The 57,671-nt window shown below is 58.8% G+C and carries 43 protein-coding genes and 1 pseudogene (2 of these 44 running past the window's edge); 17 read left to right on the top strand and 27 right to left on the bottom strand.

Features of this window, described 5'->3' with window-relative positions:
- Both ACNS84_RS12650 and ACNS84_RS12655 read left to right on the top strand, forming a co-directional pair.
- Positions 1 to 125: the final stretch of a hypothetical protein gene (locus ACNS84_RS12650; RefSeq protein ID WP_435075231.1), read on the top strand. It extends 331 nt beyond the left edge of the window; 125 of the gene's 456 nt are visible here — the last part of the coding sequence; the start codon falls outside the window, past its left edge; the stop codon is at positions 123 to 125.
- Between the two features lie 91 nt (positions 126 to 216).
- Positions 217 to 939 (top strand): thymidine kinase, encoded by a 723-nt coding sequence (locus ACNS84_RS12655; RefSeq protein ID WP_435075232.1) that lies wholly within the window; start codon positions 217 to 219, stop codon positions 937 to 939.
- A 6-nt stretch (positions 940 to 945) separates the two neighbouring features.
- On the opposite strand, the gene ACNS84_RS12660 is transcribed toward ACNS84_RS12655, so the two are convergent.
- From ACNS84_RS12660 to ACNS84_RS12670, 3 genes are all read right to left on the bottom strand, one after another.
- Positions 946 to 1,221, bottom strand: coding sequence for a DUF6199 family natural product biosynthesis protein (locus ACNS84_RS12660; protein WP_435075233.1), 276 nt, complete (start codon positions 1,219 to 1,221; stop codon positions 946 to 948).
- Positions 1,222 to 1,299: 78 nt separating this feature from the next.
- Positions 1,300 to 1,815, bottom strand: coding sequence for a transcriptional regulator FilR1 domain-containing protein (locus ACNS84_RS12665; protein WP_435075234.1), 516 nt, complete (start codon positions 1,813 to 1,815; stop codon positions 1,300 to 1,302).
- Positions 1,808 to 2,431, bottom strand: a complete 624-nt coding sequence (locus ACNS84_RS12670) for a class I SAM-dependent methyltransferase (protein ID WP_435075235.1) — start codon at positions 2,429 to 2,431, stop codon at positions 1,808 to 1,810. The genes ACNS84_RS12665 and ACNS84_RS12670 overlap by 8 nt, the downstream gene beginning before the upstream one ends.
- A gap of 59 nt (positions 2,432 to 2,490) precedes the next feature.
- On the opposite strand from ACNS84_RS12670, the gene ACNS84_RS12675 reads away from it, so the two are divergent.
- Complete coding sequence (locus tag ACNS84_RS12675; RefSeq protein ID WP_435075236.1) at positions 2,491 to 3,009, top strand: CinA family protein; 519 nt, start codon at positions 2,491 to 2,493, stop codon at positions 3,007 to 3,009.
- 72 nt (positions 3,010 to 3,081) lie between these two features.
- Positions 3,082 to 3,501 carry a universal stress protein gene (locus ACNS84_RS12680; protein ID WP_435075238.1) on the top strand — a complete coding sequence of 140 codons (420 nt, stop codon included), beginning with the start codon at positions 3,082 to 3,084 and terminating at the stop codon, positions 3,499 to 3,501.
- A gap of 39 nt (positions 3,502 to 3,540) precedes the next feature.
- Here ACNS84_RS12680 and ACNS84_RS12685 read toward each other — a convergent pair whose 3' ends face one another.
- Positions 3,541 to 3,747 carry a hypothetical protein gene (locus ACNS84_RS12685; RefSeq protein ID WP_435075239.1) on the bottom strand — a complete coding sequence of 69 codons (207 nt, stop codon included), beginning with the start codon at positions 3,745 to 3,747 and terminating at the stop codon, positions 3,541 to 3,543.
- A gap of 122 nt (positions 3,748 to 3,869) precedes the next feature.
- Here ACNS84_RS12685 and ACNS84_RS12690 point away from each other — a divergent pair, with 122 nt between their 5' ends.
- Entirely contained in the window at positions 3,870 to 5,108 is a 1,239-nt protein-coding gene (locus ACNS84_RS12690) for a tyrosine-type recombinase/integrase (protein WP_435075240.1), read from the top strand.
- Position 5,109: 1 nt separating this feature from the next.
- Here ACNS84_RS12690 and ACNS84_RS12695 read toward each other — a convergent pair whose 3' ends face one another.
- The 10 genes from ACNS84_RS12695 to ACNS84_RS12740 form a co-directional block, all read right to left on the bottom strand.
- The gene (locus tag ACNS84_RS12695) at positions 5,110 to 5,283 is read right to left on the bottom strand and encodes a hypothetical protein (RefSeq protein WP_435075241.1); all 174 of its coding nucleotides are present in this window, start codon (positions 5,281 to 5,283) and stop codon (positions 5,110 to 5,112) included.
- Positions 5,280 to 5,618 carry a hypothetical protein gene (locus ACNS84_RS12700; protein ID WP_435075242.1) on the bottom strand — a complete coding sequence of 113 codons (339 nt, stop codon included), beginning with the start codon at positions 5,616 to 5,618 and terminating at the stop codon, positions 5,280 to 5,282. Before ACNS84_RS12700 ends, ACNS84_RS12695 begins: the two co-directional genes overlap by 4 nt.
- Entirely contained in the window at positions 5,615 to 5,764 is a 150-nt protein-coding gene (locus tag ACNS84_RS12705) for a hypothetical protein (RefSeq protein WP_435075243.1), read from the bottom strand. Before ACNS84_RS12705 ends, ACNS84_RS12700 begins: the two co-directional genes overlap by 4 nt.
- Positions 5,764 to 5,907: a hypothetical protein gene (locus ACNS84_RS12710; protein ID WP_435075244.1), complete on the bottom strand. Its 144-nt coding sequence runs from the start codon at positions 5,905 to 5,907 to the stop codon at positions 5,764 to 5,766. Before ACNS84_RS12710 ends, ACNS84_RS12705 begins: the two co-directional genes overlap by 1 nt.
- Entirely contained in the window at positions 5,907 to 6,275 is a 369-nt protein-coding gene (locus tag ACNS84_RS12715; protein ID WP_435075245.1) for a PadR family transcriptional regulator, read from the bottom strand. Before ACNS84_RS12715 ends, ACNS84_RS12710 begins: the two co-directional genes overlap by 1 nt.
- Before the next feature lie 100 nt (positions 6,276 to 6,375).
- Positions 6,376 to 6,591 (bottom strand): hypothetical protein, encoded by a 216-nt coding sequence (locus tag ACNS84_RS12720; protein WP_435075246.1) that lies wholly within the window; start codon positions 6,589 to 6,591, stop codon positions 6,376 to 6,378.
- Positions 6,592 to 6,930: 339 nt separating this feature from the next.
- Entirely contained in the window at positions 6,931 to 7,146 is a 216-nt protein-coding gene (locus ACNS84_RS12725; protein ID WP_435075247.1) for a hypothetical protein, read from the bottom strand.
- Positions 7,139 to 7,312 (bottom strand): hypothetical protein, encoded by a 174-nt coding sequence (locus ACNS84_RS12730; RefSeq protein ID WP_435075248.1) that lies wholly within the window; start codon positions 7,310 to 7,312, stop codon positions 7,139 to 7,141. Before ACNS84_RS12730 ends, ACNS84_RS12725 begins: the two co-directional genes overlap by 8 nt.
- Positions 7,302 to 7,445 (bottom strand): hypothetical protein, encoded by a 144-nt coding sequence (locus tag ACNS84_RS12735; protein WP_435075249.1) that lies wholly within the window; start codon positions 7,443 to 7,445, stop codon positions 7,302 to 7,304. The genes ACNS84_RS12730 and ACNS84_RS12735 overlap by 11 nt, the downstream gene beginning before the upstream one ends.
- Complete coding sequence (locus tag ACNS84_RS12740; protein WP_435075250.1) at positions 7,438 to 7,812, bottom strand: hypothetical protein; 375 nt, start codon at positions 7,810 to 7,812, stop codon at positions 7,438 to 7,440. Before ACNS84_RS12740 ends, ACNS84_RS12735 begins: the two co-directional genes overlap by 8 nt.
- Positions 7,813 to 8,012: 200 nt before the next feature.
- Here ACNS84_RS12740 and ACNS84_RS12745 point away from each other — a divergent pair, with 200 nt between their 5' ends.
- The 3 genes from ACNS84_RS12745 to ACNS84_RS12755 all read left to right on the top strand — a co-directional run bounded on the left by ACNS84_RS12745 (position 8,013) and on the right by ACNS84_RS12755 (position 9,823).
- Positions 8,013 to 8,231 (top strand): hypothetical protein, encoded by a 219-nt coding sequence (locus ACNS84_RS12745; protein ID WP_435075251.1) that lies wholly within the window; start codon positions 8,013 to 8,015, stop codon positions 8,229 to 8,231.
- Positions 8,232 to 8,327: 96 nt separating this feature from the next.
- On the top strand, positions 8,328 to 8,936 hold the full coding sequence (locus tag ACNS84_RS12750; RefSeq protein WP_435075252.1) for a hypothetical protein: 609 nt from the start codon (positions 8,328 to 8,330) through the stop codon (positions 8,934 to 8,936).
- Positions 8,937 to 9,184: 248 nt separating this feature from the next.
- Positions 9,185 to 9,823, top strand: a complete 639-nt coding sequence (locus ACNS84_RS12755) for a GIY-YIG nuclease family protein (RefSeq protein ID WP_435075599.1) — start codon at positions 9,185 to 9,187, stop codon at positions 9,821 to 9,823.
- A 27-nt stretch (positions 9,824 to 9,850) separates the two neighbouring features.
- On the opposite strand, the gene ACNS84_RS12760 is transcribed toward ACNS84_RS12755, so the two are convergent.
- Entirely contained in the window at positions 9,851 to 10,720 is an 870-nt protein-coding gene (locus tag ACNS84_RS12760; protein WP_435075253.1) for an HNH endonuclease, read from the bottom strand.
- A 213-nt stretch (positions 10,721 to 10,933) separates the two neighbouring features.
- Here ACNS84_RS12760 and ACNS84_RS12765 point away from each other — a divergent pair, with 213 nt between their 5' ends.
- From ACNS84_RS12765 to ACNS84_RS12775, 3 genes and pseudogenes are all read left to right on the top strand, one after another.
- The gene (locus ACNS84_RS12765; RefSeq protein ID WP_435075254.1) at positions 10,934 to 13,420 is read left to right on the top strand and encodes an AAA family ATPase; all 2,487 of its coding nucleotides are present in this window, start codon (positions 10,934 to 10,936) and stop codon (positions 13,418 to 13,420) included.
- Entirely contained in the window at positions 13,332 to 14,774 is a 1,443-nt protein-coding gene (locus ACNS84_RS12770) for a hypothetical protein (protein WP_435075255.1), read from the top strand. The genes ACNS84_RS12765 and ACNS84_RS12770 overlap by 89 nt, the downstream gene beginning before the upstream one ends.
- 87 nt (positions 14,775 to 14,861) lie before the next feature.
- Positions 14,862 to 15,059 (top strand): annotated as a pseudogene (locus tag ACNS84_RS12775) (RNA-guided endonuclease TnpB family protein); the annotation flags it as partial.
- Positions 15,060 to 15,219: 160 nt separating this feature from the next.
- Here ACNS84_RS12775 and ACNS84_RS12780 read toward each other — a convergent pair.
- The 7 genes from ACNS84_RS12780 to ACNS84_RS12810 all read right to left on the bottom strand — a co-directional run bounded on the left by ACNS84_RS12780 (position 15,220) and on the right by ACNS84_RS12810 (position 31,154).
- Positions 15,220 to 16,827 carry a DNA methyltransferase gene (locus ACNS84_RS12780; protein ID WP_435075256.1) on the bottom strand — a complete coding sequence of 536 codons (1,608 nt, stop codon included), beginning with the start codon at positions 16,825 to 16,827 and terminating at the stop codon, positions 15,220 to 15,222.
- A gap of 167 nt (positions 16,828 to 16,994) precedes the next feature.
- Positions 16,995 to 19,937: a DEAD/DEAH box helicase gene (locus ACNS84_RS12785; RefSeq protein WP_435075257.1), complete on the bottom strand. Its 2,943-nt coding sequence runs from the start codon at positions 19,935 to 19,937 to the stop codon at positions 16,995 to 16,997.
- A 212-nt stretch (positions 19,938 to 20,149) separates the two neighbouring features.
- Positions 20,150 to 22,258 carry a BREX-5 system phosphatase PglZ gene (gene pglZ / locus ACNS84_RS12790; RefSeq protein ID WP_435075258.1) on the bottom strand — a complete coding sequence of 703 codons (2,109 nt, stop codon included), beginning with the start codon at positions 22,256 to 22,258 and terminating at the stop codon, positions 20,150 to 20,152.
- Entirely contained in the window at positions 22,255 to 25,866 is a 3,612-nt protein-coding gene (locus ACNS84_RS12795; RefSeq protein ID WP_435075259.1) for a hypothetical protein, read from the bottom strand. The genes pglZ and ACNS84_RS12795 overlap by 4 nt, the downstream gene beginning before the upstream one ends.
- Positions 25,867 to 25,936: 70 nt before the next feature.
- Positions 25,937 to 26,575 carry a BREX protein BrxB domain-containing protein gene (locus ACNS84_RS12800; protein WP_435075260.1) on the bottom strand — a complete coding sequence of 213 codons (639 nt, stop codon included), beginning with the start codon at positions 26,573 to 26,575 and terminating at the stop codon, positions 25,937 to 25,939.
- Complete coding sequence (locus ACNS84_RS12805; protein ID WP_435075261.1) at positions 26,572 to 30,321, bottom strand: hypothetical protein; 3,750 nt, start codon at positions 30,319 to 30,321, stop codon at positions 26,572 to 26,574. The genes ACNS84_RS12800 and ACNS84_RS12805 overlap by 4 nt, the downstream gene beginning before the upstream one ends.
- Positions 30,318 to 31,154 carry a BrxA family protein gene (locus tag ACNS84_RS12810; RefSeq protein WP_435075262.1) on the bottom strand — a complete coding sequence of 279 codons (837 nt, stop codon included), beginning with the start codon at positions 31,152 to 31,154 and terminating at the stop codon, positions 30,318 to 30,320. The genes ACNS84_RS12805 and ACNS84_RS12810 overlap by 4 nt, the downstream gene beginning before the upstream one ends.
- Before the next feature lie 124 nt (positions 31,155 to 31,278).
- Between ACNS84_RS12810 and pglX (ACNS84_RS12815) the strand changes: the two genes are divergently transcribed.
- Together pglX (ACNS84_RS12815) and ACNS84_RS12820 are read left to right on the top strand one after the other, a co-directional pair.
- Entirely contained in the window at positions 31,279 to 35,508 is a 4,230-nt protein-coding gene (gene pglX, locus ACNS84_RS12815) for a BREX-5 system adenine-specific DNA-methyltransferase PglX (protein ID WP_435075263.1), read from the top strand.
- 6 nt (positions 35,509 to 35,514) lie between these two features.
- Positions 35,515 to 38,418, top strand: coding sequence for a helicase-related protein (locus ACNS84_RS12820; protein WP_435075264.1), 2,904 nt, complete (start codon positions 35,515 to 35,517; stop codon positions 38,416 to 38,418).
- A gap of 318 nt (positions 38,419 to 38,736) precedes the next feature.
- Here ACNS84_RS12820 and pglX (ACNS84_RS12825) read toward each other — a convergent pair whose 3' ends face one another.
- From pglX (ACNS84_RS12825) to ACNS84_RS12845, 5 genes are all read right to left on the bottom strand, one after another.
- Positions 38,737 to 43,056: a BREX-5 system adenine-specific DNA-methyltransferase PglX gene (gene pglX / locus ACNS84_RS12825; RefSeq protein ID WP_435075265.1), complete on the bottom strand. Its 4,320-nt coding sequence runs from the start codon at positions 43,054 to 43,056 to the stop codon at positions 38,737 to 38,739.
- Between the two features lie 352 nt (positions 43,057 to 43,408).
- Positions 43,409 to 44,428 (bottom strand): DUF7961 domain-containing protein, encoded by a 1,020-nt coding sequence (locus tag ACNS84_RS12830; RefSeq protein WP_435075266.1) that lies wholly within the window; start codon positions 44,426 to 44,428, stop codon positions 43,409 to 43,411.
- A 225-nt stretch (positions 44,429 to 44,653) separates the two neighbouring features.
- Positions 44,654 to 45,547: a hypothetical protein gene (locus ACNS84_RS12835; RefSeq protein ID WP_435075267.1), complete on the bottom strand. Its 894-nt coding sequence runs from the start codon at positions 45,545 to 45,547 to the stop codon at positions 44,654 to 44,656.
- Complete coding sequence (locus ACNS84_RS12840; RefSeq protein ID WP_435075268.1) at positions 45,544 to 46,419, bottom strand: hypothetical protein; 876 nt, start codon at positions 46,417 to 46,419, stop codon at positions 45,544 to 45,546. The genes ACNS84_RS12835 and ACNS84_RS12840 overlap by 4 nt, the downstream gene beginning before the upstream one ends.
- A 301-nt stretch (positions 46,420 to 46,720) precedes the next feature.
- The gene (locus ACNS84_RS12845) at positions 46,721 to 47,035 is read right to left on the bottom strand and encodes a hypothetical protein (RefSeq protein WP_435075269.1); all 315 of its coding nucleotides are present in this window, start codon (positions 47,033 to 47,035) and stop codon (positions 46,721 to 46,723) included.
- 166 nt (positions 47,036 to 47,201) lie between these two features.
- On the opposite strand from ACNS84_RS12845, the gene ACNS84_RS12850 reads away from it, so the two are divergent.
- The 4 genes from ACNS84_RS12850 to ACNS84_RS12865 all read left to right on the top strand — a co-directional run.
- Positions 47,202 to 50,549, top strand: coding sequence for a PD-(D/E)XK nuclease family protein (locus ACNS84_RS12850; RefSeq protein WP_435075270.1), 3,348 nt, complete (start codon positions 47,202 to 47,204; stop codon positions 50,547 to 50,549).
- Positions 50,550 to 50,551: 2 nt separating this feature from the next.
- Complete coding sequence (locus ACNS84_RS12855; protein ID WP_435075271.1) at positions 50,552 to 54,307, top strand: UvrD-helicase domain-containing protein; 3,756 nt, start codon at positions 50,552 to 50,554, stop codon at positions 54,305 to 54,307.
- A gap of 173 nt (positions 54,308 to 54,480) precedes the next feature.
- Entirely contained in the window at positions 54,481 to 56,262 is a 1,782-nt protein-coding gene (locus ACNS84_RS12860) for a DEAD/DEAH box helicase (protein WP_435075272.1), read from the top strand.
- A protein-coding gene (locus tag ACNS84_RS12865) for a hypothetical protein (RefSeq protein WP_435075273.1) crosses the window boundary here: on the top strand, positions 56,259 to 57,671 show its beginning. Its footprint extends 1,992 nt past the window's final position; 1,413 of the gene's 3,405 nt are visible here — the first part of the coding sequence; its start codon is at positions 56,259 to 56,261; its stop codon lies beyond the right edge, outside the window. Before ACNS84_RS12860 ends, ACNS84_RS12865 begins: the two co-directional genes overlap by 4 nt.

The raw sequence follows: 57,671 nt of genomic DNA on the forward strand, positions 1-57,671 counted from the left end.
CGCTCCCCCGGGCGCAGGGGCTCCCGCGACAGCGGCTCTCGACGATCCGCCGCGACTGGGCGCTCGCGGCCGCGACGTACGTCGTCGCCGCCGCGGCCCTCGTCGCGGTCGCGGGCGCCGTCTAATCGCCATCCATCGAGGTCAGAACGGGCGGTCGTCCCGGCGCGACGCGACGGGAGAGAAACGGTTTAGTCGCTGGCACCGACCCGTAGGGCCATGCACGCCATCACTCGATCCGGGTGGATCGAGGTCATCTCGGGGTCGATGTTTTCCGGAAAAACCGAGGAGCTGTTGCGCCGGCTCCGACGGTCCGAGATCGCCGGTCAGTCCGTGTCGGTGTACAAGCCCGCCATCGACGACCGCTACGGAGAGACGACGATCGGCACCCACACGGGCCGCCAGTGGGAGGCGACGGTCGTCGACAACGAAGGCGACGGGCCGCTGGCGATCCTCGACGACGAGCCCTTCCCGGAGGTCGTCGCGATCGACGAGGCGAACTTCTTCTCCGAGGCGCTCGTCGAGGTCTGTAACACGCTCGCCGACGCCGGGACCCGCGTGATCGTCTCCGGGACCGACCAGACGTTCCGGGGCGAACCGTTCGAGCCGCTCCCGCAACTCATCGCGACCGCGGAGTACGTCGATAAGCTACAGGCGATCTGCTTGCAGTGCGGCGAGCCAGCCTCGCGGAACCAGCGACTCATCGAGGGCGAGCCCGCTCACGCCGAGGACCCGACGATCCTCGTCGGCGCCGAGGAGTCGTACGAGGCCCGGTGTCGTGACTGCCACGTGCTGCGGACGGGCGAGCGCCCGGAGGGCGGACGGGCGTACCTGACCGACGACGCGACGGAAACCGACGAGCCGGGGGCGTCCGAGGAGTCCGGCGACCTCGACTCCTCGGTCGACGGTGCGGAGGAACCGGTGGACGCGAGCGACGACTGAGCCTGCCTACGCGTCGGTCCGGTCTTCGACCGACGCCGAGGAAACCTCGTCTCCGTCCTCCTGTCCGCCGTTCTCGGCCGTGGCGACGCGGAACAGTCCGACTATCGAGACGAGCGCGAGGACCGCCCCCTCAACCCGCGCGACGGCGTACACCCACTCGCGGGGCTTCGCGTCGCCGGCGTCTCGGTAGACGATCCTCGTCCACGCTCGCACGACCGACCGCGGGGCGAGCGTCTGAATCAGTCCGACGAGGCCGACGACCAGCAGGAGTGCCGCTTTCATACCGTATGATTCGTCGCGAGGAGTTAAAAATGGGCGCGCCGCGGCGTCCGTCGATACGACACTCGTCGCCCGAACCCGCTACATGGGCTCCGCGGCCGCGAGATATCGGCGGCAGGTCGCGGCGGCCCATTCGCGAACCGAGGCGGCGTCCGACCAGAGCACCGCGGCGAGTCCCCGCTCGTCGAACAGACCGACGACGGCGCGGTCGCCGACGAGGAGCACGGCGACGGGTGTCTCCCCCTCGTGGCGGTACGACTTGACGCCGCGTGCGGCGAGTGCCGACCGAATCGGGGCGCCCGCCGGGCCACCGAGCCGCTGGGCCGCGCTTCCGGTGAACACCAGCCGCGTCTCCGCGTCGAGGTCGCGGGTGACTCGACGAGCGAGCGACGGGTCCGCCCGCGGAATCACTCCGACGACGGCGTCGCCGCCGTCGCTCTCTCCGGTCCGTTCGAGGAGTGCGGCAACCCGCGCGGCGGGGTCGGGGTCGTCGCCGCGCTCGACGACGGTGACCTCGTCAGCGGGGCTCGCGAGGTCGTCGCCGACCGCCGCGAGCACGAACGCGCGGAGCGAGGCGCCGGGGCCGTCGTCACTCACCCGCGGGCCCCTCCGACGGTCGCGGGGGATACGACTGCCGGCCCCCGGTCGACCGCCGAGCGAGAAGGCGGGCGGTCGCTCGGCGCCTGTCGTTCGGGCGCTCCTCGGTCGTCTCGTCGTAGTAGAGGACCGTCAGGCCGAGCCCCGCCCGGAGCAGTTCGTTGGCCGCGAATCGGTATCGGTCGTCGCTCGGTCCGGAGGGGGTCGGCGCCGCGGACCGGAGGTGCCCCTCCACGAACAGGTAGCCGCCGGGGACCAGCGCCTCGGTGAGGTCGGAAAAGCGGTCGAGCGTGTGAAAGAAGCTCATCGTGATCAGCTCGTACGCCTCGCTCGGGAACCCGTACGTGGAGACGTCGCCGAGGATCGGCTCGACTCGGTCGCCGATACCCATCTCTTCCGCGCGCTCGACCGTGACGCGCAGTCCCTCCCGGGAGGCGTCGAGCGCGTCGACCGAGTAGCCGGCCTCGGCGAGGAACACCGCGTTTCGGCCGGTTCCCGCGGCAACGTCGAGGGCGCGCCCGTCGGGGATCGAGGCCTCGTACGCGCGCAGCACGGGCGACGGCTCCGGCTCTCGCGGGTAGTCCCCGGACGCGAACCGCTCGTCCCAGTCAGTCATGGCGGCGATTGCGACCGACCGGGCGTAAACCCCACGGGCGTGGCGGTCGCATTCCCTGCATGGACGAGACCGAACCCACCGCAGAGACCCTCGGCGACCTGTTGACCGACCGCGGCGAGAGCCTCGCCGTCGCCGAGTCGCTGACCGGCGGGCTGGTCGGGTCACGCGTGACCGACGTCCCCGGCGCGAGCGCGTACTTCGATCGCGGCTTCGTCACCTACGCGTACGACGCGAAGCGCGAACTCCTCGGCGTCTCCCGCGAGTCACTCGACGCCGAGGGAGCGGTGAGCGCCCGAGTCGCGGAAGAGATGGCCGCCGGCGCACGAGACCGCGCGGGCACCACCTGGGCGGTCGCCACCACCGGAACCGCTGGGCCGGGCGGGGGCACTCCGGAGAAACCCGTCGGCCTCGTGTTCGTCGCCGTCGCCTACGCCGCGCCGTGGGGAACGGAGGCGTCGTTCACCCGGAGCGAGCGGGTGCTTCTCGACGGAGACCGAAGCGAGGTGAGACGCGGCGCCGTCGACGCCGCGATCGGTGCGCTCGTCCGGGCGGTCCGCGAGGTCGCCGCCGCGGAATAGGGCGGCGACTGCCCCCGCGCGAGTCCTCGCTGATGCACAAGCGTTTATCACATAGATATGCGTACATATTGCATGGTTCAACGCGTACTGGTGCCGATGGACGACTCAGAGCTCTCCGAGCGGGCGCTACGCTACGCGCTCGATGTGCACCATGACGCCGACGTGGCGGTGTTACACGTCGTCGGCGAGCCCTCTCGGATGATGGGGGCTGCGACGGGAATCGCGCTCGCCGACGACAGCGAGGAGCGGGTCCGGGAGCTATCCGCGGAGGTGTTCGAGCGAGCAACGCAGATCGCCGACGAGTACGGCGTCACTATCGAAACGCTGACCGAGGTCGGCTCACCGGCCCGTCGGATCGTCGAGCGGGCCGACGAGTTCGACGTGGTCGTCATCGGGACGCACGGCGGGTCGCTCGCGGATCGGCTTCTCGTCGGTAACGTGGCGAAGTCCGTCTTCCAACACTCGCCGGTGCCCGTGACGGTCGTGCGCTGAGCGAGAGCGTGCGGTCCGGGTCGGTTCCGGCCCGTGGCGTCACCCGTCGATGTAGGCGTGGCCGAGCACCGCGACGATCAGCGCCGCGACGACGATCCACGCGAACGGCTCGACCGCGAGCAGGCGGAGCGGTCGGGCCACCGACTCGTCGACGCCGAACAACACTCCGGAGGCGAAGAGGATAGCGACGACGAGGGCGGCGACGACCCCGGCGACGCCCAGCAGCGCGGTGTCGGTCCGATCCATACCGCGGATCGGTCTCGTGCGTATATAAGCACATCCCGAGAGTCGATGCGAACAGGGTGAAGAGCAAGCCAGGGCAGGGCTTTGCAGATTATCTTTACAATCCCTCGACTGCAGACTGAGGTATGGGCGATCACGATCCACGTGCCGAGATCGACACACTGCGCCGCCGTATCCGGGGCGAAGTGGACGATCCCGACGCTGCTCGCGACGTCACCGACGCCGACGCCGAGGCATTGATCAACTTCAGCGACCAACTCGATCTGCTCTCCAGTGAGTACTCCGACCACCGGCACCTCAAGCTGCTCCGGCACTGCACTCGGATGGCCGAGCATACGAGCGTCCTCGCGGACGTCGTCGACGATCGCGACGCTGCCGAGGAGGTCGTCCGCTGGATCAACCGGGAGTACGACAACGAGGAGACGAACCGGGACTACCGGAGCGCCATTCGCGTCTTCGCGAAGCGCGTCGCTCGCGAGAGCACGGCGCCGGACAGCGTTGACTGGATCCCAACCGGTACCTCGAGCAGCTACGATCCGACGCCGAGCGAGCGAGATCTCCTCCTCTTCGAGCAGGATGTGAAGCCGATGGTCGAGGCCACACGCAACCCGCGCGATGCCGCCGCCATCATGATCCAGTTCGAGGCCGGACTCCGCGGTGGCGAGCTCGAGTCGCTTACCGTCGGCGACATTGTCGACGGCGAGCACGCGCTGGCTGTCCACGTCGACGGCAAGGAGGGCGAACGCGTCGTTCACCTGGTCGTCGCCGTCCCGTACCTCAACCAGTGGCTTGAGGCGCATCCGGCGCCGAGTGACCCCGACGCGCCGCTCTGGTCGCACCTCTCGAAGGCCTCGGGGCTTTCCTACAACGCCTACTTGAACATGTTCAAGGAGCCGGCGAAGCGGCTCGACATGCACAAGGACGTCACTCCGACCAACTTCCGCCGGTCGAACACGCGCTGGCTCGTCCTCCAGGGCATGAGCCAGTCGCGTATCGAGGACCGTCAGGGTCGGAAGCGTGGCTCCGAGGCCACCCAGCGGTACATGGCTCGGTTCGGCGAGGAGTCGAACGAGCGCGCCTACGCGTCGATGCACGGGATCGACGTCGAGGAGGATCCCGACGGCGAGGACCACGCGCCCCTCGCATGCCCGCGATGTGACCGGGAGACACCCCGAGATAAGGAATACTGCGTCTGGTGTCACCAGGCGCTCACGCCCGAGGCGGCTGAGCGCGTTGAGGAGGTCGACGACGCGCTCTTCGAGTCTGGCGTCGAGGCCACCGACGAGGCCACTGCTGAGGACCTTCGGGAGGCCAACCACGCCATCACGCCGCCGGTCAAACATCTGATGGCCGACCACGACTGACTCAGATATCACGATTACCCTCCTCGAGCTTGTCGAGCGCGTTCTGTGCGTACGGTGCGATCGGGAGGTCGGTGTCTGCGAGCCGCTCGAACAGCTCGCGATGGTCGCGAACGGTCTCGAGTGGTGACTCGGTGCCACTCGGTTCCTCCAGCTCGTCGATGTGGACAGCCCTCATGAGGTCTCCTCCAGGTTCTCGGGATTGATTCGGGAGTAGTAGCTGGTCCCGAACTGGGCGTCGACGACGGCCGCAACGACAACGCCGTGGATGTTGGTGAGATGCTCTGGTTCGAGGCCATAACACGTCGTCAGCGTCTGCTCGCGCCGGAACACCACGAGGTCCGATCGCGCGTCATACCGTGCCTCGTCGTGTCGCGGGACAGGCGTCTCAGCAGGGATCTCGAGGCGGAGGCCGCGTTCCCACGCCGTCGCGACGGCAGCGCCACTGGTCGCGCGGATTCGGAACTGTTCGGCCGCGTGGTCGGTGGTGTACCGGGTGCGTTGGACGCTCATGCGTCCACCTCGATGAGGAGGAGCGTGGCCTCGCGCACGACGCTCTCGGTCGTATCGGTCGCCGGGTCGGTGGCGTTTGTGACGGGGCTTGCGATGCTGGAGTCGACGATCTCGTCGTGCGCGAGCGCGGAGATGGGACTACGCATCAGCGCGCCTCCGTGAGGTCGACGGTAAACGGCGACCGTATCCACGCGGCCGGGCTCTCCTCCGAGGAGATGACGTAGTCGCCGCAGACTTGGTAATCGTGGACCTCACCGTTCGCGCCGTCCGCGGCGTCACCGGCGGACATTACTGCTCACCCCCCTCCCACGCCTGCCGTTCGGTGAGCAACGCCACGGCCGCGTCGGTCAGCGCGTAATTGTTCGTGCGCCTGTCGCGCTCGCTCTTCGCAATGAGATCGGCCTGGACGAGGTCGTCGAGGTTCGGATAGAGTCGTCCGTGGTTCACGTCCTCGCCGTACAGCGTCTCAAGCTGGCGCTTGACTCTGAGGCCGTACGCCTCGTGATCGGCCTCGTGGAACAGCGTCCAGAGGAGATCGCGTTGGAACCCGGTGAGTGCTGCATACGTGCGGAGCTGCTCGCGTCCGCTGTGGTCGCTGTCGATACGTCCTGGGTCGGTGGAGCCATCTTGATTAGGCCCCGTGTCTGATCTACTCATGGTCATCTGAGCCCTCGGAACGAGGGATTTGCTGGGGTGACCGGCCGTCGGCGCTGCCACGCCGGCGGGATTTTCCCGCGACGGCCAGGTCAACGTAGACTTATTCGACGGACACCTGATCCCACGGGATGAGGAGGTTCTCACGCTTGTCGAGGATCTCGTAGTGCTCGGCGTCGAGATCATCGTCGCCGTTCTCGATCTGCCGGCGGCACCCTCGGCACCACACGTGGTTGTTCGTCCGGTCCCAGTCGACGTGGCCATTCGGACACACGTACCGATATCGCTGCGACTCGACTGAGCGGTCGATCGTTACCACCAACTCATCGTCGTCGATGCGCCGAGCACCATATTCTTGCACGCGAGACATCCGCTCTAGCTGACGGGTTGAGGTATAAAGACCGTTTTTCTCCCCCGGGCCGGAAGTGAAGCCCCCATCGTGGAGGCCATCCGGTGACCGAGAGTGGGACTCTCTCAACAGATACGCGCGATGAGAACAAGCGGGCATGAGCGAAAGTGGTCTCGTCGGTCGGGTCGATCCGGACACGAGCGCCACCCTCGAGCCACTTCGTTTCGATATCGCGAGCCCGTCGACGGTCGACGGGCTCCCTGAGGAGACGATCGGGATGTGCGTCTCGAGTGCTGCGAACGACCGCATCTACGGCCCCTCCGTGAGCGTGACCGCGGTTCGATGCTCACCATCGATGACGACCTCGGTGAGTGACTCGCCGCCACACGGAACCCACGTCCGGCCGTTCCAGCGGTCGACACACCGGTCGGCGCGCCACGGCGCGTCCGGCACACGTTCGTAGCGGATACGCCGGCGCTCGCCCGACTCGGTCGTGTACACGATCGTCGGCAGGTCGTCACGCATTGCGCACCTCCTCGTCGACGACGTCCTGGGTCGTCTGATACTGCTCAGCCACCAGTGCCGCGACCTGCTCGGCCTGCTCTTTATCGCCGTCCATCGCGGTGACAGTGACGAGCGTCTCGATACGCCCTGCATCGTCACAAATCGCGACGTCGTGTCTATTCACCATTCGTCACCTCAAGCTCGAACGGGTCCGCTCGCGAGTAGTGCGCGATCGCGTCGAGCAGGCTGATGTCGGCGGGATATTGCCGCGCGACGAACACGGCACGCGTGAAGCGCTCGTCGGCGTCCCACCTAGACATCGGCCGTCGCCTCCTCACTCGAGAGGTGCCGGACGGTCACGACCTCGCCGCGCTCCAGGTCGGCACCCTCGCAGGCAACGATCGCGTCGAGTTCCTCCAGAACGATTCCATCTTCCCAGCGGTTGAGACAGTGGGTGAGCACTCGTGAGACGGCACCGTCCCAGTCGCCCTGGACGCGCACAATGGGCGTCTCGATCATCTTGGAGATGCGCGCGTCGGTGACCGTGCGAACGCCCGTATCGACGACGTCGACGGGGCGCGTACGGTCGCCGAAGACGACGCGGTCGCCCACGCGGAGCTCACGCAGGTCGGTGATCGTGTCGGTGCTATCAGTACCGTTTTGGGGTGTCGGATTCGTGGTTGACATGCTGTCGTTAGTGGACAGCGCGGTCGTCGGCGGTGCAACGCCGGCGGCCAGACCTTCTGACCGCGTCCCGCGCTTCTACTAGTTAGTATATTTGCTAACTATTTATAGATTAGCATTTGCGCTAACTATTAGTATATGCGCTAAGTACCGTCTTGTAGTGGTTAGCAAATACTACAATGGGCACGCACAGAACACACGGTATGGCGAAGACTCGCGCGCTTCTCACAGAGACGGAGCGCGAGCAGATCGCGGGCGAGCATGGTAACTCTCGAAAGTACCAAGCAACATCTCGAGTCCGAGGACGGATCCAGGAAGAGCTCGAAAGCGACATGGAGGTCCTCAAAGAGCACCACCCGGACCTGCTCGAGGAGCTCCGCGAAGTCGTCTGCAAGGAGATCGCTGAGGGCGAAGACGAATGACAGTCTCGACACCGCCGACGTACCAAGACGAGTCTCTCTATTGAAACCGTCGTGACCGATAGTAAGTATTCTACAGATGAGTGAATACCCTCTCGCATGAGCAGTGAGCAAAAGTTGGCAGCGCTGGCAGAAGACATCGCGACGGTCATCTCGGCTGTCGATCGGAACACCGAGGGACAGTACGGAGACGGAATCGGGTCCGAGGACGAGCCACGGCAGGTAAAACTCCTCGTCGAGGAGTTACAACGACACGGTTCGCCGTATCGAGACACGCGATTGGAGGTCCCATATCCCGATAGCTCCGAGAGCTGCGATCTCATCCTCCCGGACGGGATCCCGGTCGAGTGTAAGCTGCTCCGATACTGGCGAGCAAACGGCGCTCCGGAGGACTCGATGCCGATGCGCGTTTTCAGCCCGTTTCACGAGCACACCCTACTGAGTGACGCCCAAAAGTTGAGCGAGTCCGGTTTCGATCGCGACGGGGGATTGCTCGGACTGTTCTACAAGCGGTCGGATGACGACCCAGAAACTGTCGCTAGTCTGCCCGACCAGTTTACGGCGGAGCGTTTGGCCGACAAGACGGCTCGCGATCTCGAGTACTGGTTCGATATCGAGGTCGATGTCTGTGGAGTTGCGAAATTCGACAACCTGCGGCATCCGGTACAGGCGCAAGGAGCAGCGATCACGTGGGGAATTCGCTCATAAAAGAGTAGATGAGTCATTTAATGAGAAAGATCAACAAATCGGACTACGACGCCGCCGATTGGATGGGGTTCGACTGGTCGTCGTGGCTAAGTCTGGATCCGGCCGATGGCGAACTTTCCCGTATCTCCACGAACCCAGGGATCTACCGCGTTCGACACCTCGATCGAGACGGGCTGACATACATCGGCCAGACCGGGCGCAGCCTCCGAGGTCGCGTACGTGCTCTCTCGGGGTGCTACAACGTGAAAATGCCGTACACCGACCCGCACGTCGCGGCGCCGAGCCTCTGGGCTGTGCGTCAGGAGTACGGTCCCGAGTTCCAGGTATCGGTCGTCGAGCCCGACGATGTCGACAAGCGACGGCGACGGCTCTCGATCGAGGAAGCACTGATCGCGGTGTACCGCCGGGAATCTGGCGAGAACACGACGGCGAACTTCGGTCGCATCATCGACGGCTACAAACGGTCGAGCATGCGGTCAAGCGGGTTCACCGGCGGGACACTCACCGACGACGAAACTGAGTCAAACTCGGCACCCGGCATCGGGCCGCTACCATGGACCGACGCGGACGAGCCAACGAGTCGATCGTGGATGGGGCTCGACTGGACGGCACCGGAGCCGCTCGCGAACGCCTACGGACTCCCGACCGATCCCGGTGTGTATCGAATCTGGGACCAAGATGAACCGGAACCACTGGAGTACATCGGGCAGAGTGGGAACCTGAAGAGTCGGCTCTATCAGCATCGTCGGAATCGCGACGCGGAGCTGGTGTTTAGCTATGCGATTCTCCGTGAGGGCGATGAGAAGCACAAGCGGGAACAGGTCGAGACCGACCTGATCGGCGCACACTGGCTGGCGACTAAAGAGGCGCCGCGAGAGCAGTTCTGATTGACGTTGGCCAAGAGGCTATTTCGCTTAGTTCAACGGGTAATGTCGCTGCTCTGCTTTTTTGATCAGTTCCTCATTGAACGCGTCTCTATCCTCTCCTTCGTGAACCCGACGGTGGCAGTTTGCACAGAGTGCGATCACATTCTCGGGCTCGTCAGCGCCGCCGTCGGCCCGTCGATAGAGGTGGTGGACTTCGAGGTAGGGATCGCCGCTCTTAGTGATGAACGGGGCGTCCTCCTCACAGCCTTGACAGACGCCGTCGGCGTGCGCAAGCGCGTAGTCTCGGACAGCTTGCGATCGAGAGTACCGCTTCCGTTTTGACGTCGACGATCCGCCGGAGTTGCCGCCAGAACCGGACCGCGGGCTGCTCGCTTTCGCGCGTTCGTAGAGGCTTTGGAGATTGTCACCGCCAGTGTCGTCGAGCTCTACCTCTTCGCCGCCAACGGGTTCAAGCTCGAAACGGAACGCATCGCGGTACTCGTCGTTTTTGTCTTTGAGTCGGGCCTCCCGAACGCCGGTACATTCGAACTCGCCGACGTAGGTGACGACCCACGCTTCGTCGGTGTTCTCGAACAAGTGGAGCGACGTCTCGGTCCGCTTGTGGGAGTTGATTGCCGCGTTACCCTCATTCATCTCCATGTCACCTTCGGTGCCCTCACCGGTGTAGAGGAAAGTTCCATCGTCGAGGAACTCGTCTTCGTACCCATATGTCTCACCCGAGTCGCCGGTGAAGAGGAATACGGCCGAATACTCGGTGGGCGTGGCGATCCCGCGGTAGCGCTGTCCACCGTAGATATCGTGGAGCGCTTTTCGATCGTACCGCTGACCTGGCGTGAAGCCGAGGTTGTCGTCGAGGTCGTCGTTGCTGAGGGGTTCGAGTTTCGATGACGAGGGCATATGCTCGTCAAATATCAACCTTTCCTTAATTTACTTACTACATCATCGAAACAGAATACCTTCGGAAAGTAGCACACGACCTATTCTTGGCAGCATCCCTCATCCTGATCACATTGATAATAAGATGGAATAATATGAATATCATAGCTATGTGATAACTGGAGTTCAGTTGATGGTAGAAATTTATATGGTTGTTATCAGTTAGTCATAGCAATGGCGTCGCAAGCTGCAAAGCAGTGGCTTTCGTATTTTGAAACAATCGCTAACGCGGTTGACGTGCAAGTGGATCTCTCACCGACAGATATCTTCCAGATTACGTCGGACACAGCATCGCCTGCCGTGGGCAAGGTACGGACCTCCACCTATGGAACGCGTGATCAGCCCGCCATTTGGCAGCGATATGATCGAGAAATCGAACGGCTCAACGACAAGCGTGATGAGCGGGTGTTTGCGATCCAACTTGACGTTCAGGACCGATCACGCTTCGATCCGGCACACGATCACTTCATCTTCCTCTCACAGGATCTCCTTGAAAATGAGGCAAGCGAGACCGGCGATCTAACGATCGAGAGTGACGGACCGGGCCAATACGCAGCTCCCTTTCAGAGCCGCACAAACAACTGGAACGTTCTCTTTGAGTATCTCACCGGGGAATCAATTGATCGCGACCTTGGGGAACTAATTACCACCAGCGACCCGCCAACAGAGGAGTCCGATAGATCGTATTATTGGGTGAACCAGAAGCGAGACATCGAGCTTGAGGGCGAATATCTTCGTTCAAGCGATACGAAGTGGCAGCGAGATCTGACAGTCATCGAACGAGGCGATGTTATCTTTCATTACACGGACCAAGCGATCCGAGCCTGTTCGGTCGCCACTGGTGGCGCATATCGAACGGCCCTCGAGGACGACGAATACTATCGGGTTGATGTCTCGACGACCCAGCTTGACTCGCCGCTCCCACTATCAGTGATTCAGGACCAACTTCAGACCCCCGAGTACAAACAAAACAAACGTCGCTACCCGCTCGATAAGAACGGCAACGTCATTCAGGCGTACCTCTGTCATCTTACTGATGACGCCGGACAGTATCTACTCAGGAAAGCAGATATCGACGTCCCGGACGTAGATCCGACAGAGTCAACCAACTACTTCTGGATCACGGCGAATCCCGCGATCTGGTCCGTTGAGAGTATCGCCGACCACGGAGAGGTATTTTATACTGCATACAACCGCAACGGGAACAAACGCCGGATATTTGATGCCTTTGAAAAAGCCAGTCCTGGTGATGAAGTGGTCTTTTATGAGTCACAGCCGGTCCAAGCGATCGTCGCAAAAGGGCAGATCGTCGAAGGTCTTCACACGAGTGAACATGATGACTATGATGAACCAGTTGCAGGAATCACGATCGAATACACACGAGCAGTTGAGAAAATCACATGGGAGCAGCTCACTGCAGTTCCCGCTATTGAGAACTCATCACCGGTGAAAAACCGGGCACAGGGTAGTCTCTTTACGCTCACCGAAGACGAATTTGAGTCGATTCTCGCCTTAGAAGCGCCCCGTACCGACGATGTGTCACAGGAGGCCGTTGATGCGCTCGCAGCGAAACTCACTTCGCCTGAAATTGCCGTCTCGATCCCCGACACGCTGTATTTCGATGATGCGGATCGACTACGCCGCGAGATTGAAGCGTCGCTCCGCTCCGGGAAACATATCATCTTCACCGGCCCGCCTGGCACCGGGAAAACCAAGCTCGCAAAAGCGATCGCGGAGACCGCTACGACGTACGACCAAGTCGATGATTACCGGTTTACGACAGCAACGTCTGAGTGGACCGCGTTCGACACCATCGGCGGCTACGTCCCCTCCACAGGCGACGGTGGCCAACAGCTGCTATTCGAGCCACGACTCTTTCTCAACTGCTTCCGACAAGACCAGATCGTCAACGAGTGGCTCATCATCGACGAGATCAACCGCGCAGACATCGACAAAGCCTTCGGCCAGCTGTTCTCTGTGCTTTCCGGCGACTCAACCGAGCTCCCGTATGAACGCGATCGGACCGTCGAGCTCCGATCACTTTCGGGCACAACGACCGACGAGGAGCTCGCTGCCATCATTGAGAATCCGGATGCTTTCCCAGTCACCCCCTCGTGGCGGTTACTCGCGACGATGAACACCTATGATAAAACTTCACTGTACGAGATGTCGTACGCGTTCATGCGGCGGTTCAACTTCATTCACGTCGGCGTTCCTCCGCTGACGACCGACGACGAGAGTGTCCGCAGTTCACTGCTTGATCCTCACGGGACGACCAACTATGCGACCGCGTGGCTCACCGATAACAAGATGTTGGAGTCTGTTCTCGAGGAGAACTTCCAGGTTGTGACTGTGCTGTGGCAGCGCATTAACGAACACCGCACCATCGGCCCCTCTATTGTCTACGATATTATTCGGTATCTGGACGCCTACACTGACAGTGGTGGCACGCAAGCTGATGCGTTGACGTCTGCGGTAATTTCGCTTGTCTACCCACAACTTGAGGGGATGCGACCTGCCCAGCAGAAACAGCTGATTCGGTCGCTCACGGGCCAGACCGTCGCGACCGAACATGGCACAGTCGCACTCGATCTTGATGGGACAATACTCCAGCAGAAAGCCGCCGATTTCTTCGGAATTGCATTTGAAGATGGCGCGTAGCCTCACTGAAGCGGAACTTCTCGACGCCACCGCCGCGGAGCTAAGCACCTACCTCCGAAGTGGCACCCTCAACACCCACGCATTGGCTGACTCACTTGCGTACGAGGGGCTCGATATCGACGACTGGGAGCGTGTCAAACGCATTCATTTCTGTCTCTCAACGCCGGTCCGTAAGTTTATCACGCAGCTCCCAGACCGTGTTCGACGGATCAAAACCGAACACCAACGCGACCAACGTCCTACACGCGGGGAAGTCCGCGGCGCGATCGACTGGAGCGCGACACTCCGAACCCGTGCTGAAAGCGGATACGTTGACCAGAGCCGGTTCGTTTGTAACACGCCGTACACCGAATACGACATCCCTGAGAATCGCGTGTTGAAACGGCTCCTATGGGTGATTCACCGTACAGTCAGCACCGATCTCGAGCCCATTGAGTACGACTGGCGCCACGAGTACTGGAGCGACGACCAGATCAGAGATTTCATCCGCCTGTACCGCCAGAATGTCCATCTCAATCGCATCAGCGATGGGCAATCTCTCAGTGTCACCAGCCAGGATATGACTACCGCACGTCGCTCCCGTCTGTCGCTGTACACCGACGCCTATGAGCTGTACGATGCGTATCAACGCCTCCAAGCCGACACGTTTGATCCCGATATCACCGAGCTACTGGCGAACACGCTTGTTATTCCGACGCGTGCGCCGCAACTCTATGAGTTGTTTTGTTGTTTTCGCGTGATTCGTACCCTCAACGCTCACACCCCTGGCTTCAGACTGCAGCCGATTGATGGGGATACTGACGCACTTGCGCGCTTCAAATCTGATGATCGTCGTATTGACGTGTATCATGACCGCACCGGGACGCTCAGCTTCTACGAGCCGCTAGATGGAGATAGACCGACCCATCCGCAGTTCGCGCGCTATCACGACGCGCTCACCGACTACGCGACAACCCTCGAAACACTCACCGGGAGTTCCCACGAGCCCGTCTTATACAACGGGCGTCCCGACCTTATTATTGAGCTGTATGACACTACCAGCCAAGATGAACTGCTGACCGTACTCATCGGCGAAGTCAAGTATTCGGATGCGAAACAGACTTTCAAGCGAGGCCTTGCGGAACTCCTCACGTACCGTCGCTTTGGGACCGCCGATGACGTGTCTCTTCTCGACAACCCCGATATTTCTGTGGCCGGGCTGCTCATTACTAATGGGATCACAACAAGTGGAACAAGCGATCGTCTCGTCCATTGCAACGGCAGTGACCTTCTTGCTAACGACAGCGCCAGTTCACAGCAACCGGACTGGATCCGCCCGCTGACACAACAGCTTCCCGAGGCTAATAGCACGTAATCGTGCGTCAGATGCATTCGTTTGATACTACCCAAAATCACTGGGGACTCTGGACCAACTGTTCGCTAAGAGCGTGTCTTGACCCCCGAAAACGACTGGAACACGTCGAAGACCTGTTCGCGGCGTGGTGACAATACACAGTCTAACCGCAAGCACCGTGGCTTGTACGCGTGTCAGTCGTGTAAATTGATCGGGAACGAAGATTGCAACGAGGTAGAGAATATGCGTCAGAAGATAACTCCGAGTCCTCGCGGTGAGGATAGGAGTAACGGCCGCTTGACATGACCAGCAGTCCACCCGTCCGACGGTGTGAGACTACCCGCGCTCAAAAGGATTGGCAGTCCGGTAACTGGATTGCAAACCTCAAACTCCCACCGCACCGGATTCCTCTGCGTTCACGCGGAGGATGTCAACGACAATCCGGATCTCTCTACGACTGGGCTGCTCACTCCTCTTCTCGAAACTCGTTCAGTGGGTCACCGCTCTTTAATCGTTCTTGAAGCTTCTCCTCTTCGAGGAACCGTATCTCTGAAGTACGAATGTACTCCTCGTTGCGCTCGAAAGTCAGCCAATGGCGATCAGCGTCCTCGGCGGTCTTCCCGGTCCAGTTTGACCCACCGAAGATGTCGAGCACGATCGGGCGATCGAGGTATCCTGGCGACGTCTGATCGCCACGTTCCCACCCGTCGTAAGGCGGGTCGGGAGTCAGCAGGTTCACGAAGAACTGCGGTAACTTCTCCGGGAAGCGGGCAGGGTGTCGATCAAACCCGTATTTACGACACATCCGCTGATAGTGCGTGTTGCTTGCCGTGTTCGGTGTTTTGATGAAGTTCTTCGGAATCGCTCCATCGTTGTCGTTCGAAAACGAGTCTGAGCCGATATCATGCCCCGAACTGCGCTTTCCTTCGTTGTATTCACCGGTCTCGATGAGCTCTTCTTGGCTCTCACTGTACGTCTTCAGCACCTGCGAGTTGCGCTGGTTGTTTACCTCGGGTTTGGGGTATGGCCGTCGGATTTCTTCTCCGTTTTTGATGTGGGCAAGTACTTTTTCCCCATAGACTCGTGGCGCCTTGTTTGTGCCAAGAATGAGGCTATGGACGTAGAGCGTCCAGTACGGAGAAATGTTCGCTAAGAGCGTCTCCCGTACGTCCTCGTCGTACCGCTCATCGTTGTTCGGTTCGAGGACCTCGAAGACGCGCTCTAAATCCGCGCGGGTAAGGTCGGTCTCGGCGGACCACGTTTCCGGATCTGACGAACTCACCTCGGCGAGAAGATCAAGAACGTACGCGACCGAAAGGCGATCATCAGGCTCCTCGACGATTTCGTCTTCCTCTTCAGCTGCAGTGTTTAGAGTCGTCTGGTCCGTCCCATCGTCGGTAGTTTTCTGTGAGGGTAGTTCAGCCTCGCCGTAGAGAATCGCCTCGACGACATCCAGCAGTTCGTCGTCGGTGAGGCGGTCTCCAAACTCATCGCGGATCGTCTCAATGGTCTCGACTTTGTCTTGCAGATCCTGCGTGTAGGCAGGCTCCTTGTTGAGCTCTTTCGAGAACCACCACATTTGCGTCACGGCGTCGACGCCGCGGAGTTTCCGGACGTTCACCCACTCGATCGGGCTCGGGAGCTTGTTCGGATTGTACCAGTACCAGTCCTGGGCAAACTTCAGGTTGCCCTCCTCGACGATGCGCGTCAGGAGCTTCCACTGGTACAGAGAGCGCTCCGGCATCCCTTTCTTGAACGCGCCACCGATCTCGACGATGAAGCTCCCGTGCGGTTGGAGCACCCGCCGAACTTCTGGGATGAACTCCATGAACCACTCGTTGTATGAGTCCTGATCCTTATTCCCGTACTCCTTCTCGTTCTGGAGTGCGAACGGTGGCGACGTAACGATCAGGTCAATCGAATTGTCGGGTAGCTCCTTCAGCAGTTCGCGGCTATCGCCTTGGAACGCGGCGCCGAGTTCCGTCTCATACGTTGGGGAGGAGTCAAGAAGATCGGCAACGGACTCTTGATCATCCGCCCGACGATCGCTTTCTTCTACACTACGAGTCCCCATTGTTGAGTATTGTTTTCAGACCCCACCGTACTATCCTTTACGCCTTGAATTGACTGCGCAGAAATATCAACAAAATAATCTGTCACAATTCGGATCTATGAGGTGAGAAGACTCAGAGCACAATCTATGGTAGAGGCGCTCACGAACCTCCGCGGTGGACGCGTCGTTCAGGTAGCGTCATCGCCGAAGAGGTCATCAAACTCTGGTGGGTCACCAGTGGGCTGGTCGTGTGTCGTTTCCTCGTGATTGAACGAATCCGGGCCCGCCGTCTGGCCGAGATAGACCGTTTCCTCGTCAGTTCTGGTCGTCATGTGGCCACGCTCGTTGATATGGATCGTCCCACCGCTTTTCAGTCGATAGACGATCTGAGCGGCCTCTTTGACTTCCTCGTTGGTGATGAACGATCGGCTTGATCCGGTGCGTTCGAACGGACGTCCCTCGGCGTCAACACTGATCTTGTAGCCGTGGGTCGGTCCCTCATACGGCTCACCCGGCTCGAGATCGGTTACGTCTGGGAACGATGGCTCGGTGTATTCTTGAACGTCTGGTCGATGGCCGTCGACGAGTTCGCCCTCTAACACCGACTCCTCAACTTCCCAGTGGAGGTGCTCAACGTCTGCGTTGCCGAGTTGCTCTTCCCAGTCGTATTCGCGGAAGATGTTCTCATCAACAGTGTCGCGCGCATACAAGACGTACAGTTCCGACTGCCGATCCGGGTTATCCCCAGTTCGGAGGATCCGCCCAAGCGTCTGGATACGTTGGCGAACGCTGCCGCTCGAAACCCGAATAATACCGGTGTCGGCATCTGGCACGTCAACACCCTCGATCAGGGCTTTGACACTGAGCATGACGTTCGCGTGGTCGTCGGCGCGGAACCACTCCATCGCGAACTCGTTCCATATCTCACGCCGATGTCCTGAATGATACATAACTGGCCAGTAATCCGGGCGGGCAAATAGCTCCTCAACCGCTTGGTCGACTTCCTCAAGCTCTGGGAACTCATCGTAAAGCTGGGAACGGTAGCCACTCGCGCTTTCGGCTGAAATTTCGCCCTCTCGCGTTTGCCCGAGTCGTTCCCAGGGGGCAATCAGCTGTTTCAACTGCTCAATCCGTTCTTGAAACACGATCGCCTTCTCATCAGTGTCGATCCCCTCTAACAGTCGGAGCGTGATCGCCTGCCGTGCGACCGCATTCTGAACGAGGTAACGACGCCGCTGAGTAAGCGTGAAGAACTGCCCCACCGACGGGTGAGGCGACTCATCGGAGTTCAGAATCGTATTCAGCTTTTGATGGAGATTGCCATTCAACTGATACAGTCGATTAGCGTACCGCGTCCGGATCTCTTTGAGTGCATCTGTGATCTCCCGGCTGAGGCTTTCGTACTTTTGTCGCTCGGCTGGCGCGAGATCGAACCCGACGTAGTTAATTTTGAAGCTCGGAATCAACTCCTGTTCGATCGCTTCGCTGTAGGTGAGCGTGTAGAACGGTTTCCCGAGGTAGGTGAATAACTGCTCTTCAGTCTCGGTGAGATCACGCTCACTCTGTGGTTTTTCTGTCGGTGTCGCAGATAGACCAAGCGTTGCAGTGTTGTGATACCCAAGGACATTCGAGTGGACATCACCGGTATAGTTGTGACACTCGTCGGCGACGAGCAGATGGGGTGGGAACCCGATGTCATCGAGACAGGTAGCTAGGTAGTCGTCTTTGACAGCCGTGTTAACAATGGTAACTAAAATCCTGATCTCATCACCGTCGAACGAATCGCGGTGGCCGTCGCCTGCCCAGCCCAGATCCTCAAGCGGAACGTTGAGCTTTTGAGTCAGTTCGGTGAGCCACTGATACATCAACACCTTCGTCGGAACAACAATGGTGACAACGCCGTCATCAGTTTCATCGAGCCATCGCCGGATGACTTCAAGGGCCATAACTGTCTTTCCAGCGCCAGTTACGACCTCTGCAATCCCTTCCTGGGGGTCGGTTTGGGCGGTTCCCGTGAACCAGGTGTTGGCCGCGTCTGCTTGCCAATCGTACAGCGTGAAATCGTCCTGGAACGTGTAGGATTTGTTCCCAACGAACTCGGAGAGATCAGCCCGTGTGAGACCACTTCCACATTTAATGAGTTCGCGACGGGCCTCATCAGGGGACTCCGTACCCTGGATCCGCTGGAGATCATCGACAGAAAGATTTCTGAGTCGGGCGGTCTCGATCCCGAAGTCCGCGTTAATCTGAGTGCGTAGCTGTTTCCGCTTATTTTTCACTTCAACAAACTCGTCGTTTCGCTGCAACTCGGGATTGCGGTTCGTTGCATGACGAGCACTGGGCTTCAGATACGACTGCCAGAACTGTCTGTACCACTGTTTTCGTTTAGACCACCCACCTGATTCGCGGTACATGTAGTACTTCATCAGGGCTTGTTTCGCCTTCTTGGGTGGATAATCCGCTAGCACTCCCTCACGCTTGAGATAGTTCTCATATTTTCGAAACAGATCTGGGTTCCGAAGACGGGTGAGCGCCTTCTCAGCATCAACAGATACGGGAATCTGATACCCATTATCTGTCTCCTCTAAGTAGCCCATATGGCAGAGGAGTTCTGGGTATCCGCGAAGCCCCTGTTGGCTAAACTGATAGCCGTACTCAGTCTGTAAAGTAGTCTTGATGCTGCGTGAACTCGCTGGCTGGATACATTCGTAGGTGATCGCATGATACACCCGCTCAAGGGCTTCAAAGCCTTCTGGATGCTCTGCCCGGAGAACCCATCCGCGTTTGAGTGCTTTGTACACGCAGTCACTGAATTCGATTTCACCCTCGAGCCACCGTTGAGCGTCGTTCTCGACTCGGAGCCGTTTGTCACTCCCTGATCCGATCTCAGCCGATTCTCGGATGAACCCCGAGCGAATGAGATCAGTGATGATGTGACGGGTCCATGAGTCGCTCAGCGTATCCGCGTGGCGTCGTTCAATCGCAGCTTGACAGGGCTCAACGAATTCAGATTTTGTCGGTGGCTCGGACAGCTCAGCTAACGTCGAGAGGACTGTTTCGTACCGTTCTTGCTCGTTTGGTAATCCAGGAACGGGTGGAGGGAACCGTCGGATGAGCACCTCATCTGTCATTGTGAGTCACTCTGAGCGAGCTGCAGGTAGTTGTTTTTCTTGGTCATAGACTTAGTGAGGGTTTTCCTGGTATAGTACCGGGTGATGTAATCAAGAGACAACTAGTGGATAGTCATAACCGATTTTATCAAGCGTGCCAACAAAGCTCTGAGTTCTTGTGATACCAACAGACAGAGTGGATTTTACTTGAGAGATCTATGTGGCGGTGCGTGCTACTGTGTAATCTCCAAAAATGAGAGCATACACTCCTGTGGAAGAAGCCCACCGTGGTAGTAGCGATCACCACTGTAGCCCTGCTTGCTGAAGTACTGACGCGGATCGACGAGAAGCTGGAGGTCCGTATCTAAGTAGTTCAAGCCGGTCGTGTTCGGTGACACCTGTACACCGTTGGACAGTCCGTTCAGGTCACCGCCAGCAACGCGCCGGTACTTGACTTCACCGCCTGGTGCATCTGACGGGACAGCTTCCGTTGTCGTCCCCTCGGGCAGGAGGACGAATCCATGGTCTGTGGTAACGTAAATCCGATCCCAGTTTTCGTCATCCAACTTCTGCCGGATCGTCTCAGCAAGATCGGAGAGGTAATTGTCGAAATGGTGTTCCATTTCGCCGATTTCACCTTCGCCAACCTCATCGATTTCCTTATCGTAATAGGCGATTCGACTCTGCCCCCAGCCCGACTCTCGATCTTCGGGGACAGCCCAGCCTTCATCGCTGAGGAACGCGATGCGCTGCTGTTTGTTCGATAGCGAGCGTTCACCCTGCGAGGGCGTAAGCGTCTCATTCCGCATGTCGACCGAAAATCTGAACGCCCGGCCCGGAGTGAGCGCGGCCATACCAAATTTTGTCTCAGAAGGTAACGTCGATAGCCGCGTTTCACGCGTGACATCGAACGAATCGCCGAGCGTCTCGGCGAGACGTTGGGCAAGGTCGAACCGCAAAGCGTCGATCAACAGGATTGCGACGGTCCCGGCTTTTTCAAATTCGCTTTCGTGATCGGTCCACCACTCATGAGCCGGCGCTTTGTCCGCAAGGGGATTGCCGACTTGCATGGCAGCCTCAACGTCGCTGGCTAATGTCTCCAGATATTCGCGATACCGAGTTGTCAGCATTTCCTTGCGAACTTCTGGGAGTCGCTCCGTCGCCGGGTGGGCTGCGGGTATCTCACTTTCCGGTGTCCCAGTGAGTTGGATGTGGAGCACTTCGTTGTCGATCTGCCAACTCCCATCTTCAACGTCAGCATAGGCCGTAAACGGGTCGTCTGTTCCCTCTTGGCTCTCCCATGCGTCGAACTGTTGTTGTAGCCGAGCCAGGTGTTCACACTGGGCCCAGAGGTCACGCCAGCCGGTACTTTCGGGATAGACCGCTAATGCTGATTGCCGAGTCTGTGCATGGTCAATACACGTAGCCAGCTCCCCGGCCTCGAATCGGTCGATCCAGGCTTCCCAGAGCGCATCATCTAGTGCGCGATCCACTGGACACGCAGCATACTCCCAGACATCGTCGAGACGGCGAATGATGTCTGGCCAGAACTCAACGCTCAGATATTCTTCGGCCCGGGCTCTAGTTCCACCCATATTGAGTAGCGTCGTTAAGGGGCTGTGCGTGGATTCGCCGTACCCCTCGGGAAAGAGTGAGCCGTCGACACCCGTGTCGTGTAGCGATTGGGCGACTGCCCACCGACGAACCGTCTCTGTAATCTCTGCCGGGCCGGCACCGGGCGGAATCGGGATGTCGTCATCGAGCCTGTTGCGGACGTCAGCGACTGTCGCCGGATCTCGACTAATCTCCGGCCAGCCATCCCGCAGAAGGTGGTCGATCAACTTTCCACCTCCACGCGTGATGATCTCTTCTCGGAGACTGTCGTACTGGGGAGTGCCCCGTGTTTCGAACTTCGCTTTGATTAAGTCAGCTACCCGCTCTCGAATAACGTCGTCATGGCGCTCAACGTCGAAGATATCCCAGGGGTTGACCTCATAGAGGTCGGCAGTGAGCTCTTCGATGCTACAGGCGACTTCACCACCCGTCTCGCGAATGTCTCGAAACCAATCTCGGCCATCCTTGTCGTCAGCGATATACCATACAACCGGTCGGTCCATCTCGCGTTCTTCAGCGAGGGCGTCGGTACGCAGTCCAAGCGGGAACCCGTCCGCGGCGCGAAAGCCGATATCCATCTCCTCTGTGGCGGCTTCAACAATCTCTCGAAGATAGCCGCCGTCGTCCCACCACACGACCCGCACGGTGCTCGTGTGGCTCTCTGGGAACGCTTGTTGGAGCCGCTGTTGTGCTTCGTCAGTCAGTGATCGTTTGGGCTGCTGAATCATTTGTCGGCCTCCGTCTCGATGACGACGATTGTTCCGTCGTCGTACTCCGATAGCTGTTGCCAGAGTTGGGTGTCTGTTTCTCCACCATCATCCTCGTCGTCACCAGCGAGAATCGCTCGTCCCTGCTCGAGAAGCTGTTTGGCGCGATCTGGTGTCGGAATCGTCGCGCCGGACACAGCCTTGGCGATTTGCTGGGCGACGAATCCATCAGGGCTGGCGGGCAGCTCAGTATTGACGGCCTCGAGCTGGGTATGTAGTGAGTCACCGTCGTCCGGTGTCTCGAGGAGTGTGCGTCCATTCGCAAGGGTTTCGATGTTATTCCGCAACGCTGAATTGGCAAACGCCTCTTCCGAGAGTGGCTCGTCTGCGTTGTTCGCGTCATCGATTGCCTCTTGAAGCGCCTCCAGGTTCACCTGTGGATACGTCTCGGTGACCTGTTCGATATCTGCGGCAAGATCTCGACTCACGAGTCTGTCGGTGAGTTCCGCCCGGAGGGCGTCGATATCGTCGGTCGTCATCGACTGCCCTGCGATCTGTTGATACAGCTCTTGTAGCGTCTCAACCCGGAATTGGCTCGCTTCGTGAAGTTGCGATTCCAGTATATCGACGCTCGGGATCTTTGAGCCGTTGGTGGCCGTGCTCAGCTGTCCCGTGACCGTCGCCTTGGGATAGTATTCTGTGAGCCAATCTGAAACAGCGGTAACCTGGTCCCACAGCGGCTCATCCTCATCACTCTCTGTGAGGAACAACGGTGCAACCTTCGCAAACCGTTCGGCCTGTTCGACGACGCTCTCATTCGTCAGAAGATCAGCATCCAGTTCACCGCCGGAGAACGCTGGGCTGAGGGCATCGTCCAGATCCCCCAGCGTGAGGCGAGTATCGAACTCGAGATTCGTTCGCGAGACGACCGTGTTGAACGCCTCCGTATGCTGGGTCGCCCACTTGTTGAGCCCGTCGAGCAGCTCGTGAGGATCATCAGTTTCCGGTTCCTCGCCAACGAGCGCCGCATAGACGTCAGTGAGGTCCTCCGGTGGGGGCGAGGGGTCGAACACGACGATCGCGTCGGTGAACTTCGTTGTGCTGGTGATCGTACGAGCGATCGTCCGGGTATCAGTCACCCGGTCTCCATCGACTCGGAGGGCGATCCGGTTTGCAGCCACAAGAACGAACAGGAGCGTCTGTAGCGCCTCAGTCGGAGTCCCGAGGAACGCTCCTCCACGAGCGTTGATCGTCTCCAGCACCCGCTCTCCACTGACTCGCTTATCATTATCGAATCGGTCTAGATCGAGGAACTCTTCGGCCCAACCGTTACTGATCGTCCGTGGCACACGATTTACACCCAGTCGATCGGCGTCCGTTGTGCTCAGAGGCCAGGCTCCGTTGTCTTGGAAGAAGTCGATAAGCTCCTGGAGATCCTCCATCTGGAGGGTGTGGTCGATGTTCTTTCGGTTAGGGAACTTCTCATTGACGGCAGTCGTGACCACACTATCGAGATCTTCGAGGTAGCTTCCGTAGGCTGTCGCCCGCTGCGGCAGGTACACCGCCGCCTCATTAAGACGAGTCCGGAGTTCGTCTTCGACGTCCTCCTGCATCGATTGGCGTTGGAGCCGGTAATCCGGATCCGGGTCGGCCATCCCCTTCAACACGAGCTGCATGCCGATGAGTTCCCGAACTTGCCGTCGGATTGTCTCTGTGAGCTCGGCGGTGACTAGCACGTCTTCACGGCCGGTAGGTCCGCTGTGAGCTTCCTGCCACTGCTTGCGCTGGGTGCTGATCGTTGCTTCGTCGTGGACCAACAGCCGGATAACAATCGTATCGTACTCCTCCGTGACAGAGTCTGGGATCGACCGGTCAATCGAGTACCGAACGGTGTAGCTGATCCCATCGAGCTCGCCAAAGGCCCCCGTTTGAGTCCCCTCATGAGCCGGTAATCGCGTTGGATCGGCTTCCTGAATGAACTGCTGGATGTTGTTCTGGACTTGGTGTTCAGGAAGCTCGGTGGCCTCCTGCTGGACTTCCTGCCAGAACTGGATGTCTTCCTCAGAGAGAATGGTATACGTCGGCTCTGCAGTGTCCGTACTCTTTCGGATCAGATTGCGCTGAGCCATCGCTTCCAGCTGGGTTCGGACCTCTTCAGTCAGTTCATCGACGTCTGTTCCGACATCACGCACCAGCAGGCGAGCCATATTTTCGGCAGTCCGTGGGACGGTCTCCACCTGGCTGAGCAGAAAGAGCGCTTTGGCCGTTCTGGTTGTTGTTTCGTTTTCGAGCGTGTTCTCCACCCGAGTGATCAGTCCCGTTGCCCAGCTCGAGATGAGTTCCGTATCGGCGTCGATGATGTCGAAGATCGTGTCCCAGGCGACGACAACACCGGGCTGGCGAGCCGCCCAGCCATGCGTCACGAACAGCGACCGAACGCGTGCCAGCAGTGCTCGGCCCTGGATGTACTCCCGGTCAGTATCTCGATCTCCCTCGATCAGCCCCTGCATCGATTCACGGAGGAGCCACAGGTCCAGATCGCGGAACGGGTACGCTTCGACTGGGTTGTTGTGGTCCGGTGGGTTGGCATCTTCAGTAAGTGTCGGTGCTAACTCCGGAGCGTCGGTGAGGAGTTCTGATTCGATGTAGTCCGCGCCCGTCCCTGATTTCTGGAGCCAGCGCTTTCGAACGATGGTTTCGGTGTCGGCGCCTTCCAGTTTAATCTCCTGTGCGTACCAGGCTTCCTCATCGACGTCACCGATGAAGTTCTGCTGCATGTCCCGCATCGGCCATTGACCGGTGCCCAAGATCGGCGGATTAAGGCCATCGATGAGGGCGGTCACCGTTTCAATTACCTCTTCGTACCGCCGCTGCTGATCACCGACGTAGATCGCGATTTCGTCAAGCCCGATCAGGTATTGATAGGTGTCGCCGTCCTGCTCGAGATGGCGTTTTGTCCGATGAAGTCGCTCGACGAGGTCGTCCGGACTGAAGGATGCGGGATCGATCGCTTCCTCAGCAGCGTCAATTTGGGCGTCGACGGCTGCAGCAGAGTCCAGTCCGGCTGCGGCAGCCCCATCGAGCTGGGGAATCGCCGCTTGGAGCCACGGGCGAAGGGAGGCAGGACGGTCGACGACATCCGCTAGCTGCAGATCTTTGTGCTCGATGGTCGTGAGTGGCTCCCAGAGGTCGTGTTCGATATCGAGCCGCCAGCAGAACTCGAGCAGCCAAGGGAGTTCAGTATGGTAGCCTCGGCGGCGCCCGAGCTCTTCATACAAGATTAATGGAAGCTTCGTATCGTCCCGATCGCGGTCAAGGAGATTCAAGAACAGCGGCTGGAGGTGGTCGATGTTGCCATCAGCGATCGCATCCCGGAACTGTTTGAACCCTGTCGTGGTGTTTGCGAGATCGTGAGCATATGACTCCAACCCCTCCATCTCGCCCGTCGCGACGCCGATGAGCTTCAGTAGATGGGACTTCCCCGACCCGAAGGTCGCGTGGACGTACCGGAAGCGGTGATCGACATCGGTGTTAGCAACAATTGCGGCTGTTTCTCGGAGCACACGCCTTGCGCTCGCGGTTTCGTAGAACTCGTCGATGTCGCGCTCGATCTGGTCGGTCCGGTCCACCTTCTGGATCGGTTCGAGCTCACGAGTCGGTTGGCGATCCGCCGGGAACAAATCGGAGAGTGTGTTAAATTCAGACATCGGTCATGTACCCCTCAGTCACTTTGTTGCCGATCCGATGGGCCGGGTAGTAGTGGCGCGCACGTTCGTTGAAGAAGCTCAGCCGACCGCCCACAACGGATCCCGGGAACGGGATCCCGACGGTTGTATTGACGTTTTTGCGGTCGAGTTCGTCGAGTAACTCGGATGCTCTGGTAAACGGATACAGGCTCCCGAGACCGAGGAGGACCAGCACCGACGAGCGATCGTTGGTGACACTGCCACCAGAGATATGTTCGCTAATGAGCGTCTCAACGAGTTCTGAGGCAAGGTTTCGCTCCAAGGTATCTTCGACAGCCGCCGTTTCAACCCGTTCTAGTGGTCCCAGATCGATACTGGTCTCGAAGGCTGTCGTCTGGGGCAAGAGTGCATCCAGACGGACACTTGTAATTCTCACCGCGGTGCCACTGGTGTCGGTAACGTCCTCCCAATCGGCGAGTCGCCCCTCAGGTGCGCTTGCCCATGCCTCAAGTCGATTCGTCACCCGGTGTTCGATCCGTGGCTCGACGGGCACCATCACGAAGGGGTTCCGAATCCCGCGGCGCTCGCCGCGGGCGAAATCAACCAACTCGTCGGTGAATGCGACAAGCGGGTTCTTTGTTGTCTCACTCATCGGACGATCACCCCGCCGTCAACATCGACGAGATCAAGATCTATCCCGCTGTCTTCGAGCGACTCGATTTGGGCTCGGAGCGTCTCCGCATCCGCATGCAACAGGCCGACTCTGTTCACCTCACGCGGCGTCTTGCCATCGAGCAGTCGATCGATCGTCGCGAGCTGCTCTCGACGCTGGGCGACCGTTTCTTCTGAAAGCGCGTCCCAGTCGAGTCGCCCGTTGAGCCGCCCCAATATCGTCGTCAACACGCTTGAATCGGCGGCTCCTGGCTCGGGGTCGGTTAGACCTTCCAGTGCTGTCGTACTGTGCTCAACGGTGTTCCGGAAGGTTCGGAGGGGGTTGAGGTATGTGGTCATGAATCCGTCCTGGACCATGGTGAGCTCCGTTGGCTCGATCAGCCATGGATGGTCCTCCAACTCTGCCAGAAGCGACTCGACTGCTGTGGTGGCCTGTTGCTCGGCCCATGCCTCCTCGAGTGCGTCAATAGCTGGCTGGCGCGCATCGAGTTCGTCGACAAATTCGGGCCATCCGTCATCTGTCCACCAGTCCATCTCGGTGGCACCTTCGACTTGGTCAGTCAGGGTTTGTAGTTGGTCGCGGACATCGTCGCCGAACCATCCGACTTCGCTCAGTTCAGATCGGGTGAGGCCTTCCAGCTGGAGGAGGAAGGGAAGGCGCTCGTCCCACTGTGTCTCGGCCATCGTCAGGATGGTCGCTTCCGTCTCCGTCGCTTCGATCATCTCTCGTAAGTCCTTGGTGTCGGACGTCGTGGCTCGATTTTGTCGTTCTGCGGTTGCGTCCGCGATGGCTTCGGCCTGCGTTGCGAGCCGCCGGACAAGCGTCTCTACCGCCGTCTCAAATGTGGTGTCCGCTTTGACTCCAGCATTACTTGCAAGAGCGTTTGCCCGAGTCTCGACATCTCCGAGCCAGTCCGCGAAGTTGATGTACCCCTGATTTTCGCTTTCAGTTGGCTCGATGAGATCGTGCTCAACGAAGACGTCTTTTGCTCGCTTCCCTGGCGGAACTGTCGCAAGGGTGAGGTCAGTGTGCCGACGCGGGCTGAGTAAGGCGTCGAGCTCGACTGGGTCCTCATCGACTGTCGTGACTCTGAACACGCCAGCCCGGCAGAGGCCCCAGAGGACAGCGAGCAGGGCGGGCGACGGATCCTGTCCGGAATCGGTGGCAACACTGAATAGCGGCTCCTCATCGATGGCCCGGTCTAGAATGGTGGCGACGTCTACCCCCGCTTCGCTGTTCTCGATTTGGGTCCCAACCAACCGACGGACCTCGAGTGCAATATCACTGTACGTCGCGTAATTCCCCGTTTTATCTGCAGGCACACCAATCGTCTCGGCCCAACTCGGGAGGGCATCGTCATCGTCGTCAAGCTGGCGCAGCTCGTCTAAGTGCGAGTCTGAGATCCGGGCAAGCAACGGGTGGAAGTAGTCCGGGTATGTCTCGGTGATATACTCCGTTAAGGCGTTCGGGAACGTCGCAAACTCATCGGCTTGGACAGTATACGTCCCGTTTGACAGCGCAGATCGGAGTTTATCAGCGACGCGATTGGCGGCATCATTCCGATCACGGACGACAGATTCTGGCGGGTTCGTCCGTCGAGTTGCCTTCTCGAGGGCCCACCATTCGGTCAGTTGCGTCCGGAGCTCGTCAAGTCCCTCGGTCTCCAACATCCAGTAGAGCTTATCCCGTGCAATCCGGTCAGTATCCACGTCCGGTCGCAGCCCCCGGACAACCACATCGACGTCAAAGACGGTGTTCTCCTCTTCGGAATATCCGGTCTCCAGGTGTGTCCCGTCGATGTGGAACGAATAGCCGGCCGGGTAAGCAGTGGTCTCACCGTCGTCGGTTCCCCAGTCGTAGCTCCCTGGCAGGTCTAACTCAGCGATAATGTCGCTCCAGAGCTGCTGGTCGAGCGTCTCGATAATCTCATCCCAGTCAGGATCGGTTTCGAACTCGCGGGCGTTAGAGATGAGTCGCTGTTCCTCTCGATCGGTCAGTCGCAGGTCGGCTCCGTCCGTGCTGGTGTCGGGGCGGATGTACTTTTCGAGGTTCCCTTCCAGAGAGTTCCGCACCTGTGTTTGGACGTTAGATCGGATCTCTCCCTCGAGGTCATCCATAACCGCCGTCGCGAGGTTGGAATCACTCTGTGGAACCATCTCAGGGACGTAGGACAGCAGCAGGACCGCTTTGGCGACTTTCACGTCAAAGGCCGTCGTTTCGGGATCCGTCTTGATGTCCTCGATGACATCCGTTTTGTCCGGGATGATGTCTTCAAGCTCGTACTGGACTAGATCGTAGAAATCGACGAGGCTGATGATCGGCTTTTCGCCATCTTTCTCAGCCCATTCGGCGCGGAGGCCGGCAACAATCGACAGAACCGCTCGTGCCGTTCCGGAGAAAATTGATTTTGTCGCGTCCGACAGTTGGTTCCGCAGGTTCGAGAGGATCTCCATGAACAGCGCCGGTTGGTAGGGAAGCAGTGGATAGTACTGAATAAACTGCTCTTGGTCAAGCTCGTCAAGGCCCGGCGCCGTGTTCTGGGTCACCTCCCGATAGGTGAGCATAATCTCCGGGTCAACCGTCGCCGTGAGGGCGTGATTCTCGATCCACTGTCGCCCCTGATCGGATTTCGCGAGGAGGCGCTGCTGGACAATCTCTCCGACGTGGCGACTGGGGAGCTCGTACTGTTGTGGGAACCTGTCTTTGAGAATCCCGAAGTTGAGCTGTTTGACAGCGAGTCCGGGTTGGACATCTTCAATATTCGACTGGGCCGTCACGACGGAGATGATGTTGCCCTGGCCAACGTCTTTGATACCCTCTGCGAGGGCGTTCAGTTCTGAGAGCCGCTGGTAGTTCCCCCCAATAAAGAGCGTCACCTCGTCCATCAGGAGCGCGATCTTCACTGGGCGATCGAACTGTTGTTCAAGCTCTTGGCGGTACGACTCGATCTTCTGGACGGCGAGTTCCTGTCCGATCTTCTTGTTTTGGATGTCGCCCAGATTATCGACCATCCCCGTGGCGCGCTCAGTCAGGTCCGGGAGGACGATATCCGAGAGGATCTGGTACTGGCGAACGTCATCCCAGGTATAGTTGGGGTTCGGGACCCCTTCGTCGACGAGAACCTCGTTCAGCAGTGTCTCGCGCTGGTCCCACACCTCACGGGTATCGAACATGCCGCCCGCCCGATTGAACTCCTCTTCGAAGAAAGCGACATCGAGCCGGTCGGCGAAGCCGCGCTGGTTGTAGACCGCTTGGAGGACGATCTCGCTGAAGCTCTGCTCGCGGACGCCCTGGTACTGGAGGAGGTTGATCGACAGCGGGACAACGACGGTGTCCTCGTGGAGGGCCTGCCAGGCCTCGCCCAGCTCCGACTCGGCGTCGTTGCTGTCGAACCGACCCCACACGGCCTCCGGTCCCGCAGCTTCTACCTGTTCGGTGTCGAGCAGGAGATCCAGCGCAGTCAAGAGGTGGCTCTTCCCGCTGCCGTAGTAGCCATAGAGCCAGTGGTTCCGTTCGTCGGCGTCAGGGGTCTCCTCGTGGAAGTGGCGGAATAGATCCTCGAGGAAGGTTCCGGTGGCCTCTGTCAGGTGATAATCATCGAGATAGCGACGATAGAGTTCTTCACGCCGCTCTGCCTGGTCGTCAATCTCGAAATCCCGGTCGATCCGGATCGATTCCTCGAACTGCGGGTCAGGGTCTTCGAATAGGTGGTCGTCGTCGATCATCCTGTCTCTCCAAGTTTAGCGTAGAAATCGTCGACTGGTTCGTACCACAGTCGCCCGTGGGACTCATGCGTGGACCAGCGGGTGGATTCCGCGAGCCGGTTGCTCTGCGGGCTCCAGAACGATTCGGGCTGGAAGAGGTACCGCCATCCGAGTGGGTTCATGAGCCACTCGTCGTCCAGCTGTTGCCAGGACCAGTATGCAGCCACTTCCAAGGGAACGTCACCGATGTTCGGGACATCGCCGTCGGTTCCCTGTTTGGATTGAATCACGCCGATCGATCGAAGGACACCGCGGAAGTTCGTCCCCCAGCGGTCCTTGGTCGACTCTGAGAAGTCTAACGGGGAGCCGTCAGTATGCTGGAACTCATCGAGGAACTCGATAATCTGCTCGTTCGAGAAATCGAGGGCGCTGACACTCCGGCGTTGGAGTTGCTGAAGATACTCATGCAGGACGTACTGTACAACCGTGTCCTCGGCGACAAGGTAGCAGTACAGCACCTGCAGTTGGTCCCGCTCTTTGCGGCACGTATCGAGGATATCCGGAAGATACTGGAGTGGCGGGAGCCCGCCGCCGGCCTCCTGTAGTCGGGGCTTGATCGCGTTGAACGAGCGACGAGAGCCCTCAACGGTGAGGCGCTCTGCCTCTCGTCGTTCGAGCCACTGCTCGCTTGCCGTCGTCCAGTCCCCACATTCGTTGTATAGGTCTATGATGGCACGGGTCTGTTCGAGGTCGAGGCTGGCAGCGACGAGCCCGATATGTGTCTCGTCCTGGCTGAATTGGCCATTCAGGGATCGAATTTCGTGATCGTCCCTCGCCGGCCGGCCGTTTGCCATGGGCAGAGAGGAGGGAGGTCCCCACTTAGATGTTCTTGTCCTAACTCATTTTAGAAATCAGAAACTACCCGCCCTCCTGCCATGCGAAGGTTCATGTAGCCTGCGTTGAGGGTTGTATACAATTGTGTCTGGGTCCGATTCAACTCAGCGGAAAGCCCAACTCGACAAGGCCGAGCGCGAGCACCTCGAAGATGTCGTTACTGATCTTCGGGAGCTCGTTGAGCGTGAGATCGAGTACGAGCTCGAACATCAGTATGAGTTAACATCGAGGGAGGGTGGTGAGGGACTCTCTACAGAGGAGGAGGCAATTCGGAAGAAGTTGGTCGAGGCGATCGAGTACGAAAATCCGGGCGAGAAGTCCTGGCAGTGGGCGTACGACCAGTACGTGACCGGCGTCGGCTACACGCTCGTGAATCGGCTCGCGGCGCTGCGATGTATGGAGGTCCGTGGCTTTCTCGACCAACCGGTGACACAGATCGGTGACTCTGGGCTGACGCCGGCTGCGGAGCAAGTTCTTGGCGAGCGGTTCGATGTCGGGCCCGACGAAGCGCTCATCGTCGCCTTCCAAGAGGCGTGTGAGCAGCTCGACGACGAAATTGAGATCCTTTTCGATACCAACTCGCCGTACACGGTGTTGGATATCGAGCCGGATCTCTTCGAAGATGCGGTGGCGGAATTAGACGAGATTCCAGAGGCAGTGTGGCGCGCCGACGACGTCCTCGGGTGGGTGTACGAGTACTACAACCGCCCGGTCGTCGAGGCGCTCGATGCCAAAAACTCGCTCGAACCCGAGGACGTAGGGCCGGCGAATCAGTTCTACACGCCACACTGGGTCGTGCGTATGCTCGCGGACAACTCGCTGGGGAAGCTCTATCTTGAAGCGACCGATCGAGAAGACTCCATCCCCGATCCCGAGGCGCTCTCTCCCGACGAGCGGAAGAACCGCCTCGTCACGCCGGAAGACTCTCCCAACATCCCGGAACTCTGTACCTACCTCATTCCCGATGAGGAGCCCGGTGACGCGCCGGAGTTCGACCACCCGCGCGAGCTGCGCGTCATCGATCCGGCCTGTGGCAGCGGCCACTTCCTTCTCTACGCGTTCGACATTTTAGAGCGCATCTGGTGGGCGGAGACGGAACTCGACCGCGCGGAGATTCCCGCGAAGGTCCTCGAACACAACCTCTACGGCGTCGACATCGACCTGCGCTCCTGTCAGCTCTCGGCATTCAATCTCTATTTAAAAGCCCGAACGCGGGCCGAAGCGGAAGACGGCGCGTTCGAGATGCCCAACGTCGGGATCGTCTGTGCGGACGCATCGATCGCGGAGGTGGAGGAGGCGACCGACGTGCTCGACGAGATCACCGGCGAGGGGAGCGATCTGCGGGAAGCGCTGGACGACGTGATCGAGACGTTCCAGCACACTGAGGCGCTCGGAAGCCTGCTGGACGTGAGCGGGACCCTCGAAGCGGCGTTCGACGCGAGCAAGACGCAGACTGAACTCGGCGACTACAACGGCGGAACACACCAGTCGCTCAACTCGTTTTTAAAAGCGCTCCGCCGAGCCGTCGACGACCAAACCGGTGACTCGTTCGGCGAGCAGAATCTTCGGAGTTTCCTACATCTGCTGGTGGTGTTGACGCAGGAGTACGACACGGCGTTGATGAATCCGCCGTATGGAATGCGTGGGCGAATGCCAGATGCTGTTCAAGAGTATGTCTCTGAGCGTTACGATTACCATCAAGACTACTATGTGAATTTCTTTGAGGTCTGTGAACGACTTTCGAAGCGGAACGGACGAGTGGGTATGCTCGTCCCTTGGTCGTTCATGTTTCGGAAGGTTTTCGAGAGTTTCCGGGTCGATTTTGTCAGCCAAGACCGTGCGTTTGATTTCCTTGCTGAATTCGGCTACGACGTCCTCGACAACGCGATGGTAGGAACTGTGGGGACAGTTGTTCGAACTGCTCCTGATGAGATCGATGACGGACAGTTCATCCGCCTTCACGACGTACCGAAGGCAGACAAGGAAACAACGTTCCTTTCGTCAGCATTCGTCAGTGAATTTGACGATGAAATCAAACGACGATACACTCGAAGTGCCGAGGATTTTTCCATCATACCCGGTGCCCCCATTTCCTACTGGGTTCCACGTGAACTTCGTGATCTGTATAACGCAGAGACCGTTTTAGACGCAGATAACGCTGAGCTTCCCAAAAAAGAGAGTATTGGGAGCGTCAAAGTGGGGCTACAAAGTGGAGATGATGGGCGTTTTCTCCCGTTCTACTGGGAGGTATTGGGAATTCTTGACCAATTCCCCCCCGTATCTAACGGGGGGTCAGATACCTGGCTTCTCCCGAAAAACACCCAGACGATTCAGTGGGAAAATAATGGAGATGACGTTCGTCGCTACTCTGGATCATACCTCCGCAGCCCGCACTTGTATTTCAATGAGGGAATCACATTCAATCGGCGTAAACGAAGTGGGCGTCACTTCGGCTTCATGCATGCTGAGTCAATATTCACCGAGTCAGGGACAGCAATTTTCCCAGAGGAGATGAATACATGGACGATAATTTCGTACCTTAACAGTCGCCTAGTGACCTATCTTAAGTTGGCACAGACATTCGAACGGAAGTGGGAAACCGGAACCGTTTCTCGTCTTCCTGTCTCAGAAGTTGTCTTTGAAAACTCAGAAGTACTCGCCGAATCGGCAAAGTCACAGTTTGGGAAGGTACTTGGACGTCGTAGTACTGAATTCACCTCTCCACACTTTTCAGGGACCCTCGCTGCGCAGATGCTCGGATATGGCAATCCGAACCCACCGGATCATCCACATCGGACTCTCTTGGAAGAAATAGACTGGGAAACGCCACCGAAGATGGATCGAAAAACGAGTATCAAGGAACTAGCAAGATCCGGTGAAGACTATCTAAAACGCCTTGATCGGGAGCTAGAACAGAGCGCGCGAAAGACGGATCAGCTACTCTTCGATCGACTAAACTTGAGTGAGGATCTCCGACGAGAAATTCTTCAAGAGGTAGAGCTACGGACGATAGATGATCCGCTGACCGAGTGGGATCAGGTCGATTCGGAACGCGAGGACGCCCCATCCATTTCTCTAACTGAATTTGTCCAGAATCTCCTTCTCCAGTTCACGATGGATGTTGTCAGAGAAAGCAACGATGGAATTGTTCCATTATCGTCAGTCGAGGGGAGTGATGGACTCTTGAACCGAATTGAAGAGAAATTTGAACGCGTCTGGGGCGACCACGCCGCCGATCGACTCGCCGAGGTCGACGACGTGCTCGGCGGCAGGAGCGCCGCCGAGGAGGCGTACCCGAACCTCCAGGCGTGGCTCGAAGACGACCTCTTCGACTACCACGTCGCGACGTTCGACCGGACACCGATCCTGTGGCGGTTCACGACAACGCGGCTCGTCTCAGACCCGGAAGGAGAAGGGTTCGGCTGTCTGGTCGACTATCACCAATTAGACGAGGGCATCTTCGACCGCCTCCAGAATCGCTACCTCGACCCGCGGAAGGAGCTTCTGCGTGAGCGGCGGAACACCGCGGACCGCCGTCGGAGCAACGACTCCCTGTCGACAAGCGAACAGGCCGAGGCTGCTGAGGAGTACACCCGTTACCAGAGTTGCCTCGAGCAGATTGCGGAATTTGAGGACAACATGGCCGAACTCGCGCAACAGTCTCTCCGGGAGTGGCCCGAGGACAAGCAGGATCTTGCCGCCGCTGCAGCCGATCGCGTTTCTGAGTTCAGGGCACTCACCGAGGAACGGCTCGACGACGTCGACGAGCTCGCCGCCATGGAGGACGTGGACTTAGCCGAACTGTTCACCGGGAACTTCTACGAGAAAGTCGAAAATCAGCGTGAGGAGTGGATCGACGGGCTAGAGGATCTCGAAACGGCGTTCGACGCCTACGCTGCCGACCCAGACGAGCCTGTGGAAGCGCACCTGTACGACCTGTTTGAATACTATACTGACGACCTCCTCGGGAGCTCGCACTTCGCGAGCAACGGGATTCTTTACATGACCTACTACTTCGACAAGCTGGGGCAGGTCGATCAATCCCAGCTCGAGAATGATGAAGAGTTCCAACAACAGCGACTGATCTCCCAGCTTGCGAGCGACTTAGAAGAGTACATCGAGCTCGGTGAAGCCATCAATGAGGACTGTACGGAAGTCTCCTCAGAGATCCCCGCCGACTGGGCAGACCGTGCCCTCTCGGAGATCACGACCGCAGGATACCAGCCCAACCACAAACACGGCGTCGCGATCAACATCACGCCACTCGCAGAGCAGCAGATCGTCCCGAAGACCGTCGACGACGATGTCCTATAACAAGCGATGTACGAACCCGGAGACCGCGTTCGGATCAACGACCAGCCCGCGGAGGTGATCCGCACCGACAGCGTCGGCGACATCGAATATCTCCGCGCCTATATCGAAGGCGTCGGCCCGAAGACCGTCTCTATCGCTGACGTCGATATCACGCCGATCGACAGTCAGGTAGAGACTCTCCCGGAAAACGTCGATCAGTTCCACCCCGACCACGAGGCCGTCGACGCCGACCGGTTCGACCTCCGGATGGAGGCGCTGAACCTGACGATCGCCCACGAGCAGGGCCAACTCCTCTCTATCTCGAACTCGCTGGTCCGGCTGGAACCGTACCAACTGGCCTGCGTGAATCAGGTAATGGAGTCACTTCGCCAGCGAGCGCTTATCGCCGACGACGTGGGGCTCGGGAAGACGATCGAGGCGGGGTTGATTCTCAAGGAGCTCCAAGCCCGAAACCGTGCTAACAGCGTCCTGTTTGTCGTTCCGGCTCACCTGCAGAAGAAGTGGGTCCGGGATATGGACCGCTTTTTCGATATCGATCTGACCCTCGCCGACCGAGCCTGGGTGGAGGGCGAGCGACGTCGCCTAGGCGACGCGGCCAACATCTGGGACCAGGATGATGTCCAACTCATCACGAGCATGGCCTTCCTCCGTCAAGACGAGTTCCAACCCGCCTTAGAGGATGCGTTCCGGGACGTCGTCATCATCGACGAGGCACACAAGGCTGGCAAGCGGGGAGATAGTCCGTCAGTCACGTCCCAGATGGCCGAACGCGTCACCCGCAACTCCGAGTCGGCACTGCTGTTGAGTGCGACGCCCCACGACGGCAAGGGCGAGGGCTTTCGCTCACTCATCAGCTATCTCGACCCGCTGCTCGTCGCCGAAGACCAGGAGCTGAGCCGGGAAACCGTCGAGCAGGTGATGATCCGGCGTGGGAAACAGACCATCTACGACGATAACGGCGAGCGGATCTTCCCCAATCGAGAAGTCAAGACGATGTCGGTGTCGATGACGCCCGCCGAAGAGCAGCTGTACGACGGCGTGACTGAGTACGTCCAGGAGGTGTACAACCGCTCGGAGCAGCTCAACGAGCCCGCTGTGGGCTTCGCGATGGCGCTAATGCAGAAACGACTGGTCTCCAGCGTCGGGGCGATTCGAGAAACGCTCCGTCGACGGCTCCAAGGGCTCTTAGAAGAGGGCAGTGCCGATCGTGACCTGTCGACCGAAGCGGAGGCGTATCTCGACGGGCAGGATCTCGAGGAGGCCGATCAGGAGGCCGCCGAGCAGGAGCTCGAACAGTTGACCGTTGTGCAGGGCGACGAGGCTCTGCGGACAGAGATCGAGATGTTGCAGGATTTGGTTGGGCAGGCCGAGTCGATTCCGGTCGACACGAAGGCCCAGCAGGTCAAACGCTATATCCAACAACTGCTGGAGGAGAACCCCCAAGAGAAGCTGTTGCTGTTCACGGAGTATCGCGATACGCTCGATTATCTCTTGGAGGAAGTCTCTGACCAACCCTGGGCCGACGAGATTCTCACGATTCACGGCGACGTCGACAAAGAGGACCGCCAGCAGATCGAAGACCAGTTCAACCACGGTGAGCCGCGGCTGCTGTTTGCGACTGATGCAGCCAGTGAGGGGATCGACCTTCAGCACAGCTGCCACATCATGATCAACTACGAGCTGCCGTGGAACCCGAACCGGTTAGAACAGCGGATCGGGCGGATCCACCGGTATGGACAGGAGAAGGAGGTCAAAGTCTGGAACTTTCAGTTCGAGGGAACTCGCGAGAGCGAGATTTTCGAACTCCTCGAAGAGAAAGTCGAGAACATCCGCTCGAAGGTCGGCTCGACGGCCGACGTCCTGGGGATGCTGGACGATATCAACATCGACGACCTGATCATGCGGTCCGTCCAGAACGAGGAGCCGCCCGAAGCAACGGCCGCTGAGCTTGAGTCGCTCATGGAGGAGCGCGAGCAGACGCTGCTCGAATGGTACGACCGAAGTCTGATCGACCCAAGCACGTTCGACGCAGAGAGCCGACAGCGAATTCAGGATGTGATCGATGACTCGGCGGACGTCTTCGGGACAGAGGCCGATATTCGGGCATTCGTCGATCGTGGGTTGGAGACGGTCGGCGGGCGACTCGAGAAGCGTGGGTCTCAGCTGTACGACGCTCACGTTCCGGCATCGCTCTCAGAGTCGGGTGTCGCAACGGAACGTGGCCCCGTAACGTTCTCTCGTGAGTTCGCGATGGACCACGAGGGGATCGAGTATCTCTCACCCGACGACGCGCTTGTGACGCGGCTACGCCGGCGCTTGTTGAGTGGTGAGGAGGGGACGGTCGGACTGAAGTTGCTCCCCTTCGTCGAGAATCCCGGTATTACGTTTATCTACAAGATCGGCTTCGAGGATGGAACTGGAGAAACGATTCGAGAGGAGCTGGTTCCCGTCTATGTGGATCTGGGCAGTCAGAGTCCACGACGACCAGTTGGTGAGCAGGTGCTTGAAGCCGACACGATTCGTGCCAAGCCCGATGCGGGGACAGTTCGGGAGTTACTTGAGAGCCGAGAAGAACTTGAGACCGCCGCCGAGGGATATGTGGCGAATGTGTTGACGACAATAAAGCAAGAGCTTAACACCGACCGGGAAGCCGAGGTCGAGCAAGAACGGGAGAATCTGGAGGCGTATGCCGAGGCAGAGCGCGAACGGCTTGAAGCGTTTATCGACGAGTACCAACAGCAGGCTGCGGCCGGACGGGACATGGAGATATCTATCCGGGGGCAGCGACAACGGTTGGAGCAGCTGGACGAGCGTGTGGAAGATCGGAAGGGCGAGCTCAAGCGGCGCCGACAGGTTATCTCACTCGCCCCGGAGGTCGAAGGGTACTGTCTAACACTGCCGGTTGAATAGCGTGGACCCAGCGTAGCTGGTCTATTCGTTGAGGAGCGACTTCTCTGAGAGCGGTTCGGTGCGCTCTGAATATTTCCAAGTGCCACCTGATGGACTCGTCGACACTCTCTTTAACCAACGAGACGCCCAAATTTGTTGGTTAAATTCTCACGCTCTTGTGTAGAGCTGCGGAAAGACGATTTGACATTTTGAACACCTGCTGGCGTCCGGCGATCTGAGTCCCAGTTAGCGTACTTAATTCGCTGCAGGGTACAAATAAACGACCTCTTTCCGCATTTCTACATAAGAGCGAATTCTCATTCTACCACTGTTCCCCGGCTACAGCACTTTGTCGTCGACGATCTCCGGAACGATGTGCTGGTCGGCGAGAGGTCTGATGTTGATCGCCACCCCGTGTTTGTGGTTAGGCTGGTACCCGGCAGTGGTGATCTCCGAGAGCGCTCGGTCGGCCCAGTCGGAGGGAATCTCGCGGTGCACGGCCTGACAGCGGTCGTCGATCTCTTCGGTAAGCGCTTTGAACTCTACGAGCGCCGGCGGCTCGCCGTCTTCGTCCCAGACCTCGTCGACGTAGCTAGCATCCAATACGGATGGGTCGTCCAACCCTGTAGCAAGCGACGCGAGCAGCTGCTCATCATCGGTCAGGTGCTCATATGGTTCCCCATCATCGTCGAGAAGCTCGCTTCCTTCCCGCTCAAAGTAGTAGGTCATGAACAGAATCCCCGAACTCGAGTAGTGATCGGAGCCCTTGAGCCGCCAGTTGAAATAGTCGAACAGATCTGCGAGATGTGCCTCGACCGGCTGGTCGTTCGGCTTGGCGTAGGCCTCACACGCGTGCTCAAGCTCATCCAGTGCATCGAGCCATTCATCCTCCCACTCCTGGACTTTCTCCCAGAATCCGTCCGAGAAAGTATCTTGGAACCAGTCTTGGCCTTTCTCTTCCCGGAGTTCAGCGAGGGCGTCGAGGCGCTCTTTCGTCTCCGCTCGGAAGACCGCTACCTTCGGTGCGAGTGCTTCAACTTCCTCGCGGCGCTCCTGACTGAACTCGCGTTCACTCACGCTTCCAAGCTCCTGCATCGCGTTTTCTAACTCGTTGATCTGGCCGAGCATGTTGGTTGTCTGTTCGAACGTGTTCGCAGCCTCGGAGCGTTCAGTCGATGACAGGGACTCATTGTTCCGGCGTTGGTTTGCCGTCGACTGCCGGTTTCGGAGCTCGTCTTTCCGTGGGTCGAGATACTGGGTCGTGAGTCGGTCGAACAGGCCTGAATCGAGCTGGTGATAGTCGACGAAACACGCAAAGCCGGTCTCGTTCACGTCGGCGACGAGTCTGTCGGTGCTGAGCTCCCAGAGGATCGGCGTGTTTTCCATCCGATCGACGTGGTAGTCGAACAGGTCCTCGGCGATGAAGTTCCGGAGATTGGGGTACGCCTCCTCGGCGGCGGACTTGGATCCGAGTATCTCGTCAACTTCGCGGAGGCGATCGTCGGCGTGCTCACCATAGGCATCCTCGAAGCGCTCGACGATTCGATCGAGCATGTCGGGCTGGTCATCAATCTGAGACACCGGGATAATACCGTCGTCCTCCTCGCGGACGGCCTCCATCGCGAAGTGATGGACAAGGTCTTTGACCTGCTCGTCGATGTTGTCGGGGACTTCGGGGACCGATTCGGGATCGGGGACTTCGCGGTCTTCGGGGGATTCAGAGGTTCGGAGGAAAATCTCCTGGCGGATTTGCTTCTGGGTCTCTTCAGGAATACCGAATTCTTCGTATAGTATCTCATCTACACGATTTGATAGGTCTTCCAGCTTCTCTTGCCTTTGTAGACGGTTCCTCTCAACATCCCTACACAGTGTTCGGACATCTTGTTCTGATTCATGATGTTCGGATAGAATTTCTATGTCTTCAATTGTGCCTTCAACATCAGTATTATCATAGAAGAAACCTATCGAGGAATCTAATACTAGAGGTGGGCCTCTGTACAGTGGACTCGTTGGGTCAGTTGCCCTATCAATTGTTTTAATATTATACTGTTCTTTAGCTATCTCTGACAATTCTTCATTTTTGGTGAGTGATTTGTACCATGGTAAGCTGCCGACATAGCCAGCGGTCCAATTCCGGCTAATCGTGATCGATAGGATTAGCGAATGATATAGATTAGAATTGAGCGCCGCCATTATCTGCCAAATAGCTTGATCATCGTTTGGAACAAACAAGTATCCCGTCGCGCTGAAGAGACGGTCTGGTGGCTGGTAACCGAACCGGCGCCCAGTCTCTTTGATATAATTCCAAGCCAGACCGCGTTCGCCATATAATTCTTCGTTTGGTGTTCTGACCGTTGGACTATATCGTTTGATTACCTTTCCCGACTCCCCCCACTCTACCACCTGGTTTATATGCGGCGTAATCCACGCATCAGACCCACCAGTTGCTATTAGCTTGAATAATTCAGAATTCTTTGTTTCCCAATACTTTCGGTAGAATCTTTCATCATTCGCGGTTGCTAAACCCTGACGGGCCAAACCAACGGACTCCCCCTCAACACCAGCCTGCCCCGCGTCCAACTTCTTATTAGTCTGATGCAATTGACGCACCTGTTCTGGTGTTGAATAACAAATTGGTGTTCCTGGTATTGTTCTAAAGTTAGATAATTCAACATTAAATAAACGCTGTATATCATCTATTTCCCCAGAAATCGTTTCGGTAAATACAGACTCTTTCGAGTGGGTTCCAATGTCATATAATCGCATGAAGCTGCCAGTGGAACGAGGATCACCTCCACTTCGGACGACAGTACCTGCCGTACGAACAGTTGCATTGTCGAGAACTCCAATTCCAAACTCTGCGAGAAAGTCGAAACTGCTCAGTTCTCCGAGGAAATCCTTTCTAAATTCCTCAAACCGATGCTTGAACATGAAGGTTCGAGGAACAAGCATTCCAATTCTTCCATTATCTACTGTAATATTCTGTCCAAGTTCAAAGAAATTGATATAGAATTCTTTCGGATATCGATAATTATCTTCGATATATTTTTTAATTGAATTGGGCATCCGATTACGAGATCCATACGGCGGGTTCATCAGCGCCACGTCGTAATCTTGGGCTAGAATATCCAGTAGTCTCACAAAGCTCCGCAGATCCTGTGCAAGGAACGACTCTTCCTCCCGGTGCTCTTCGATGGCCTCCCGTAGACTGTGCAGCACTTGCCCAAGCGTATGACTCTCACGTGGATCATCACCCAGCGTCAGCTGCATCCCACCGATATCGGTGTCGTCCTCAAACAGATCACCTAGTGTCCCGCGAACGTCCAGCAGACTCCCCAGCCCATGCACTTCCTCGAACGCATCCAAAATCTTCTGCAACGCCGCCGCAACGTCTTCGTCATTACCAGCAACCTCCTCGAATACCGCCTCCACACCCTCGACTTCAGCGACTTTGGCATCCGCACAGACAACCCCCACCTCGGGCATGTCGAAGCCATTGGCGCCCTCTACCTCGGCCCGCGTCCGTCCTTTCAGATACAGATTGAATGCCGCGAGCTGACAGGCTCGCATATCTAGATCTACGCCATACAGATTGTGCTTTAACACCTGCCGCGGAATCTCTGCCCTATCCACTTCCGTCTCGGCCCGCCAAATCCGCTCTAAGACGTCGAAAGCATACAGCAGGAAATGCCCACTTCCACAAGCGGGATCGATCACCCGCAGCTCGGAGGGATGGTCAAAGTCGGTCGGCTCACCATCCTCCTCAGAAGAAACCAGATACGTACAGAAGTCTGCGATATCGGGCGACTCATCTGGCGACAACGGTCGCTGTTTACGCTCTTCCGAACTCAGCGACTCCTGCTGTGTAACGACGTCATCTAACTCTCCCGTATCCTCCAGATATAGCTTCCCCAGCGAATTGTCAGTCAGCATCCGGACGACCCAATGGGGCGTGTAGAACTGGTTCGCTGCTGGAACGTCCTCCGGCTCCAACCCTTCATAATTCCCTTTCCGTCGTAGATCATCGAGCAGCCCGACGTTGTAGTACTCGTACACCCAGCCAAGCACGTCATCGGCGCGCCAGACTGCATCCGGAACGTCATCTAATTGCTCAGCGGCTTCCTCGAACAGGTCCGGATCGATATCAAGCACCGTATACGGCGAGTTGGTGTCAAAGAGGAGCTCGATCTCATCGTCGAACCGCTCGCACGCCTCCTCGAAGGCGACGATGAGCGCTTCGTCGGGCCCGACATCGAACCGCTCGCCCAACACCTGTTCTGCAGCCGGCGTCAGCCCCGACTCGCCGATTTGGGTGACGGGTTGGTCAATAAAGCCCCGAACTTCCATACACCGCAGCGCGGCGAGCCGGTTGATGAGCGTATATCCTACTCCGTTGACGTACTGCTCGTAGCACCACTGCCACGATTTCTCGCCCGGATTCTCGTGGTCGATCGCCTCGACCAACGCCTCCCGTGTCGACTGCTGCTCTGTCGATAGCTCCTCACCGCCTTCCCGCGACGTCAGGTCATACTGCTGTTCCAGCTCGTACTCGATCTCGCGCTCGACGAGCTCGCGAAGCCCAGTAACGACGTCCTCGAGATGCTCTCGTTCAGCCTTGTCCAATTGGGCCTGCCGCGCCGCAGAATTCCCCGAAGCCATTGATGTATTCTACCCTGCCCCCGGCCGTCATCAATGTTGGGCTATTGTCCTCTACGAGTTCTGCAGACGCCTCCCGCATACCCACGTACAGAGGCTCATCAAATCGCTTTTCGACGTACTTTGTCGCCGATTCGATGTCAGTAATCTGTCTAATCTACAGAAAGTGTAGTGACCGACTCTCGTTGTAGAGCGTAGAACAGCTGGTCTGGTGATGTCTCAAACTGGTTTTCTGAGATTATCGTCAGTAGCACAAGATGGCCCAGTAACGGATGCAGAATGCAGGAAAACTATGAAAAAAGACGTCACTGTAGCGGAAGAAACGGCGGTCTGTCCATCCCCGGCGTCGACAGCTTCAGTTCGTTCCTACGGAGAACTCAATTTCCGGGTACTCGTACGTGTAGCACTTGATGCCATTGTCCTCACAGTAGTCTACTAATCCCGTCGGAAGCACATCAATTTCCTCGTAGTCAGCGAAAAACGCGACGGTCACCTCATTACTCCCATCCGGGCTCTCGACCACGACCGCCGTGTCTGGATCGCTGTGGCTAGTCTTGACAACCTGATCCCCCGGCACGTACGGGTTCTCTGCGAACGCGAGGTTCTCGTGTTTGTAGGTCCAGAGTTTAACGTCCTGGTCGTCACAATATGACGCGAGGATCGCAGGGTGGTAGTCTCGCCACGCACCTGGTCCTTTATCGAGCGAACTGGGGAATGCGACCCGCACCGCTTCCCCGTCCATTTTGTGTCCGAACGCACCGGTATTCTGCTCCGGCGGCAGCACCTCGACGACGATCCCTACCGATGGCTCCGAGTCGCCAGCCTTCACCACTCGATCTCCTGGCGAAAACGGATTCTCCGGCTTCTGATTCATGTGGGCGGTATTGGGCCCGAGATCGAGCAGCTCGTTCATCGGTCGGGCCGCGAGGTGGTCGAGCTTCTCCGGAGAGTCGCCCGAGAAGGCCTCCTCGGTTTCGACCTTCGACTTCAGCGTCTCGAGGCGCTCCCACCCGAGCAGCATCAGACTGTCCTCGTTATCCCGGTGCCAGACCATCACCACGATGTCGTCGTCAGGATCTCGTTCAACCAGAGACTCAGGGAGAAATGCGGAAACGTCCCGAGAGGACTTCACGTCGACCGTGTAGCCGAACACCTCAAAGTCGTGTCCGGAGAAGCTCTCAGAGTTACACCGTCGGATCGCCTCCTCGTTTTCCCACTCCCACATCTCGACGGGGAGATACTCGCGACAGAACTGCTCGAACGCGAGCTCGCCAAGGTTGCCGATCCGCTTGACATCCAGATCGTCAGCTCCCTGAATGACCGCTTGGTGGTGAGCTCGTTCGTGGTCGATCTCATCCGGGGTGAACCGATACATTACTTGAGTCTCAGACACCGCATAGAAATATTTTCAGACTGAAATCTCAAATCAAAGAACTAGAGAGAACGAACGACGTTGGGATCTCAATCTCCGACGACTACATCTAATTCGGAGCTTGACTGTTCCCAATCAGCCTTCGACTCCGGACTCTCGATAGAGTTGAGCAAGTTGCCATAGTCGCTCAACAACTGACATAATTCTCTTGGGAAAAGTGTGAGCAGGTTATTGGTCTGCGTCGCGGGCTGCAGCCACGAAGTATCGCCGATCCGAGACGACTGGTTTGGGAGCGGCTCCCTGATCGAACTGGCTGAGATGCCCGAGATATACCGGCAACAGGCCGTCGGGAGCATCCTCACTCTCAGTGTGCTGGAGCCGCCGCGTCACTAACCGTTGGGCAGCAGGGTCTGTGGTCTCGCGCCAGGTTCGATACGTCTCCATCACTTCTGATTCCATGTCACCTGGCACGGTTCGCCGATTGAGATTCCCCCAGATGTGGCCGTGTTCGTTGATGTATAGGCGGCCGCCCTCTGGCCGGAACCGGGTGTACTTAGCGACGAGCTCGTCATGATCGAAGACCGACTCAAACTGATAGTCCTGCCAGCGCCAGCGTAAGACGCCATCAGAACAGACACTCCACGACTCCCCGTGATGGAACGGAAGCCCAGTCCACACACGGATCGCTGATTGAGTTGTGAGGAGGTCGGGATCATTCGAGAAGTCGGAGAAATCGAAGGTGCCACCGATCTGGCCAAGATACACGGGGACATATCCCGAATTCACTTCTGCAGCGCCGACCTGATCGTAGGTGTCTGCAGGCACCTTAGTGAGCACTTCACCACTGGCAGTGAGACGGACGCTTCCATATCCATCCGGTTTTCCCACATCATGAAGCATCTCATGGAGCCCATCGGGGACGCTCCGGAGCGCCTGAATCTCGCCGCGGTGGCTCCAGCGCAGGGCGGTGTCGTACGACTGTGAGGAGACAACACTGTAGCGGGAGCCGCGGTACGCAGAGGGCCACGGATCAGCCGGCGTGACCGTCACCTGCCGATCGGCAGCCACGGGTACCTCAGTCGGTTCGGCTGTTAGCGATGCCGCAGGCGATCTGTCCGTCATGCGTTGTCTCCAGGATCGACACGGTGGTCATCCGGTGACAGCTTCTTGCTCTCGTAGGAGTCAACTGCGGCCGCCCAGCCTTCAAGTGAGGCCTGTTCTTCCTCCGTAAGGGGATCCGTCAGCCGGGTTGGTTCCTCAACCTGGATCGGCCGACTCGCCGCATCGAGTGTGCCAACGTACACCGGTATCATATCGACGTCACCGCGGTTACGACGGAGCTGCAACACTCGTTTGACCGGACGAGGCAGCTCCCGGAACTGTTCGCGCACGTCCGACGGTGATCGATCGGTTGGGATTTGTGTGAGGACATCGCCTTGCGGCGTCACGCGGAAGGAGCCTCCCTGCGGCCGGAGACGCCGGAGTTCGGTCACGATCGGGTCCGGCAACGAGTCGGCAAACGGGTGGCGCAGCTTGTTCTCAGCATTGTGCCACCAAAACTGGTCGCCAGCGAATGAGTACTTGGCACCGTCGTACACGCTGCTCCACAGATTCCCCGGTTGGAGCCCTGTCGGGCTCAGTGCGACGGAGTGTGAAGGATCGTCCGGCGGCACAAGCCGACCGTCGATATCGGTGGATCCAACGTAGAGTGCTTCATACGCGTCATCGGCACCCGCAATTTCAGTCCGGGTAAGTACATTACCCGCTTCCGTGATCCGAATGCGCCCCCCTTGGCGTTTGATCCCGAGGAGATTCTCGACGACATCATCTGGTACGGGATCGAGACGGAGTCGATCCGTTCCGTTGTACGCCTGCCACCATACCTCTCCCTCTGCGTTCACGCTGAAGCTGTACCCCCGATAGTAGTGTGCCCAGCTCTCACCGGGCGCGGAAGGGGCCTCTGCATCCCCAGCGGTTGTCCTGTCATTCGTCATATGCAAGGATTCGACCCCCGGCACATATAATCAGTGGCAGTCAGCAGCACGACGAGTAGTACTTTGATGCCTCATCAAGCGTGAACCAACGGACATGCACGGACTGTCCCCCCAAGCAAGCTACGAGCGAGGGTAGGATCAAACGGTCCCCGTGTGGTCCGTCGAGAGCGTGCCGTCAGAGCAGGTGGTGGGTAGTAAGCTTCTTACACCCGACGTTGCGCGCTGGCGGGGATTTTTTCGAATACGATAGCAACCGATCCTGAAAATCAACCGCTGCGAGTAGCGGCCTCAACTTCCTCAGTCAGAGCTCGATATCGGATTCACACTCAGGACATTGCAGCGAGTCTTTCGTGGCGCCGGCGACGTAGATTGCGCTGCCGCCAACAAGCGCGCCAACAGCTGCAAGCGGCCAGCTTGCTGCGGTGGCCGTCCCCAGCGCCGCGATCCCCGCTGACCCGCCGAGTGAGTAGCCGCCGGCACCGAATAACGCGGGGACGGCCATACTTTTGACAGTCAGATATTTCCCTCTCAGATGGAGAAGTTGTATCTCCTCACCGCAGCTCTCACAGTCGAATGTGTTGACCACCGAGATCTCGGAATCACTCTTGTCCGTCATATCAAACGTTTTGGAACCTTATGACAAAAAACCCATGTGTCTGATGAGATATCTGAGATTCTGGGTATAATCTGAGTCTCAGCGATTCCCGCAATCAGATCCACCCACAAGAGTTGGCCTCAAGCTATGCCGAAGGTTCATATGTACCTCCCGGGACAGGATGCATATGTCAACGCAGGATTTGCTGGTGGGGTCTCATCTCTCTTTGCTTGATCTCGAGGCGTTCGATCAACTTGCCGCACAGGTTGGCGACCAGCCGAATAGCGTCTTATATCTCACCCAACGTGTTCGCTCCGATAACACCACGCGCCAGCGGTGGGCTCAGCACGGTCCTGCGGCGTGTCTGCGTGTCGAGACATTCGACCGACTCGTCTCGGCGTGTTATGAGCGTGACCAGTACAAAGGGGAGGTCACCCACATCGATCAGCCCTTGCTGTACCGGCTTGTCGAGGCCGGTATCGAGCAGTTGGAGGCGTCAAATCCGTTTGCAACAGATGGGCGGCTACCACGTGCAGGGCTGGTTCAAGAGGCCGAACAGCTGTACACGGCGCTAGAACGTGGAGGCCTGCTGTCGGCGGACGCGATGGAAACACGACTCTCCGAGCTTGGTCTCTCGGATCGCGCCACAGCCGTGGCGGCCCTCGCGACTGCGATCGATGAGGTCCGTGAGACCATGTTGGCTGACGAACTCCCAGACACATATCAGACCGAGCGGATGCACGAGCTCACGACGACAACAACGCCGCTCGAGGAGCTACTCCCGGCTGTTGATGCCGTCGTGATTGGCGGGTTCACTCGCTTTGACGCGCTCGAACGCCAACTACTCACACGAATCACTGAGACGTGGCCAACCGTGGCACTGCTCCCGTCCCAATACGTATCTGAGGAGCCGGCCGGTGTTGATGCTGGCGCCCGGCCCGCGGCTGAGACGTTTGAGGCGCTTGGCTTTACGCCAACACCGGTCCCGACGGACGCACGCCCGACGATCGCCAACCGACGGAGAGTGACACAGAACCTGTACCGGCATCCGGACGAGTCACCGGCCGTTGGTGACATCGATCCGAGCGCGCTTGCGCTCACGATCACCGACGCTGAGACACTCCCAGAGGAAGTCCGAGCGACCGCACGAGCGATTCGGCAGCAGCTGGCAGCTGGCACCGATCCAGCAACCATCGGCGTCGTGCTCACGAGTCCGACCGAGTACAGCGATACAGTTCGCGAGGTTTTTGATACCTATGAGATCCCGTTTGCACTGCAGACGGAGCGACCCCTCGCCGAAACTGCCATCGGCAACGCCATCGAAGCTGTCTGTCAGCTTGCGACTGAGTCACGCTCCGTCGAAACACTACTGGACCTGCTCACGAACCCGCTCGTGGCAGCTACGGACACAGAGGACCCAATTGATCACCAGTCGTTGGCGCGGGTGGCGAGCCGCACAGACACAGCGGCGCTCGCTCCGGTGGTAGAATATCTCGACCCGGAGACGACAGCGGCCATTGAAGCGCTCATTGCCGATATTGACGCCGTTGCACAGAGTCCGCTCGCAGACCTGCCGACACGTCTCACCACACTGTTAGACCAGCTGGGGATCACAGCCACGCTGTCGGCCGCCGCGGACGACACCGAGCTAAACCTTGCCCAGGAGACACGTGCTGCCGACCGCCTTGACCGCATCAGCGAGACGCTTGCGATGACCGATGCAGTCGCCGACCATGACCAGGGCACCGTTATGGAACGCCTTGAGCGGGCCATCACGTACGGAACCGTCACGGCACCCGCAGCGACCGAGACACAAAGCGTCGTTATCTGTGGGCTCTCCGATGCGCACGCTCGAGAGTGGGATCATGTGTACGTGCTTGGGCTGACCGCCGCGCATCTGCCGTCGGATCTCGAGCATATGGCGTTTGCCCAGCCCATCTACGATGCCCATCAGGATTTCGCACAGCAAGATATCTCTCTGGAGGCACGCTACCACCTCGGAACGCTGCTCCGTAGTGACGCCACGCTACGGCTGTCGGCGCCCCAACGTACCCTCAGCGGCGAGCCCCACGTTCCCCCAGATTTCCTCACCGAGCTCCGGCGTGTCATCGAGTGTGATGCGATCACGACCAGTCCGGAGGAAAAGCCAGGCACACGCGAAGACGTCCAGACGGCAATCAGTACGGCTGTCACTGCTAGAGACGAGCCAGAGCCGCAACCCTACATTGACGCCGCGGTCGCGGCCGGAACGTTCAATGAGGCGATCGGCGATCGGATGCATGCCGGCGCCGCCTGTGCGACTGGCCGTGCTGATCCGGATCGGCTCTCAGCGTACGATGGCCAGCTATCCCCCGAGATGGTCGCCCAGCTGCATCCAGAGACTGTGCGAGAACCCTACAGTGCAAGTCGCCTCGAAACGTACGCCGCCTGCGGGTTCAAATACTACCTGCAGCGGGTGCTTGAGATCGACGCGCCCGAGCCGCTCACACGCGAGCCACACGCAGGGCTTCGGGGTTCGTACATCCATGATGTGCTCGAACATTACTACCGAACGGTCCAATCAGATGTGGGCGAGCCGGTCGATCCGGGTGGCGACTTTCAGGCCCGGCAGGCAACGCTGCTAACGGTCGCCCGCGAACGGCTAGCGGACGCTTTCAACGGGTACGCCGCTACGGCGTTCCAGGAGGAGTGGCTCACCGGTGTGTTCGCGGGGCTCGGTACCCCAGCCGAGAACCCCTATTACGGGCCGACAGCCACGGAAGACGACGAACCAGCCGCGAAGGGACTGCTCTATCGCTTCCTCGAACACGAGTTTGCCGAGCCAGCCAAAACGACCGCCCGCCCAACATGGCTTGAAGCACGCATCGGGGATCCGCATCCCGGAGGAACACCAGTTGGAGACGGCCCAGCCGTCATCCAGACTCCGACGGGCGAGGTGACACTGCATGGCCTGGTTGACCGTGTTGATACCGTCCCAGGAACGACCCCGACACAGGCGGTCATGCGGGACTACAAAACCGGCTCCTCGATTCCAAGCGCAAGCGATGCGCTGCTCGGCCTCCATTTTCAACTCCCGCTGTATGCGCTCATGATTGAGGACGCGTTGCCGAAGCTTGAGACGGTGGGAGCGGCCTACTACCAGATGGCCCCACCCACGGCGGTCTCGTCACGGCGTGGCCTCGTCACCTCACAGGAGATGGCCGTCTACCACGGCGACGACGAGGTATCGACGCCACTTTTGCGCCACTCGTACCCGCATTTTGAAACGCACACTGCGTTCCGGAAGTTCCTCACTGAGGAGACACCAGCTCGACTGGGCGAGCTTACAGCAGGTATTGCTGGCGGGCATTTCCAGCCGACACTGCTTGAGCCAGGGGATGCCGGCTGTCGCCACTGTGACTACGCACATGTGTGTGACGTGCGCCACCACCACCGACAGACGACGATCGAGACGATCGACACGGAGGGGATTCCCACCTATGTGCCGCCTGCCGCACGCGGTCTCTCGCCGGAAGACGTTGTGGAGGTGAACTAACGATGGTTGAGTACGATCGCCTCACGGACGAGCAACAACGAGCCGTTGACGCACTCGATCGGAACGTCACGCTGACCGCTGGCGCCGGAACGGGGAAGACGACAACGCTCACGGCGCGATATCTCAAGATGATCGAATCGGGGATTGCGGCGAGCGACGATCCAGCCAGCGATCTGCTCCTCCCAGAACAGATCCTCACGACGACGTTCACCGAGCGGGCCGCAAACGAACTGGAAAGCAGCATTCGGACAGAGATTACAGAGCGTATCGCCACGCTTGATGCCGAGGAGTTCCCTGCATGGCGTCGCGTTGCCGACGAGCTCGAGCACGGCTACATTCACACGCTTCACGGATTCTGTGCCCGCCTGTTGCGCGAACACACGCTGCGGCTCGAGCCGCTCGATCCGGGGTTCACGACGCTTGATGAAAACGAGACGACCGCGATGCTCCACGATGTCGTCGAGACAACGCTCCGTGAGCACGAAACACACCCGGCGACGCAAACGCTTGCCCGACGATTTTCGCGGGCACAGCTCCATGACGTGCTCACCGATCTATTGAGTGAGCGGCCGGCAAGTCTCACGTGGGCACAGCGGTGGGCAGACGCTAGCGAACAGGCGTATCTCTCCTTCGTTGAAACCGAACTCCATCCGATCGATCCGGATGAGGCGGCTGCCCGCTTGGCCGATCCGACCGTCGTCGATGCGCTCACAACGCTACAGGAGCTGGTGGCGGACCCACCGGCCATCTCGACGGAGGGCACAGCATGGCAACGCGCGGTCACAGTGGTGGAATTGTTGGAAGGCGGGTACGATGATGGCGTCCCCTCACGGGCCAAGCAAACTCTCATCGCGCAGCTCAGCAGCGCGTTAACCACGGCGGCTGGAGCCCAGTATGCGAGTTACACTGGTGCCGCAACCCACTGGGACAATCATCCACAGAAGGCAACGTTCGATACAGCCATCGAGCAGCTTGTCGCCACACTTGAGCCGGAAACCTACGCTGTGGAGGTGGATCTAGAGCGCGATCGGCAAAGCTACCCGTTCGTGACGGCGCTTGCCGAGCTTACCCAGATCGCCGGCAAAACCTATGCAGAGCGCAAACAACAGCAGAACGCCGCCGATTTCACGGATCTGGTTTCGTACACGGTTGATTTCCTGGCTGCACCTGAAAACGCACACATCCGCCAGGAGCTACAGGCTCAGTTCGAGTACGTAATGTTAGACGAGTTCCAAGATACCGACCCCAGACAGTGGGATCTGATTCGGTTGCTCACTACCTCACCACAGGGCAACTTCGATGCGGACAATATCTTCGTCGTCGGAGACGTCAAACAGAGCATCTATCGGTTCCGGAATGCCGACGTTACCCAATTCAAAGAGATTACAGACATGCTCGCCGCCGCAGGGCCAGCTGCCGAGACCACGGACGAGGACACAGGAGCGGCCGATCAGCTCTCCACGAACTTTCGGACGCTCCCCGCAGTGCTCGACCCGATCAACGAATTGTTCGACGCGGTGTTCGATGCGGACGGCGAACCGTACGAGGCGACGCCACAACCGCTCACCCCAGCCCGTTCGGATCCAGCGGACCTCGGAAGCACAGAGTACCTTGCAGTCCCGACGGATCCGGAGCTTCGAGCCGATCGGTGTGCCCAGTATGATGCCTTCGCCACGGCCGATCCCGAACATGAGGTTGAACTGGAGGCGATGGCGCTGGCAGCACGGCTCTCACAAGTGCTCGCCGAGCCGTATCAGGTGTATCCCGAAGAGGACGAAGAGCAAGCGGCTGATGATTCGCGGGCGATCGAGCCAAAAGATATCGCGGTACTGTTGCGCAGCCGGACACACCTCAAGACCTTCGAGCGGGCCTTCGAAGACGCTGGAGTCCCGTATTCGATTGCCTCCGGTATTGGGTTCTATGAGACAACCGAGATAACCGCCCTCCTGAATCTGTTTCGGGCCCTCGCGGATCCGCACGATGAGCGAGCGTTGTACGCCACATTGCGTTCGCCGCTCTTTGGATTCACTGACGACACGCTGGCGGCGCTCAAAACAGATGATGACACGCTATGGGCGGCGCTCGCTGATGCAGATGCTGCTGAGATACAGACCGCGTATGAGATGCTCACAACGTGGCGCGAGCGCGCCGGCGTCACGGAGCCGTCGGCAGCGACAGTTGATGGCTCGTGGGCGGCGTACCTCACAGAGATCATTGACGCGACAGGCTATCTCGTCAGCGTGAGTGCTGGCGATCGGGGGCAACAGGCAGTCGCCAACGTCGAGAAGTTTCGAGAACAGCTTCGTGGCTTCAGCGATGACGGCGTTCAGAGTCTCACCACGCTGGTGAGCCGCATCGAACGCCGCGTCGAGTTGGGCGGCCGTGAGAGTGAAGCCGAGACCACCGATGAGGGCGTTCAGATCCTCACGATCCACGACGCGAAGGGGATGGAGTTCCCGTTCGTCGTCGTCCCGCAGATCAGTCGGCCGTTCAAAGACGATGCGGCGATCGGGGACGGCCAAGTCGAATTCGAGCGGATCGGCGATCAGTACGCCGTCGGCATGAAAGCGCCCAGCCCGGACGACCCCTTCGAGCTGGGAGACACGATGGCACGGGAGACGATCCGCGACCGACGACGTGCCGAGGAGCGCGCCGAGGAAAAGCGGGTGCTCTACGTAGCCTGTACGCGGGCCCGGGATCACCTCCTGTTGAGCGGTCTCCATGAGACGGCGGATGAGGCAACCGAGCCGACGTTTAGGGATCTGGAGGAGGCCGATCCGGCGGAGCCGTCGAGCTGGCGTGATTGGGTGCAACCAGAACTCCTCTCCGAGGACGTCTGTGCCACCCTCGATACCACCTCCCATGTCGAGCGAGCGCTCGGCGATGGCACGTACACGGTGTCGATCCCAACCCCACCAGCACAACGATCCCAGCCGACCACCGACCACGAGCCGGCGATGGCGCTTTCGCCGCACCCACCAACGCCGCCGCGCAGCTTCGCGATATCGGCGACCGATCTCGCCGCGCTGCTCGGCGACCGTGGGACGCTCCAGTGTGACGCGGCGACGCAAACGCTGTACGTCACAGCCGATGCGGAGCACGACATGAGTCAGGAGACGGAGGCCGTAACGGATGCATCTGCGTCCACGCGGAGTCCGGAGACGTCGTCAGACACCGACGGCTCCGTCTCGCCGACTGCGTCAGTCGATGCCCGCGTGTTCGGGGAGGTTGTCCACCGACTCTGCGAGCTTCGGCCACCCGAGTCTAAATGGCCGGATCTCATTCATCAAACACTGGTCGATGAGAGTATTGCGGGCAACTTGACGTCGGATCTCCTCGACCGGGTGGAAACACACGCTCGGCGTGGCATCGAGTACGTTAATACACAAGCGGCATCCGGAGTGGTCGACCAGCAGTACGACGAGCTGTACATCACTGCGGAGTTCGACCGAGGCGAGATCTCCGGATTCATCGACCATCTCATCGTCACGCCGGACGCCTACCACGTCATCGATTACAAAACGGGGGCGATGACTCAGGAGACGCTAGCCGCCGAAGCAGACTATTACGAGACGCAACTGAAGGCGTACGCGATCGCGTTAAACCAACAGGACTCCGATCGGCGTGTCCGGGTCTCACTGGTGTTCACCGCACTGGATACGGCGTGGGAAACGATGTGGCCACCCTCAGAGGTGCACACGTTCTACGATGAGATCCGGGCAGCCATCTGGGACCGATCGGCGGAGATCGACGGGTAACAGTCGGACCAGTGATGGACTCATCCGCGTTGTTCGGCTCCGAGTTCGGAGGTTGATCGCCGAACTGATGATTAAGACAATATTAGGATATTATCATGGAATATATGCAGGAAGAAATGCTTCAGAAAAGATAGCAAAACTGATTTATCAGCTGGATATTATTGTTTATGTGAATGTCATCACGAGACGAGGATCACCAATCCTCGGCTATCGACTGGTCGATCGATGATCCGCCGTCATCCACCGAACCCGGGGTGACGGATACTGCGACCGTCTCATCGCACCTCCAATCCGTCTTAGCCCACCAGTTTGCGGCCATCCAAAGCGAACAGGACCTGCTCGCCGTCGAAGAGATCAAAGACAAAGTCAAGCTGCTTGACCACCAGCTGACCGCCGCCCATCAGGCGATCACCAGTATGGGGCGGGGCACACTCTTTGCCGACGAGGTCGGATTAGGGAAGACCATCGAGGTCGGGATGGTGCTCAAGGAGATGGATCTCCGCGACACCCATAACACGTTTCTCGTGTTAACACCCGCTCAACTCGCCCCACAGTGGCAAGGGGAGATGGCTGAGAAGTTCGATCTCGACTTCGTCTGTAACTACGACGACGCGTTCGAAGGGTTCGCCGCTCACGATCGGATCATTGCCAGTGTCGACACCGCCAAAAGCGCTCGCTTCCGGGAAGACGTGCTTAGTCGAGAGTGGGACGTCCTCGTGCTTGATGAAGCCCACTACGTCCGGAACGAAGGCACGAAACGGTACGAGCTGCTCGAGCAGATCGAGTACCGAGAGGGGTTTTTCGCGACGGCGACACCCATCCAGAACGATATCACTGACCTGTACAACATCGTCAACCTGATCCGACCGGGATTACTCGGGACTCGAAGCGAGTTCAAAACCCAACATATGGTCGATGGGGAAGGAACCCAGATCAAGAACGCTGACGAGCTCCAACGCAAGCTCAATCGGGTGATGATCCGCAATCAGCGGGAGGAAACGGATATCGACTTCACGAACCGAAACGTGAGAACGAACACGTTCGAGCCGGCGACCGAAGAAGCCGAGCTGTACGAGGCAGTCACCGACTACGTTCGTTCGAACTACTCCAGTCAGGACGCCAAACACCTCGTGTTACTCCTGTTGCAAAAAGAGGTCGTCAGCAGTCCCAGCGCGGTGCTTGGAACGATCGACAAGTGGCTCCGCGGCGACGGTGCCGCGACGATCAGCCCCGATGAGAAAGAACAGCTCCAAACGATCAAAACGCTCGCGGAGGCGGTCACAACGACGACGAAACAAGAGCGATTGCGGGAGGTTATCGAAACCGTCCACGACCGGCTCGAGGAGACGCGTGTGATCGTCTTCACGCAGTTTCGGCCAACACAAGACGAGATCGCCGCCAGTGCGCGTGCGCTCGATCAAGCGGTTCACGTGGTGAACGGCGACCTCTCGAGCGTTGAGAAGGAAGCCGTCGTCGCCGAGTTCGAGGAAGAAGGCGGTATTCTCGTCGCGACAGATGCGATCAGCGAGGGGCGGAATCTACAGTTCTGTAACGTGATGGTGAACTACGATCTGCCGTGGAATCCGATGAAAGTCGAACAGCGCATCGGCCGCATCGACCGGATCGGCCAGGAACGGGAGGTCCACGTCTTCAACCTGGCGCTGTCCGGCACCGTCGAAGAGCACGTGCTCGATAAGCTCTACTCGAAAATAAACCTCTTTACCCAGTCCGTCGGCGGCTTACGCGAGATCCTCTCTCGGATGGAAAAATCGGGAGTGGACTTCGAAAAGGAGGTCTTTGATCGGCTTCGCACCGCAGACGATCGTGTCGAGATGGAGAACAACTTCGACGAGATGGCGGTTGATCTCGAATCGAATCAACAGGCCGCTGAAAAGATGGGAGAGTTCAACAAGAAAGTCTTCAGCGGGTTCGAGCTCGGAGGGGATGCGAAGTGAGCGGGATGGAGACGGACGTGTTGAACCGGTTGAGCATCAAACGGCTCACTGAGGCAACGATCACGACAAACGGTGGCACGGTCGATAAGACGTCACCGGACCGCTGGCTCGTTTCGCTCCCGTCGGCGCTCACCTCGGAGCCGGAGACCGGATCGATCACCGGTGGCGACACGAGCAATTCGGCGTTAGATGCGATCGCGGCGGATCTCGACTCAACGACAGATGAGAGTCGCGATGCGCCTGATACGCCCTTGGTGTTCGATAGGCAGGCTGTGCCGGCCGAGACAGAAGCAACCGTCGTGCGGCCGGGAACGCCGTTTTTTAACTCACTGCTCGATCTTGCACGGCAGGGCGATCACGTCGCCCAGCTGCGGCTGTCCAGTTCCGACCTGCAGCTACATGCACCCCCATTGCTCGACGTCCTGGATCCTGAGGCGCGTGTCACGGGATTCGACGCAACCGATGTGAACGTCGCGGTTGCGTTTCATTTCTACATCCAACTTCAAGGAATCCAGTCATACAATCGGGAGCGGATGGAGACAGTGACGCTCGATCTCGAGAGCGGTCGCACGCTCCCGGCGCTGACCGAGCGGTTAGGCGAGCACCTCAGTTCACTGGTCGACGAGCCAACGGCTGCAGACACTGTCGACGTCGGTGCGGATAGGCTCGAGGACCGCTATGATTCGGCAGTCAGAACGGTCCAAGACCGGCTCCAAGCCGAGATCAATGAGATCCAAGAGCGGTCGGGTGCGGCAGCCGGCGAACGCCGCGCGGAAATCGAGGAGCTGTATCAACAGCGCCGCGCCGAGCTCGAAACCAAGCTCACGGCAAAGCAGAACGAGATCGATGAATGGAATGAAAAGATCGAGCGGGCTCGGTCGAACGACACACGGAGTCGGTACATCTCGGAGCGTCAGCAAGCATCCCGAGAACTGGAGCAACTCGAGGCGACGATCGCCGACAAGCGATCCCAACTCGATCGAGAGGAAGCCGCTCAGATCGACGAGGTGGCCGCCCGACACGCCGTGAGCGTCGATATTAGCTCGATTGCGACGACGATACTCACGTACGACATCGGCGAGCTCACCGTCGAGATCGATGACGGCGATCGGGTCGGAACGACAACGGTCCCGTACACGCCAGCGACCGACGCGTTCGGGACGTTCGGCTGTGGGGACTGTGGCGCCGCGTTTACTCCAACGCGGCCACCCGTGCTCTGTGACGATTCACACGTGGTCTGTCCCGCCTGCCGAGAGAAATGTACCGCGTGTGGAGCGCTCGTGTGTGCTGCCGATGCGTACAGCGCGTGTGCGTACTGTGAAACGGTAGAATGCCGTGCCTGTCGGAGCACCTGTGCCACCTGTGATCACGCCGTCTGTACGGCACATCGAGACCCCTGTGGTGAAGGC

The organism is Halorubrum wangae, assembly GCF_051194135.1.
In the GTDB taxonomy this organism is placed as follows: Archaea; Halobacteriota; Halobacteria; order Halobacteriales; family Haloferacaceae; genus Halorubrum.

Bases quoted from the DNA above. Each gene is read 5' to 3' on its own strand.
- ACNS84_RS12680 (WP_435075238.1), top strand. From the start codon at position 3,082: ATGGTTCAACGCGTACTGGTGCCGATGGACGACTCAGAGCTCTCCGAG.
- ACNS84_RS12695 (WP_435075241.1), bottom strand. From the start codon at position 5,283: ATGAGGGCTGTCCACATCGACGAGCTGGAGGAACCGAGTGGCACCGAG.
- ACNS84_RS12715 (WP_435075245.1), bottom strand. From the start codon at position 6,275: ATGAGTAGATCAGACACGGGGCCTAATCAAGATGGCTCCACCGACCCA.
- pglX (WP_435075265.1), bottom strand. From the start codon at position 43,056: ATGGCTTCGGGGAATTCTGCGGCGCGGCAGGCCCAATTGGACAAGGCT.
- ACNS84_RS12835 (WP_435075267.1), bottom strand. From the start codon at position 45,547: ATGACGGACAGATCGCCTGCGGCATCGCTAACAGCCGAACCGACTGAG.
- pglZ (WP_435075258.1), bottom strand. From the start codon at position 22,258: ATGATTCAGCAGCCCAAACGATCACTGACTGACGAAGCACAACAGCGG.
- ACNS84_RS12765 (WP_435075254.1), top strand. From the start codon at position 10,934: ATGGCGTCGCAAGCTGCAAAGCAGTGGCTTTCGTATTTTGAAACAATC.
- ACNS84_RS12780 (WP_435075256.1), bottom strand. From the start codon at position 16,827: ATGGGGACTCGTAGTGTAGAAGAAAGCGATCGTCGGGCGGATGATCAA.
- ACNS84_RS12805 (WP_435075261.1), bottom strand. From the start codon at position 30,321: ATGATCGACGACGACCACCTATTCGAAGACCCTGACCCGCAGTTCGAG.
- ACNS84_RS12730 (WP_435075248.1), bottom strand. From the start codon at position 7,312: ATGGTGAATAGACACGACGTCGCGATTTGTGACGATGCAGGGCGTATC.
- ACNS84_RS12855 (WP_435075271.1), top strand. From the start codon at position 50,552: ATGGTTGAGTACGATCGCCTCACGGACGAGCAACAACGAGCCGTTGAC.
- ACNS84_RS12735 (WP_435075249.1), bottom strand. From the start codon at position 7,445: ATGTCTAGGTGGGACGCCGACGAGCGCTTCACGCGTGCCGTGTTCGTC.
- ACNS84_RS12655 (WP_435075232.1), top strand. From the start codon at position 217: ATGCACGCCATCACTCGATCCGGGTGGATCGAGGTCATCTCGGGGTCG.
- ACNS84_RS12670 (WP_435075235.1), bottom strand. From the start codon at position 2,431: ATGACTGACTGGGACGAGCGGTTCGCGTCCGGGGACTACCCGCGAGAG.
- ACNS84_RS12850 (WP_435075270.1), top strand. From the start codon at position 47,202: ATGTCAACGCAGGATTTGCTGGTGGGGTCTCATCTCTCTTTGCTTGAT.
- ACNS84_RS12755 (WP_435075599.1), top strand. From the start codon at position 9,185: ATGCCGTACACCGACCCGCACGTCGCGGCGCCGAGCCTCTGGGCTGTG.
- ACNS84_RS12800 (WP_435075260.1), bottom strand. From the start codon at position 26,575: ATGAGTGAGACAACAAAGAACCCGCTTGTCGCATTCACCGACGAGTTG.
- ACNS84_RS12725 (WP_435075247.1), bottom strand. From the start codon at position 7,146: ATGCGTGACGACCTGCCGACGATCGTGTACACGACCGAGTCGGGCGAG.
- ACNS84_RS12690 (WP_435075240.1), top strand. From the start codon at position 3,870: ATGGGCGATCACGATCCACGTGCCGAGATCGACACACTGCGCCGCCGT.
- ACNS84_RS12675 (WP_435075236.1), top strand. From the start codon at position 2,491: ATGGACGAGACCGAACCCACCGCAGAGACCCTCGGCGACCTGTTGACC.
- ACNS84_RS12745 (WP_435075251.1), top strand. From the start codon at position 8,013: ATGGCGAAGACTCGCGCGCTTCTCACAGAGACGGAGCGCGAGCAGATC.
- ACNS84_RS12660 (WP_435075233.1), bottom strand. From the start codon at position 1,221: ATGAAAGCGGCACTCCTGCTGGTCGTCGGCCTCGTCGGACTGATTCAG.
- ACNS84_RS12750 (WP_435075252.1), top strand. From the start codon at position 8,328: ATGAGCAGTGAGCAAAAGTTGGCAGCGCTGGCAGAAGACATCGCGACG.
- ACNS84_RS12785 (WP_435075257.1), bottom strand. From the start codon at position 19,937: ATGACAGATGAGGTGCTCATCCGACGGTTCCCTCCACCCGTTCCTGGA.
- ACNS84_RS12685 (WP_435075239.1), bottom strand. From the start codon at position 3,747: ATGGATCGGACCGACACCGCGCTGCTGGGCGTCGCCGGGGTCGTCGCC.
- ACNS84_RS12760 (WP_435075253.1), bottom strand. From the start codon at position 10,720: ATGCCCTCGTCATCGAAACTCGAACCCCTCAGCAACGACGACCTCGAC.
- ACNS84_RS12860 (WP_435075272.1), top strand. From the start codon at position 54,481: ATGTCATCACGAGACGAGGATCACCAATCCTCGGCTATCGACTGGTCG.
- ACNS84_RS12710 (WP_435075244.1), bottom strand. From the start codon at position 5,907: ATGTCCGCCGGTGACGCCGCGGACGGCGCGAACGGTGAGGTCCACGAT.
- ACNS84_RS12700 (WP_435075242.1), bottom strand. From the start codon at position 5,618: ATGAGCGTCCAACGCACCCGGTACACCACCGACCACGCGGCCGAACAG.
- ACNS84_RS12840 (WP_435075268.1), bottom strand. From the start codon at position 46,419: ATGACGAATGACAGGACAACCGCTGGGGATGCAGAGGCCCCTTCCGCG.
- ACNS84_RS12740 (WP_435075250.1), bottom strand. From the start codon at position 7,812: ATGTCAACCACGAATCCGACACCCCAAAACGGTACTGATAGCACCGAC.
- ACNS84_RS12770 (WP_435075255.1), top strand. From the start codon at position 13,332: ATGGCACAGTCGCACTCGATCTTGATGGGACAATACTCCAGCAGAAAG.
- ACNS84_RS12705 (WP_435075243.1), bottom strand. From the start codon at position 5,764: ATGCGTAGTCCCATCTCCGCGCTCGCGCACGACGAGATCGTCGACTCC.
- ACNS84_RS12810 (WP_435075262.1), bottom strand. From the start codon at position 31,154: ATGGCAAACGGCCGGCCGGCGAGGGACGATCACGAAATTCGATCCCTG.
- ACNS84_RS12830 (WP_435075266.1), bottom strand. From the start codon at position 44,428: ATGTATCGGTTCACCCCGGATGAGATCGACCACGAACGAGCTCACCAC.
- ACNS84_RS12845 (WP_435075269.1), bottom strand. From the start codon at position 47,035: ATGACGGACAAGAGTGATTCCGAGATCTCGGTGGTCAACACATTCGAC.
- ACNS84_RS12820 (WP_435075264.1), top strand. From the start codon at position 35,515: ATGTACGAACCCGGAGACCGCGTTCGGATCAACGACCAGCCCGCGGAG.